This window comes from Rhodococcus sp. IEGM 1381 (assembly GCF_030056795.1).
GTDB lineage: Bacteria > Actinomycetota > Actinomycetes > Mycobacteriales > Mycobacteriaceae > Rhodococcoides.
The window spans coordinates 57,456-114,428 of sequence record NZ_JASHKQ010000010.1 but is presented as its reverse complement, the minus strand read 5'-3'; the positions used below and the strand labels follow the sequence as shown (position 1 = coordinate 114,428).

At 63.8% G+C, this 56,973-nt stretch carries 57 protein-coding genes and 2 pseudogenes (2 of these 59 running past the window's edge); 30 read left to right on the top strand and 29 right to left on the bottom strand.

Features of this window, described 5'->3' with window-relative positions; all coding sequences use genetic code 11:
• On the top strand, window positions 1–225 hold the 3' end of the coding sequence (locus QM797_RS19730) for an RsbRD N-terminal domain-containing protein (protein ID WP_283277358.1). The gene continues 978 nt to the left of window position 1, outside the view; only the last 225 of its 1,203 coding nucleotides appear in the window; its start codon lies beyond the left edge, outside the window; its stop codon occupies window positions 223–225.
• Window positions 226–350: 125 nt separating this feature from the next.
• Here the strand turns inward: QM797_RS19730 and QM797_RS19725 are convergent, their stop codons facing one another.
• Together QM797_RS19725 and QM797_RS19720 are read right to left on the bottom strand one after the other, a co-directional pair.
• Window positions 351–1,169: a dienelactone hydrolase family protein gene (locus QM797_RS19725; protein ID WP_283277357.1), complete on the bottom strand. Its 819-nt coding sequence runs from the start codon at window positions 1,167–1,169 to the stop codon at window positions 351–353.
• Window positions 1,170–1,258: 89 nt separating this feature from the next.
• Window positions 1,259–1,594 carry a DUF2834 domain-containing protein gene (locus QM797_RS19720; RefSeq protein WP_283277356.1) on the bottom strand — a complete coding sequence of 112 codons (336 nt, stop codon included), beginning with the start codon at window positions 1,592–1,594 and terminating at the stop codon, window positions 1,259–1,261.
• Window positions 1,595–1,720: 126 nt separating this feature from the next.
• Between QM797_RS19720 and QM797_RS19715 the strand changes: the two genes are divergently transcribed.
• Window positions 1,721–2,575, top strand: coding sequence for an SGNH/GDSL hydrolase family protein (locus tag QM797_RS19715; protein ID WP_283277355.1), 855 nt, complete (start codon window positions 1,721–1,723; stop codon window positions 2,573–2,575).
• Window positions 2,576–2,615: 40 nt separating this feature from the next.
• On the opposite strand, the pseudogene QM797_RS26405 reads toward QM797_RS19715, so the two are convergent.
• Both QM797_RS26405 and QM797_RS19710 read right to left on the bottom strand, forming a co-directional pair.
• Window positions 2,616–2,966, bottom strand: a pseudogene (locus QM797_RS26405) (VOC family protein); the annotation flags it as partial.
• Entirely contained in the window at window positions 2,963–3,757 is a 795-nt protein-coding gene (locus tag QM797_RS19710; RefSeq protein WP_283277354.1) for a MerR family transcriptional regulator, read from the bottom strand. The gene QM797_RS19710 and the pseudogene QM797_RS26405, both read right to left, overlap by 4 nt.
• A 76-nt stretch (window positions 3,758–3,833) precedes the next feature.
• On the opposite strand from QM797_RS19710, the gene QM797_RS19705 reads away from it, so the two are divergent.
• The 3 genes from QM797_RS19705 to QM797_RS19695 all read left to right on the top strand — a co-directional run bounded on the left by QM797_RS19705 (window position 3,834) and on the right by QM797_RS19695 (window position 6,767).
• Window positions 3,834–4,439: a TetR/AcrR family transcriptional regulator gene (locus tag QM797_RS19705; RefSeq protein WP_283277353.1), complete on the top strand. Its 606-nt coding sequence runs from the start codon at window positions 3,834–3,836 to the stop codon at window positions 4,437–4,439.
• 94 nt (window positions 4,440–4,533) lie between these two features.
• Window positions 4,534–5,745: an acyl-CoA dehydrogenase family protein gene (locus QM797_RS19700; RefSeq protein ID WP_283277352.1), complete on the top strand. Its 1,212-nt coding sequence runs from the start codon at window positions 4,534–4,536 to the stop codon at window positions 5,743–5,745.
• Window positions 5,742–6,767, top strand: coding sequence for a phosphotransferase family protein (locus QM797_RS19695; RefSeq protein WP_283277351.1), 1,026 nt, complete (start codon window positions 5,742–5,744; stop codon window positions 6,765–6,767). Before QM797_RS19700 ends, QM797_RS19695 begins: the two co-directional genes overlap by 4 nt.
• 7 nt (window positions 6,768–6,774) lie before the next feature.
• Here QM797_RS19695 and QM797_RS19690 read toward each other — a convergent pair whose 3' ends face one another.
• Together QM797_RS19690 and QM797_RS19685 are read right to left on the bottom strand one after the other, a co-directional pair.
• Window positions 6,775–7,716 carry a glycoside hydrolase family protein gene (locus tag QM797_RS19690; protein WP_283277382.1) on the bottom strand — a complete coding sequence of 314 codons (942 nt, stop codon included), beginning with the start codon at window positions 7,714–7,716 and terminating at the stop codon, window positions 6,775–6,777.
• Window positions 7,717–7,791: 75 nt separating this feature from the next.
• On the bottom strand, window positions 7,792–9,399 hold the full coding sequence (locus tag QM797_RS19685) for a sensor domain-containing protein (RefSeq protein ID WP_283277350.1): 1,608 nt from the start codon (window positions 9,397–9,399) through the stop codon (window positions 7,792–7,794).
• Between the two features lie 191 nt (window positions 9,400–9,590).
• Between QM797_RS19685 and QM797_RS19680 the strand changes: the two genes are divergently transcribed.
• Window positions 9,591–10,748 carry a beta-ketoacyl synthase N-terminal-like domain-containing protein gene (locus QM797_RS19680; protein ID WP_283277349.1) on the top strand — a complete coding sequence of 386 codons (1,158 nt, stop codon included), beginning with the start codon at window positions 9,591–9,593 and terminating at the stop codon, window positions 10,746–10,748.
• 10 nt (window positions 10,749–10,758) lie between these two features.
• Here QM797_RS19680 and QM797_RS19675 read toward each other — a convergent pair whose 3' ends face one another.
• A complete protein-coding gene (locus QM797_RS19675) occupies window positions 10,759–10,962 on the bottom strand; it encodes a zinc-ribbon domain-containing protein (RefSeq protein ID WP_283277348.1) in 204 nt (67 codons plus the stop codon).
• A gap of 110 nt (window positions 10,963–11,072) precedes the next feature.
• Window positions 11,073–12,290 (bottom strand): formaldehyde dehydrogenase, glutathione-independent, encoded by a 1,218-nt coding sequence (fdhA, locus tag QM797_RS19670; protein ID WP_283277347.1) that lies wholly within the window; start codon window positions 12,288–12,290, stop codon window positions 11,073–11,075.
• A 266-nt stretch (window positions 12,291–12,556) separates the two neighbouring features.
• On the opposite strand from fdhA, the gene araB reads away from it, so the two are divergent.
• From araB to araA, 3 genes are read left to right on the top strand one after another with little or no spacing between them, the layout of a single operon-like run.
• A complete protein-coding gene (gene araB / locus QM797_RS19665; protein WP_283277346.1) occupies window positions 12,557–14,230 on the top strand; it encodes a ribulokinase in 1,674 nt (557 codons plus the stop codon).
• Window positions 14,227–14,904: an L-ribulose-5-phosphate 4-epimerase gene (locus QM797_RS19660; protein ID WP_283277345.1), complete on the top strand. Its 678-nt coding sequence runs from the start codon at window positions 14,227–14,229 to the stop codon at window positions 14,902–14,904. The genes araB and QM797_RS19660 overlap by 4 nt, the downstream gene beginning before the upstream one ends.
• A gap of 39 nt (window positions 14,905–14,943) precedes the next feature.
• Window positions 14,944–16,428, top strand: a complete 1,485-nt coding sequence (araA, locus tag QM797_RS19655; protein WP_283277344.1) for an L-arabinose isomerase — start codon at window positions 14,944–14,946, stop codon at window positions 16,426–16,428.
• Window positions 16,429–16,446: 18 nt separating this feature from the next.
• On the opposite strand, the gene QM797_RS19650 is transcribed toward araA, so the two are convergent.
• The 4 genes from QM797_RS19650 to QM797_RS19635 form a co-directional block, all read right to left on the bottom strand.
• Window positions 16,447–17,397 (bottom strand): TAXI family TRAP transporter solute-binding subunit, encoded by a 951-nt coding sequence (locus tag QM797_RS19650; RefSeq protein ID WP_283277343.1) that lies wholly within the window; start codon window positions 17,395–17,397, stop codon window positions 16,447–16,449.
• Between the two features lie 10 nt (window positions 17,398–17,407).
• Window positions 17,408–18,787 (bottom strand): MFS transporter, encoded by a 1,380-nt coding sequence (locus tag QM797_RS19645; RefSeq protein ID WP_283277342.1) that lies wholly within the window; start codon window positions 18,785–18,787, stop codon window positions 17,408–17,410.
• 123 nt (window positions 18,788–18,910) lie between these two features.
• Window positions 18,911–20,350: a sensor histidine kinase gene (locus QM797_RS19640; protein WP_283277341.1), complete on the bottom strand. Its 1,440-nt coding sequence runs from the start codon at window positions 20,348–20,350 to the stop codon at window positions 18,911–18,913.
• Between the two features lies 1 nt (window position 20,351).
• Window positions 20,352–21,011 (bottom strand): response regulator transcription factor, encoded by a 660-nt coding sequence (locus tag QM797_RS19635; protein ID WP_283277340.1) that lies wholly within the window; start codon window positions 21,009–21,011, stop codon window positions 20,352–20,354.
• Between the two features lie 181 nt (window positions 21,012–21,192).
• Between QM797_RS19635 and QM797_RS19630 the strand changes: the two genes are divergently transcribed.
• Complete coding sequence (locus QM797_RS19630) at window positions 21,193–21,480, top strand: hypothetical protein (protein ID WP_283277339.1); 288 nt, start codon at window positions 21,193–21,195, stop codon at window positions 21,478–21,480.
• Window positions 21,481–21,542: 62 nt separating this feature from the next.
• Window positions 21,543–22,922, top strand: a pseudogene (locus QM797_RS19625) (LLM class flavin-dependent oxidoreductase); the annotation flags it as partial.
• A 320-nt stretch (window positions 22,923–23,242) separates the two neighbouring features.
• Here QM797_RS19625 and QM797_RS19620 read toward each other — a convergent pair.
• Window positions 23,243–24,538, bottom strand: a complete 1,296-nt coding sequence (locus tag QM797_RS19620; protein ID WP_283277338.1) for an MFS transporter — start codon at window positions 24,536–24,538, stop codon at window positions 23,243–23,245.
• Window positions 24,539–24,639: 101 nt separating this feature from the next.
• On the opposite strand from QM797_RS19620, the gene QM797_RS19615 reads away from it, so the two are divergent.
• From QM797_RS19615 to QM797_RS19590, 6 genes are all read left to right on the top strand, one after another.
• On the top strand, window positions 24,640–24,816 hold the full coding sequence (locus QM797_RS19615) for a hypothetical protein (protein ID WP_283277337.1): 177 nt from the start codon (window positions 24,640–24,642) through the stop codon (window positions 24,814–24,816).
• 61 nt (window positions 24,817–24,877) lie between these two features.
• Window positions 24,878–26,164: a competence/damage-inducible protein A gene (locus QM797_RS19610; protein ID WP_283277336.1), complete on the top strand. Its 1,287-nt coding sequence runs from the start codon at window positions 24,878–24,880 to the stop codon at window positions 26,162–26,164.
• A complete protein-coding gene (locus QM797_RS19605; RefSeq protein ID WP_283277335.1) occupies window positions 26,161–26,721 on the top strand; it encodes a TetR/AcrR family transcriptional regulator in 561 nt (186 codons plus the stop codon). The genes QM797_RS19610 and QM797_RS19605 overlap by 4 nt, the downstream gene beginning before the upstream one ends.
• A 160-nt stretch (window positions 26,722–26,881) precedes the next feature.
• Window positions 26,882–27,316 (top strand): hypothetical protein, encoded by a 435-nt coding sequence (locus QM797_RS19600; protein WP_283277334.1) that lies wholly within the window; start codon window positions 26,882–26,884, stop codon window positions 27,314–27,316.
• A gap of 26 nt (window positions 27,317–27,342) precedes the next feature.
• Window positions 27,343–28,014 (top strand): DUF4232 domain-containing protein, encoded by a 672-nt coding sequence (locus QM797_RS19595; RefSeq protein ID WP_283277333.1) that lies wholly within the window; start codon window positions 27,343–27,345, stop codon window positions 28,012–28,014.
• A gap of 101 nt (window positions 28,015–28,115) precedes the next feature.
• Window positions 28,116–28,271, top strand: coding sequence for a hypothetical protein (locus tag QM797_RS19590; RefSeq protein ID WP_283277332.1), 156 nt, complete (start codon window positions 28,116–28,118; stop codon window positions 28,269–28,271).
• 15 nt (window positions 28,272–28,286) lie between these two features.
• Here the strand turns inward: QM797_RS19590 and QM797_RS19585 are convergent, their stop codons facing one another.
• The gene (locus QM797_RS19585) at window positions 28,287–28,718 is read right to left on the bottom strand and encodes a DoxX family protein (protein ID WP_283277331.1); all 432 of its coding nucleotides are present in this window, start codon (window positions 28,716–28,718) and stop codon (window positions 28,287–28,289) included.
• A 175-nt stretch (window positions 28,719–28,893) separates the two neighbouring features.
• Between QM797_RS19585 and QM797_RS19580 the strand changes: the two genes are divergently transcribed.
• Window positions 28,894–30,147 (top strand): glycosyltransferase, encoded by a 1,254-nt coding sequence (locus tag QM797_RS19580; RefSeq protein WP_283277330.1) that lies wholly within the window; start codon window positions 28,894–28,896, stop codon window positions 30,145–30,147.
• Here QM797_RS19580 and QM797_RS19575 read toward each other — a convergent pair.
• The 7 genes from QM797_RS19575 to QM797_RS19540 form a co-directional block, all read right to left on the bottom strand.
• Window positions 30,116–31,510, bottom strand: a complete 1,395-nt coding sequence (locus tag QM797_RS19575; RefSeq protein ID WP_283277329.1) for an alpha/beta hydrolase — start codon at window positions 31,508–31,510, stop codon at window positions 30,116–30,118. The two genes, QM797_RS19580 and QM797_RS19575, sit on opposite strands and share 32 nt — an antisense overlap.
• A 23-nt stretch (window positions 31,511–31,533) precedes the next feature.
• Window positions 31,534–32,022 (bottom strand): nucleoside deaminase, encoded by a 489-nt coding sequence (locus tag QM797_RS19570; RefSeq protein ID WP_283277328.1) that lies wholly within the window; start codon window positions 32,020–32,022, stop codon window positions 31,534–31,536.
• Window positions 32,023–32,393: 371 nt separating this feature from the next.
• Complete coding sequence (locus QM797_RS19560) at window positions 32,394–33,116, bottom strand: TetR/AcrR family transcriptional regulator (RefSeq protein ID WP_283277327.1); 723 nt, start codon at window positions 33,114–33,116, stop codon at window positions 32,394–32,396.
• Window positions 33,117–33,141: 25 nt separating this feature from the next.
• Window positions 33,142–34,671, bottom strand: a complete 1,530-nt coding sequence (locus tag QM797_RS19555) for an FAD-dependent monooxygenase (RefSeq protein ID WP_283277326.1) — start codon at window positions 34,669–34,671, stop codon at window positions 33,142–33,144.
• Entirely contained in the window at window positions 34,668–36,347 is a 1,680-nt protein-coding gene (locus tag QM797_RS19550; protein WP_283277325.1) for a (2,3-dihydroxybenzoyl)adenylate synthase, read from the bottom strand. The genes QM797_RS19555 and QM797_RS19550 overlap by 4 nt, the downstream gene beginning before the upstream one ends.
• The gene (locus tag QM797_RS19545; RefSeq protein WP_283277324.1) at window positions 36,344–38,665 is read right to left on the bottom strand and encodes a hydantoinase B/oxoprolinase family protein; all 2,322 of its coding nucleotides are present in this window, start codon (window positions 38,663–38,665) and stop codon (window positions 36,344–36,346) included. The genes QM797_RS19550 and QM797_RS19545 overlap by 4 nt, the downstream gene beginning before the upstream one ends.
• A 20-nt stretch (window positions 38,666–38,685) precedes the next feature.
• Window positions 38,686–40,788 carry a hydantoinase/oxoprolinase family protein gene (locus QM797_RS19540; RefSeq protein ID WP_283277323.1) on the bottom strand — a complete coding sequence of 701 codons (2,103 nt, stop codon included), beginning with the start codon at window positions 40,786–40,788 and terminating at the stop codon, window positions 38,686–38,688.
• Between the two features lie 251 nt (window positions 40,789–41,039).
• Here QM797_RS19540 and QM797_RS19535 point away from each other — a divergent pair, with 251 nt between their 5' ends.
• Genes QM797_RS19535 through QM797_RS19515 form a run of 5 tightly spaced genes read left to right on the top strand, consistent with a single transcriptional unit; the run spans window position 41,040 to window position 45,229 of the window.
• A complete protein-coding gene (locus tag QM797_RS19535; protein ID WP_283277322.1) occupies window positions 41,040–41,792 on the top strand; it encodes a maleate cis-trans isomerase family protein in 753 nt (250 codons plus the stop codon).
• Window positions 41,793–41,805: 13 nt separating this feature from the next.
• On the top strand, window positions 41,806–42,441 hold the full coding sequence (locus QM797_RS19530; RefSeq protein ID WP_283277321.1) for a VOC family protein: 636 nt from the start codon (window positions 41,806–41,808) through the stop codon (window positions 42,439–42,441).
• Window positions 42,438–42,683, top strand: a complete 246-nt coding sequence (locus QM797_RS19525) for a hypothetical protein (protein WP_283277320.1) — start codon at window positions 42,438–42,440, stop codon at window positions 42,681–42,683. The genes QM797_RS19530 and QM797_RS19525 overlap by 4 nt, the downstream gene beginning before the upstream one ends.
• On the top strand, window positions 42,680–43,909 hold the full coding sequence (locus tag QM797_RS19520) for an alpha/beta hydrolase (RefSeq protein WP_283277319.1): 1,230 nt from the start codon (window positions 42,680–42,682) through the stop codon (window positions 43,907–43,909). The genes QM797_RS19525 and QM797_RS19520 overlap by 4 nt, the downstream gene beginning before the upstream one ends.
• Before the next feature lie 21 nt (window positions 43,910–43,930).
• The gene (locus QM797_RS19515) at window positions 43,931–45,229 is read left to right on the top strand and encodes an MFS transporter (protein WP_283277318.1); all 1,299 of its coding nucleotides are present in this window, start codon (window positions 43,931–43,933) and stop codon (window positions 45,227–45,229) included.
• A gap of 259 nt (window positions 45,230–45,488) precedes the next feature.
• On the opposite strand, the gene QM797_RS19510 is transcribed toward QM797_RS19515, so the two are convergent.
• Entirely contained in the window at window positions 45,489–46,484 is a 996-nt protein-coding gene (locus tag QM797_RS19510; protein WP_283277317.1) for a tripartite tricarboxylate transporter substrate binding protein, read from the bottom strand.
• A 170-nt stretch (window positions 46,485–46,654) separates the two neighbouring features.
• On the opposite strand from QM797_RS19510, the gene QM797_RS19505 reads away from it, so the two are divergent.
• Window positions 46,655–47,458: a bestrophin-like domain gene (locus QM797_RS19505; protein ID WP_283277316.1), complete on the top strand. Its 804-nt coding sequence runs from the start codon at window positions 46,655–46,657 to the stop codon at window positions 47,456–47,458.
• Window positions 47,459–47,534: 76 nt separating this feature from the next.
• Here QM797_RS19505 and QM797_RS19500 read toward each other — a convergent pair whose 3' ends face one another.
• Entirely contained in the window at window positions 47,535–48,230 is a 696-nt protein-coding gene (locus tag QM797_RS19500) for an SDR family NAD(P)-dependent oxidoreductase (protein ID WP_283277315.1), read from the bottom strand.
• A gap of 101 nt (window positions 48,231–48,331) precedes the next feature.
• Here QM797_RS19500 and QM797_RS19495 point away from each other — a divergent pair, with 101 nt between their 5' ends.
• The 4 genes from QM797_RS19495 (at window position 48,332) to QM797_RS19480 (ending at window position 50,886) form a co-directional block, all read left to right on the top strand.
• Entirely contained in the window at window positions 48,332–49,252 is a 921-nt protein-coding gene (locus QM797_RS19495) for a helix-turn-helix transcriptional regulator (protein WP_283277314.1), read from the top strand.
• Window positions 49,243–49,842 (top strand): sulfite oxidase-like oxidoreductase, encoded by a 600-nt coding sequence (locus QM797_RS19490; protein ID WP_283277313.1) that lies wholly within the window; start codon window positions 49,243–49,245, stop codon window positions 49,840–49,842. Before QM797_RS19495 ends, QM797_RS19490 begins: the two co-directional genes overlap by 10 nt.
• A 1-nt stretch (window position 49,843) precedes the next feature.
• The gene (locus QM797_RS19485; protein WP_283277312.1) at window positions 49,844–50,596 is read left to right on the top strand and encodes a ferredoxin reductase; all 753 of its coding nucleotides are present in this window, start codon (window positions 49,844–49,846) and stop codon (window positions 50,594–50,596) included.
• 113 nt (window positions 50,597–50,709) lie between these two features.
• The gene (locus tag QM797_RS19480) at window positions 50,710–50,886 is read left to right on the top strand and encodes a hypothetical protein (RefSeq protein WP_283277311.1); all 177 of its coding nucleotides are present in this window, start codon (window positions 50,710–50,712) and stop codon (window positions 50,884–50,886) included.
• Here the strand turns inward: QM797_RS19480 and QM797_RS19475 are convergent.
• Genes QM797_RS19475 through QM797_RS19460 form a run of 4 tightly spaced genes read right to left on the bottom strand, consistent with a single transcriptional unit; the run spans window position 50,870 to window position 53,816 of the window.
• A complete protein-coding gene (locus QM797_RS19475) occupies window positions 50,870–51,445 on the bottom strand; it encodes a hypothetical protein (RefSeq protein ID WP_283277310.1) in 576 nt (191 codons plus the stop codon). The two genes, QM797_RS19480 and QM797_RS19475, sit on opposite strands and share 17 nt — an antisense overlap.
• Window positions 51,438–51,983, bottom strand: coding sequence for a DUF6924 domain-containing protein (locus QM797_RS19470; RefSeq protein ID WP_283277309.1), 546 nt, complete (start codon window positions 51,981–51,983; stop codon window positions 51,438–51,440). Before QM797_RS19470 ends, QM797_RS19475 begins: the two co-directional genes overlap by 8 nt.
• Window positions 51,984–52,026: 43 nt before the next feature.
• A complete protein-coding gene (locus tag QM797_RS19465) occupies window positions 52,027–52,977 on the bottom strand; it encodes an alpha/beta hydrolase (protein ID WP_283277308.1) in 951 nt (316 codons plus the stop codon).
• Window positions 52,978–53,018: 41 nt separating this feature from the next.
• Window positions 53,019–53,816: an SDR family NAD(P)-dependent oxidoreductase gene (locus tag QM797_RS19460; RefSeq protein ID WP_283277307.1), complete on the bottom strand. Its 798-nt coding sequence runs from the start codon at window positions 53,814–53,816 to the stop codon at window positions 53,019–53,021.
• 77 nt (window positions 53,817–53,893) lie between these two features.
• Here QM797_RS19460 and QM797_RS19455 point away from each other — a divergent pair, with 77 nt between their 5' ends.
• Both QM797_RS19455 and QM797_RS19450 read left to right on the top strand, forming a co-directional pair.
• Window positions 53,894–54,457: a TetR/AcrR family transcriptional regulator gene (locus QM797_RS19455; protein WP_283277306.1), complete on the top strand. Its 564-nt coding sequence runs from the start codon at window positions 53,894–53,896 to the stop codon at window positions 54,455–54,457.
• Window positions 54,454–55,767 (top strand): lipase family protein, encoded by a 1,314-nt coding sequence (locus QM797_RS19450; protein ID WP_283277305.1) that lies wholly within the window; start codon window positions 54,454–54,456, stop codon window positions 55,765–55,767. Before QM797_RS19455 ends, QM797_RS19450 begins: the two co-directional genes overlap by 4 nt.
• A gap of 129 nt (window positions 55,768–55,896) precedes the next feature.
• On the opposite strand, the gene QM797_RS19445 is transcribed toward QM797_RS19450, so the two are convergent.
• Entirely contained in the window at window positions 55,897–56,781 is an 885-nt protein-coding gene (locus QM797_RS19445) for a LysR family transcriptional regulator (RefSeq protein ID WP_283277304.1), read from the bottom strand.
• Window positions 56,782–56,816: 35 nt separating this feature from the next.
• On the bottom strand, window positions 56,817–56,973 hold the 3' portion of the coding sequence (locus QM797_RS19440) for a hypothetical protein (RefSeq protein WP_283277303.1). Its footprint extends 32 nt past the window's final position; only the last 157 of its 189 coding nucleotides appear in the window; its start codon lies beyond the right edge, outside the window — the gene reads right to left on this strand; the stop codon is at window positions 56,817–56,819.

Genomic DNA, 56,973 nt, shown 5'->3' with positions numbered 1-56,973 from the left:
GTGCTCGGTCCGCTCACCGAAGCAGCGAACGAGCATATCTTGCAGGGCCTTTCGGCATTCATCGCCACCGGCACGGCAACCGCTGCGGCCACTCGGCTGCACCTGCACCCGCAGACTCTGCGCTACCGACTGCGCCGGGCCCAGGAACTGACCGGGCGGGATCCGCGATCGGCATGGCATCGGCTGGCCCTCGATACCGCGATCCAACTGCGTCAACTCGGCTGAGTTAGGTGAGGTCAGTGTCCACAATGTGGCCTCGGGCGCGGAAAAAGGCACGCCGACGGCAATTGTGGACACTCACCTCGGTAGTCGGGAACCCCGCGATCCCGAGCGGGTGCAGATGATCGAACTTACGTGAGCAACCGACTGCGGAACAGATCGAGCACCTGATCGAGGGCCTTCCGTGTCGGCTCCCCCGGCTCGTCGATCAGTCCTTCCGTGACGACGGAGTGCGGCGGCCCGAAGGCTTCCGGGTTGGACGAGGAGTCGGGCAATTCCACCGAGACGAACGCGTCACCGAGCTGCTCGCGCAGGAACTCGAACCGTGTGGGAGGACACATCTTGTCGCCCTCGAATCGCATTCCGAGAACTGTGAGATCGCCTGCAGCGCAACGAGCCTTCACCTTGGACAGGTCACCCGCACTGATGTCGATGGACCGACTGCGCGACTTCGATGCCGCGAACGGAAGTGACGGTTGAGAAAGCACCGGTGCGATCAATCGATCGTCGGCGGCCATCGCTAGAGCGAACCCACCCGTGAAGCACATTCCGATGGCACCGACGCCGGGCCCGCCGCAGCGCTCGTGCTCCTTCGCCGCGAGAGCGCGCAACCACACCACGACCCGCGATGATTTCCCGGTGGCCAGGATGGTGAATTCGCGACTGATGCACGCCGGCACGATGGCGCGAGACACGGTGGCGACGGTGCCGAGCACTCCCAGAGGTGCGGCCAACGGATCCTTGCCGTCGACGCCGAACAGGTGCGGGACGATCGCGGTGCAACCGATTCCCGCGACGGTGCGCGCGAAGTCTGCCACTTTCGGTGTGATGCCCGGCATTTCGGACATCACGATGACCGCCGGTCCGGTACCGATGCGGTAGACGGGGGCCGTGCGCCCGTCCGCGGTGAACTCGGTTCGATCGAAGTCGGCCAGCGTGTCATCGGTCATGGGAGTACGTCCTTCTGCGAGGGGCCCGCACGCAGCGGTGCCGGAAACGAGCATAAAGCCAGGGAGCAACGTGCCCGGATGAACCGGGACTACCGCGAGTATTCGCGCAGCAGGAGGTACAGCGGGACAGCGAAACAGATTCCCACCGAACCGGTACCGACGGGCACCAACCACCAGTGTTTGACTCCGTGGTCTTTCGAGTCCCACAGCGACCAAATTCCGAATGCGACGCTGGTGATGCCGAGATCGGCAGTCAAGGCACGAGTCGGGGTGGAGGCAACCCACTCTGCGAAGAATGCAGTTGCGCTCTCTCGACTGACGCCGTGCTCTCTGAAGTAGGTCACTACGAACGTGTTGGGAACGACGAACCCGATGATGGTCAGAAGGAGCAGGAGGCGTCGACGAGTGGCATCTGCAGTTCTCATGGGTTCAACCTAGAGCACCTCGCAGCAGGTCCGGCGTGTCCTGGAAGACCGATGCGCGCGAGGCCTCCCCCGCGGCGCGGGCGGCGGTACCATCCCGATCAGCATTCAAGAGCAAGGGAGGCTGTAGTGCGCACCAGGACGAAACGTGCTGGGCTCGGAATTGTTGCCGCGGTCATTGTCGCGCTCGCGATGCCCCCTACTGCCGCCGCGGCTCCGATCGAGCACGTCAACCTCGGCGACAGCTTCAGCGCAGGCAACGGCGTGCTCCCACTGGCACCGGGGATTCCATCACGATGTTTGCAGTCGGAGCAGAACTTCGCGCATATCGTCGCGCGCGAGCAGGGCTACAGCCTCACCGACGTCAGCTGCGGCGGTGCGGCCACCGACGACTTCTATGCCCCTCAATTCGAGGGCACTCGAGCTCAATTCGATGCATTGTCGCCGTCCGCCGATGTGGTGACCCTGATGATCGGCGGAAACGACAGCAGCGTGTTCTCGGGTGCGATCGCAGCGTGTGTGAGTGCGTTGGTGACCCACGCCGGTGCATTCGATCCGTGCGAGCAGCAGAACGGAAGCAGTTTCGACGACAAGATCGTCGACAGCACGTTGCCGTCCGTTCGACAAGCATTACGAGACATACATACTCGCGCTCCCGGGGCGAGGGTGATCGTCATCGGCTACCCGTGGCTGATCCCGGCCACAAGCACATGCGCGCCGCAGGTGCCCGTTGCACTCGGCGACGTTCCGTATCTGCGCAACCTGCAGACCACACTCAACGAGGCCATCCGCCAGGCTGCGGCCGACACCGATACGGCGTTCGTCGATATGTCCGTGGTGTCGGAGGGTCACGACGCGTGCCAACCCGTCGGAGTGCGGTGGGTGGAACCACTCCTGTTCGCAGATCAGTTCGTACCCCTGCACCCCAATGCCCTCGGCGAATCCGCCATCGCGGCCGAGGTGACCAAGGCCCTGGCGGCCTGAGTCGATCCTCGATCGGCTGATTCAGAAACCAGCGGTGCCCGAACGGGTCCACGAACACGGCGACTCGGCCTGCGGGCGGGCTGTCTTCGGGACCTCGCACCATCGCGACACCCGTCGCAGTCACCATCGCCGCGGTTGCATCGACGTCATCGACGGCTAGGTGGAGTGACACGGCAGAGCCACGAATCGGATCCGGCGCAGCGACACCGGCCGAGTCGAACTCGTCGGACATCATCCATCGGCCGTCACCGACGGCCAACTCGCAGTGACCGATTCGGCCGTCGTCCATGACGATCGGCTCGAAAGTGATCTCGGCTCCCAACGCAGCGACGTACCACTCGATCGCGGCGCGGCAGTCTGCCACACAGAGGTAAGGAGTCAAGGAGTTCATGACGCCACCGGTTCGGCGAGGGGCGTCTGGAACGACCACAGGTGTCCCTCTGGATCGCGGACGCTGTATTCGCGGACGCCGTAGGGCATGTCGGTGGGCTCGTAGTCGACCGCGGCTCCGGTCGCGGCCACCCGGGCGTGGTGAGCGTCGACGTCGTCGACAAGTATGGCAAGAGACGCAGTGACCGTGCCGGTGGTCAACGGTGACACCATCCGATGTTCGGGGGCCTCGCGGTGCAACCAGACAACACCGTCCCCGGCGTGAATCTCCCCATGGACTGCCGTGTCGCCGTCGTATTCGATCGAACCGGGGGCCAATCCGAAAACGTCCACGAGGTAGGAATGAGCCGCAGCGATGTCGCGGTACACCAGCAATGTGGTGCGCCTGGTCACCGTCGGTTCGTCGGTAGTCAGGCCCGACAGCAGATCCAGCAGGGCGTCGTCGTTCGGACGAGCGCCCTGTAGAAGCCGGTCCTCGACGGCCCGAACCCGTTCTCGTACCCGGGCGAGCTTTCCCATTCGATCGTCCAACTCGGCCAGATGCCTCCGCGTCAGGTACTGCAGATCGACCGCCTCCGGGTCGACATCTGCGACGGGAGTGCCCAATTCGCGGAGCAGCCGAATTCGGTAGAGGCGATCGAGGTCGCCCCCGCTGTACCGACGCCTGCCCCCTCCGTCTCGGGCCGGAGCCAACAGACCCAGCTCCTCGTAGTAGCGCAGGGTGCGCTCGGTGACGCCGGTGCGTCGGGCGACGTCACCGATTCCCCAGGTGGTCGGATCGGTGCTGTTCATGGAGGCAACGGTAGAACCTCACGCAACGTCAGGAGCAAACTCTCGGCGTGCGGCTCATGGCCGTTACGGTAAACGGATGACCGCGACGAACACCTGGCGCACGTACGAGGGCTCGAGTCTCGCCCCGGCATTGGCGTCGGCGCTTCGGATGTTCGTCGAGCAGGGCTACCACGGCACGTCGGTGCGGCAGATCGCCGCGGGGGCCGGTCTTTCGGTTCCTGGCCTCTATCACCACTTTCCGTCGAAGCAGGCCCTGCTGGTCGGCATCATGGATGCGTCGATGGACGAATTGCTGGAACGGACTCGATCCGCCGAAGCCGGGGCCGGCCACTCGCCCGGCGACCGTTTCGATGCTGTTGTCGAATCCTTGCTGCTGTTCCACATTCACCGCCGCGACGCCGCGTTCGTGTGCTCGACGGAAATCCGCAGCCTCGAACCGGCCAATCGCGCCGCCTACATCGCCAAACGCGACGACGAACAACGCGTGCTCGACGCGATCATCGCCGACGGTGTGAAATCCGGATTCTTCGACAGTCCACACCCGAGCGACGCCAGCCGCGCCGTCACCACGATGTGCGTCGGGGTAGCAACCTGGTACCGCCCCGACGGATCGCTGTCACCCCGCGAACTGGTCGCGGTCTATCTCGACATCGCTCGTCGGACGGTCGGTTGGCACGAGTAGCGGACCTCGCAGAATCCTTGACCCGATCGTTCGAGTGTGTCAGCCTTCCAGGTACCGAGCGAGTGTTCGGTCGGTAGTGAACAGGGAGCGCATCGTGGCCATCGATCTGACGTACGACCCGGACATCGAGAAGTTGATCGACCGGACCCGCGCCTTCACACGGGAACACGTGCTTCCCATCGAGGACCGATTTCTGGGCAACGTCACCGACGCCGGCGGCGACCGACTTCGCGTCGAGATGCAGGCCGCCGCGAAGGATGCGGGCGTGTTCGCGCCGCATGCGCCGGTCGAATACGGCGGCCACGGGCTGTCGATGAGTGACCGTGCTCCGGTGTTCGAGGAAGCCGGCTATTCACTGTTCGGACCGATCGCGCTGAACCTCGGCGCGCCGGACGAGGGCAACGTACACATGCTCGCGCACATCGCGTCGGCAGCGCAGAAGGAGCAATTTCTCGCTCCCCTCGCCCGCGGTGACGTGCGCTCGGCTTTCGCGATGACCGAACCCGCGCCGGGTGCCGGCTCAGATCCCTCGGCCCTGACCACCGCGGCACAACGGGTCGACGGCGGATGGAAGATCAACGGACACAAGTGGTTCATCACCGGTGCCGACGGTGCGGGGTTCTTCATCATCATGGCCCGAACCTCCGGCAAGCCCGGCGATCGAGGCGGAGCCACGATGTTCCTGGCTCCAGCCGACACCGCGGGCATCACGGTGGGCCGACACATCGGCACCCTGGACAAAGCCATGATCGGTGGACACTGCGAGGTGTTCTTCGAGAACGCATTCGTGCCCGACGAGAACGTACTCGGAGCCGTCGACGAGGGATTCGCGCACGCCCAGGTGCGTTTGGGACCGGCCCGCATGACGCATGTGATGCGGTGGCTCGGAGCATCCAGGCGAGCCCACGACATCGCCGTCGCTCAGGTTGCTCAGCGTGAAGGATTCGGTGCCAAGCTCGGCGATCTCGGCATGGTGCAGAAGATGGTCGCCGACAACGAGATCGACATCGCGGCCACCCGCGCACTGCTGACCAAGGCATGCTTCGAGTTGGACCGGGGTGGACACGCGAGCAACGAGACATCCATCGCCAAGACGTTCGCCGCCGAGGCGATCTTCCGCATCGTCGACCGCAGCATCCAGATGTGCGGCGGGCTCGGCGTATCGGACGACCTTCCGCTGGCAAGGCTTTCGCGCGAGGTCCGTCCGTTCCGCGTCTACGACGGCCCGTCCGAAGTACACCGTTGGGCCATCGCCAAACGAACGATAGGCGCAGCCAAGCGCGCACTGCGGGAGGCACAGTCGTGAGCGACCTGCCGGGAATGAATCGCGATGCGCTGGAACGGTTCTTGCAAGACAACAACATCGAGCTCGATGGCACGTTGTCGGTCGAGATGATCAGCGGTGGTCGCTCCAACCTCACCTACAAGGCATACGACGACACCTCGACATGGGTTGTTCGTCGCCCGCCCACCAGTGGGCTCACCCCCTCGGCGCACGACATGGCCCGCGAGTGGGCCGTCACCGAGGCTCTTGCATCCACCGAAGTCCCCGTCGCCCGGACAGTCGCCTTCGATCGAGAAGGTTCGGTTCTCGGTGCTCCGATGACCGTCGTCGAGTTCGTGCCCGGCCGAGTGGTCCGTACGCGTGAGGATCTTTCCGATCTCACAGATGCGCAGGTTACCGACAACGCTGCCGAGCTCGTCCGGGTACTCGCCAGGCTGCATGCCGTCGACCCGGCTGCCGTGGGACTCGGGGCGTTCGGCCGACCCGACGGCTTCGTCACCAGGCAGGTAGCCACGTGGGCTCGGCAGTGGCACAGCGTCAAGACCCGCGATCTACCCGATGTCGACCGACTTCACCGCGCACTCGAGGCAGCGATACCGACGCACTCTGCGTCGTCCATCGTCCACGGAGACTATCGCGTCGACAACACCATTCTCGATGCCGACAACGTCGGTTCTGTTGCCGCAGTCGTCGACTGGGAGATGTCCACCCTCGGCGATCCCCTCACCGACGTCGCGCTGATGTGCATCTACCGGCAACCGGTGTTCGATGCGGTCCTGGGCGCGGACGCCGCGTGGACGAGCGACCGATACCCCTCGGCCGACGACCTCGCACAACAGTACGCAGTCGAATCAGGTCGTGAACTGCAGAATTGGGGCTTCTACCTTGCCCTGGCCAATTTCAAGCTCGGGGTGATCGGCGAGGGCATCACCCACCGCGCGCTGTCGGGTTCCGATACCGGTGCCGGTGCCCGTAACGCCGCAGACGCCACCGGTGAGTTCGTCGCGGCCGGGCTCAGAGCACTCTCCGGGTCGGGCGAGTGAGCCTGTCTCAGGCCGGCTCTCGCATCACACCGATGTGGCGCACGGTTCCGGACAGGCCCGGGAGCTCGTTCGGTTCGGACCAGCCGACCAAGTCCTTGCTGTCCGAGTAGAAGTACTTCTGGTTGGTGTAGTCGTCGTAGTACAGCCGCCAGGTGCCGTCGGGCAACTGGACGACGGCGGGCCCTTCCTTCAATGGACCGAAGTCTCGGAAGGTGGGGTCCAGAACGTACGGACCACCGAGCGAGGGTGCGATCCAGTGCTCGATGACCTTCTTGTTCTCGCCTTTGGTGAATGCGTGATACGACTCCCCTGCCTTCACCACCGTGGTATCGATGTGGTCGTTGATGATTCCCGTCAACGGAACCGGCGCGCTCCACGTCGTCAGGCCGGGGTCGGTCGCCGTCATGAGATACGGAACGAACCCTCCGCCCGCAGACAACGACACGATGATGCTGACGCGGTCACCCTCGACGAACCACTCGGGTGCCCAGGCCTTGGTGGTGAACGGCGACAATGACGGTAGTTCCGAGGAGCCTGCCGAGCCGGTGCCTGCTCCGGTACCGGGTAGGAGCAGACAGCAGAACGGGATCGGCAGGTTCTGCGCGAACGTCCAATTGACGCGATCGCTGCTGCGAGCGAATCCGATCTCCGCCCCGCCGCCCGTCGTATAGGTCACGTAGTACATACCGTCGGTGTGCCGAAAGATGCTCGAATCCCGGACCACACCGGCAGGCGGTCGGTAAGCGCCGGCCTGCAGGGCGGTGAAGTCCGTGCCGTCGCTGGATTGGTACACATCCATGTCGCGGTCGCTGTCGTTGCTGAACGCCACCATCGTGTATCGCCATGCGGACGGCGCGGCGGCACCAGTGCCCGCTGAGGAGAACAACAGCCCGGCCACGACGAGAAGCACCATCGGCACGGCCAATACACACTTGCGAGCGGTCGACATCACCGAAGCAGTATGTACGACCCATGCGCACCATGCACAACTTTCGTAGCAGGCGGCAACATTGTCACCGTTCGGTCACGGTTGCGAAAGATACTGCGACACGGGCTTGGATTGGTACATCTCGTGATCGGCGTCGTCGAGAATGTCCAGCGCACTGCGGGTGTCGTCGCGATCGACGGTGACACCACCGATGCTCGCTGTCACCGTCAACACTCGTCCCGCCGTCGTGATGGGGGAGGCGAGTTCGGCGCGCACATCGTCGGCCTCGGTGCCCGCTCGATGTGGAACCACTGCCACGAACTCGTCACCACCGATTCGTCCGACGAAGGCGTCGGCCGGGAGCGCCCTGGTCAGACGTGCGGCAACCACTCCGAGCACGGCGTCGCCGACAATATGTCCGTGCAGGTCGTTGATCGTCTTGAAGTTGTCGAGGTCGATGAACAGCACCGCCATGGCGTTGTCGCGGGCCGGCCGCGCCAGTTCCTCGTCGAGGCGCGCCAGGATCAGCGGCCTGTTCGGCAGCCCGGTCAGATCGTCGTGCGTCGCGGCATGTTCGAGCTTTATGTTCATGCGGTAGGCGTCGGTGATGTCTGCGAACGTGGCGACGACGGAGGGAACCGGGTTGCCCGCGGTCAGCATCGTCGCCGTCAACGACAGCCAGAAGTTCTGGCCGTCTCGACGACGCTCGATGCCGATCACCGCCTGGCTGGGCTGGCCGGTCTTCCTCGTGACGGCGACCGGGTGCTCGAACGGGTGAATCGGCCTCTCGTCCGTTCCGTACACCCGGAACGGGAGGGCCGTCGCCTGCCCTGCCGTCTGGAGCCCCACCTGAATATCGAGGATCGTCTTCGCCGCGAGGTTCGCCGACTCGATGCGGCCGGTGTGATCGAGCACGACTACCCCTGCCTCCAGCGATTCCACCACCGCGGTGAAGTGGTCCTCGGCCCGTCGCACCGCGCTTCGGTCGGCGCACACCAACACCCAGCCATCGGGCATCTGAGCCGCGGACACCACCACCGCCAGCGTGGTCCCGTCCGCACGACGATGCGACTCGCACAGTTGTCCACCGGCCCGCAGAATCGAGGCCGGATCGCACGGAACGCCAACCGCGTACGAGACGCTGCGACCGAGAACGTCGGCCGAACACCTTCCGTACACCGACTCGGCTGCCGGGTTCCAACTCGACACCAGGCCGTCGGACGAAACACCGACGATGGCATCGCTGACGTGCTCTACCAAGGCGGCTTGATACCGCAATGCCTTCTGTGCCGCCTTGTGCTCGGTGAGATCTCGCAGAATGACCTGATACGCCGGCTCGCCGTTCCACACAGTGCGCACGGACACTGCTTCCATCGTCAGTGTGGTTCCGTCGAGTGCCAGCACAGTTGCTTCGGACGCTGCGCTGGCCGTGCCGTGAATGTCGAGAGCGGCGATACGCTCGAACATCGGCCCGATCGACTCGGCAGCAATGAACTCTTCGATCGGTCGCCCGATGACGTCGCCGGCGCTTTCGGCACGCAGATATCGCATTCCGGCAGGGTTCAGATACACGAGTGTGCCGCGTCGGTGTACTCCGATCGCGTCGGGTGAATGCTCGATGAGAACCCGGTAGCGGTCTGCCAATCCAGGCGACGCGGAACTCGAGTCTGCGTCGCCGACGCTTTCGCGCTCCCCTGGGGCCATGCTCGGTCCTCGCGTTCGTAGACAGACGGTCAACACCCGATTGAACCACCAGAGCATAGGTGGATGGAGTTCGATGCCCGATTTACGACGAACATCCTTTTCTCGACTGGACCCGATGCCGGTTTCACGGGCTAAATCGAGGCGTGAGCCGAATCCGGTTCGCATACTTCGGAAAGAAAAGGATATCGACGATGAGCACTCTGGGTATCGACATAACCGGGATCGGTGCAGTGTCCGGCTACGGCTGGGGCACAGACGTCCTGTGGAACGGCCTGTCCACGGGCAAGGCGGCAGCCACCCTGCATCACGATCGCACCCGAAACGGCAGAAATCCGGTGTGGCTGGCAAAAGTCCCCGACGGCGGAGACCACGGCGACGGCACCAGTCGATTCGGTCGGGCGCTTCGTGGGTCCGCACGAGAGGCCATCGACGACGCGATGACGCGTGGTTGGCGACCGGGGCGACGTGTCGGTCTGATCCATGCCGTCGTCCTCGGCGAAGTGGACGAGTGGCGAAACTTCTACCTGGAGGACGGTGGTGAGCGCCGAGTTCGTGACTATCTGACCCTGATGCCGTCGACGCCGGTGTCGCTGCTGATGCAGGAGTACGGATTTCACGGCCCGGCCATGAACGTCTCGGCCATGTGCGCATCGGGCAATGCCGGCCTGCTGACCGCCAAGATGTGGCTCGATACCGGCTTCGTCGACGACGTCGTGTTCGTCGCCACCGATCTGTCGCTGACACCGGAGAACATCGATCATTTCGTCAAACTCGGCGTCGGTGTCGTCGACGTGGAGCCCCAGGAGGGCTGCCGGCCGTTCCAGGAAGGCAGTCGCGGATTCGGAATGGGCGAGGCGGCAACGGCTTTCGTACTGTCCAATCGAAGCTCCGCCTCGTACGGCCGGGTGCTGGGCGGCTCCATGACGCACGACGCGTTCCACGCCACCTCGATCGACCCGGCCCTCACCCAGGTACGAGGCTGCTTCGAGCAGGCCTTGGCCGATGCCTGCGTCACACCACGCCAGGTCCGCTACCTCAATGCCCACGGACCCGGCACCGCGCAATGCGATGCGGCGGAGACGGAGATGTTGGAGACGGTGCTCGAGTCACGCGCACAGGTGTATTCGGTGAAACCATTGACCGGGCATTGCCAGGGTGCGGCGTCGGCAATCGAAACCATCTCTGCGGTCATGGGATTCGAGCGGGCAATCGTGCCCGCAGCACCTCAGGTCACCGATGCCCATCCCCTACTGCTCGACGGATTCACCCCCGCGGAGCCGGGATTGACGGTGAAGTCCTCGCTGGGAATGGGCGGACACAACTCGGTGGTGGTGTTGGCTCCGGCGTGACGTGCGTTCCTCACACCTCGGTGGCAGCTCCGCAGATTCCGCACTCCTCGAATTCGACGCGCTTCCAGCGTGCGACCGGAACGAAGAACAACGTGAATTGCTGGTACTGCTTCATCCGCACCCACTGCGTGGTGTTGTGGCACCGCGGGCAGTTTCGCGTTGCGCCCGGGCCGACGTGTTTGCGCTTGCTGCCGAAACCGAAGAGTAGGAACATCACCCCAGCATAGGTGGCCCGAACGACTGCCGAACTCGGTGCAGCAGTCGTTCGGGCCACCGTCGCGTTCTCGGCGATGGTGGCCCGAACGACTGCTGGGTCCGACGCTGTCAGCCGGCGATCATGCCGTGCGGGTCGATGACGAATTTCTGCGCAACACCACTGTCGAATTCGCGGTAGCCGCGCGGTGCGTCGTCGAGCGTGATGACCGTCGCATTCACGGCCTTGGCAATCGAAACCCGTTCACTGAGAATTGCATTCATCAATTCTCGGTGGTAGCTCATCACCGGGCACTGCCCGGTGGCGAACGACAGCGACTTGGCCCAACCGGTACCGAGACTGAGCGAGAGAGCGCCGCGCTGCGCAGCCTCGTCCACACCGCCCGGATCGCCGGTGACGTACAGCCCGGGGATACCGATGCCACCACCCGCAGTGGTGATCTCCATCAGCGAGTTGAGCACCGTCGCCGGAGCCTCGTGGGACGAATCTCCGCCGTGACCGCGAGCCTCGAAGCCCACTGCATCCACCGCGGCGTCGACCTCTGCGACTCCGAGAATCTGTTCGATCTGATCCTGCGGTGCGCCCTTGCCGACGTCGACGGTCTCGCAGCCGAAGGTTCGCGCTTGGGCCAACCTGTCGGCGTTCATGTCGCCGACTATCACCACCGACGCTCCCAGCAGTTGCGCACCGACCGCAGCCGCGAGGCCGACCGGACCCGCGCCGGCGATGTAGACCGTCGCGCCGGGTTTCACTCCTGCGGTGACCGCTCCGTGGAATCCGGTGGGAAAGATATCGGACAGCATCGTCAGGTCCAGGATTTTCTCCAGCGCCTGGTCCCGATCGGGGAACTTCAACAGATTGAAGTCCGCATACGGTGCCATGACGTACTCGGCCTGGCCACCGACCCAACCGCCCATGTCCACGTACCCGAACGCCGACCCGGGTCGATCGGGGTTCACGTTGAGGCAGATGCCGGTCTTGCGCTCCTTGCAGTTTCGACACCGACCGCACGCGATGTTGAACGGTACCGAGCAGATATCTCCGACCTTCAGGAATTCGACGTCGCGTCCGACCTCGACGATTTCACCGGTGATCTCGTGGCCCAGCACGAGACCCTCGGGTGCAGTCGTGCGCCCGCGCACCATGTGCTGGTCGCTGCCGCAGATATTGGTCGAGACGACCTTCAGGATCACTCCGTGCTCACATTTACGCCCGACGTTGGCCGGATTCACACCCGGTCCGTCGGTCAGCTCCAGCCCGGGAAAAGCGATGTCCTGAACCTCGACCTTGCCTGGTCCGGCGTATGTCACTGCTCTGTTGTCTGCCATGAGTTCTCCTCTTCGATGAGTGAGCTGGGTGACCGGCAGGCCGAGATCATCGACCCGATCTACTCTTGTGGCCCGCGTCACACCAGTATGCACAGTCTTGAATATGTGCGCGCACAACGAACTAGGAGCGCAGTAGACGACCCGAGATCGACGCCCTGCCTCGCAATCCATCGACCATCACATCCCGAACACTTGACTCAACTTGATGTTAGCGCTCACACTGTGTTGCACACGTCACAGTCGGTGGCACAGTGAAGGAGATTTGCATGCCGGTGGACCAGTACACGGTGGGCGTGGATTACGGCACCCTCTCCGGCCGTGCCGTAGTCGTGCGCGTGTCCGACGGTGCCGAAATAGCATCTGCCGTACACGAATACCGACACGCAGTGCTCGAGGAATCTCTGCCCGGCGGTACAGTCCGGCTGCCCGACGCCTGGGCTCTGCAGGTACCCGACGACTATCGCGACGTGCTACGCCGTGCGGTACCCGCAGCGATAGCGGCCGCCGGAATCGCGCCGGAACAGGTGGTGGGCATCGGTACCGACTTCACCGCGTGCACCATGGTGCCCACCTACGCGGACGGCACCCCGCTGAGCGAGGACCCTCGATTCGCCGATCGACCACACGCGTACGTCAAATTGTGGAAACACCATGCAGCGCAGGGTCAAGCCGATCGCATCAACGCACTGGCCGCCCGACGCGGCGAGAGCTGGCTCCCCCGCTACGGCGGCTTGATCTCCTCGGAATGGGAATTCGCCAAGGCACTGCAGATCCACGAGGAGGACGCCGAGATCTACGAGGCCATGGACCGGTGGGTCGAGGCGGCCGACTGGATCGTCTGGCAGTTGTGCGGAAACTACGTACGCAACGCCTGCACCGCTGGCTACAAGGGCATCTACCAGGATGGGAAATACCCTTCGGTCGATTTCCTGACCGAACTCGCGCCCGGCTTCGCCGGATTCGTCGCCGACAAACTCGATCAGCCTCTGGGCGAACTGGGCTCGCGGGCAGGAACGTTGACCGCCGAAGCCGCGGCATGGACGGGACTGCCCGAGGGAATCGCCGTCGCGGTCGGCAACGTGGATGCTCATGTCACGGCACCGGCCGCGGGCGCAGTCGAGTCGGGTCGCATGGTCGCCATCATGGGAACCTCCACCTGTCACGTGATGAGTTCGACCGTATTGAACGACGTCCCCGGCATGTGCGGCGTCGTCGACGGCGGCATCGTGGCCGGCTCCTACGGGTACGAGGCGGGCCAGAGTGGCGTCGGCGACATCTTCGGATGGTTCACGCGCACTTCGGTTCCCGCGTCGTACTCCGACGCAGCGACGGCGGCCGGGGAGTCGGTTCACGAGTACCTCACTCGGCTCGCCGACATGCAGGACGTGGGCGAGCACGGCCTCGTCGCCCTCGATTGGCACAGCGGCAACCGGTCGGTGCTGGTCGATCACGAGCTGTCCGGTCTGGTCATCGGGTCGACACTCGCGACACGTCCGGAGGACACCTACCGCGCACTGCTCGAGGCTACGGCGTTCGGTACCCGCGTCATCGTGGAAACGTTTCGCGACAGCGGAGTACCGGTCGAGGAGTTCGTCGTCGCGGGCGGGCTGGCACGCAACCCCCTGCTGATGCAGATCTATGCAGACGTACTCCGAATGCCGTTGTCTGTCATCGCGTCCGCGCAAGGGCCCGCACTCGGCTCCGCCATCCATGCGGCAGTGGCCGCGGGCTGCTATCCCGACGTGCCAGTGGCGTCGAAATCGATGGGCAAGGTTCACCGCGGTGCCTACGTGCCGGACGAGACGCGATCGAAGGCGTACGACTCACTGTACGAAATCTATCTGGAACTGCACGATCGCTTCGGTCGGGACGTACCGACGATGCGCCGGCTGCGAACACTTCGACGTGCTGCCCTGACCAGGAAGTTGGACGCGAAATGACGGTTGTCGACGATGTCCGCGAAGTCGTCGAGGAGATTCGCAAGGACGTGTGCGCATTGCACGCCGAACTGGTGCGCTACGGACTGGTCGTGTGGACGGCCGGCAACGTGTCCGCGCGCGTACCAGGGCGAGACCTCATGGTCATCAAACCCAGCGGCGTCTCCTACGACGATCTGACGCCGGACAACATGGTGGTGTGCGATCTGCACGGTCGAGTGGTCGAGGGTGACCATGCGCCGTCCTCGGACACCGAGGCACAGGCGTACGTCTATCGGCACCTCGACCACATCAACGGTGTGGTGCACACTCATTCGCCGTATGCGGTCGCGTGGGCTGCTCGAGGAGAACCCATTCCGGTCGTCACCACGATGTGCGCGGACGAATTCGGCGGAGACATTCCAGTGGGTCCTTTCGCCGTCATCGGCGACGACTCGATCGGACGCGGCATCGTCGACACCCTCGCCGACAGTCGGTCCCCTGCGATCCTCATGCAGAACCACGGTGTGTTCGCGGTGGGCCAATCCGCCCGATCCGCTGTGAAGGCTGCCGTCATGTGCGAGGACGTCGCGCGATCGGTACACCTGGCATATCAACTGGGACAACCACTTCCCATCCCCCGCTCGTCGGTCGACGCACTCTACGACCGCTACCAGAACGTCTACGGCCAGCGCTGACCGGCGCCACGCACTCTTTCCACGGAAGGCACAATCTCCATGTCCGAAGTATGGTTTCTCACCGGCAGCCAAGGCCTCTACGGTCCCGAGACGCTCGAGCAGGTAGCAGTCCAATCACGGGAGATCGCAGACAAACTCGACGACGCCCTCCCGGTGTCGGTCGTCTGGAAGCCGGTGCTGCTCGACGCCTCGTCCATCCTGCGGTGCATGCGCGAGGCCAACGCTGCCGAGGACTGCATCGGCGTCGTGACGTGGATGCACACCTTCTCCCCGGCCAAGATGTGGATTGCCGGCCTCGATGCACTGGACGTTCCGCTGCTGCACCTGCACACCCAAGCCGGAATGTCGTTGCCGTGGTCCACGATCGACATGGAGTTCATGAATCTGAACCAGGCTGCGCACGGCGATCGCGAATTCGGGCACATCGAATCCAGAGTGGGCGTTCTGCGGACCACGGTCGCAGGCCACGTCGATAGTCCAGCGGTACGAACGCGGGTGGAGCAGTGGGCGCGCGCAGCTCTCGGGCGCGCTGAATTGCGATCGCTACGGCTTGCCCGCTTCGGCGACAACATGCGCGACGTCGCGGTCACCGAGGGCGACAAGGTCGAGGCGCAACTACGATTCGGCGTCTCCGTGAACACGTACGGCGTCAACGATCTCGTGGACGTGGTAGACAGCGTCACTGATTCGGCCGTCTCCGAACTCGTCGACGAATATCGGTCGCTCTACGACATCGCCCCCAGTCTGGACAAGGACGGTGCCCGTCATGAGTCACTCCGCTACGGTGCCCGCGTCGAAGCCGGATTGCGGCAGTTCCTGACCGACGGTGGCTTCAAGGCGTTCACCACCAACTTCGAGGACCTCGGCGGGCTTCGTCAGTTGCCGGGTTTGGCGGTCCAGCGACTGATGGCCGACGGCTACGGCTTCGGCGGCGAGGGCGACTGGAAGACCTCGATGTTGTTGCGCGGCATGAAGGTGATGGCCGAGGGACTCGACGGCGGCACGTCCTTCATGGAGGACTACACCTACCACCTGGTACCCGGAGAGGAGAAGATCCTCGGCGCACACATGCTGGAGGTGTGCCCTTCGATCACCACGTCGCGCCCCACACTGGAGATCCATCCACTGTCCATCGGCGGCCGCGAGGATCCGGTGCGGCTGCGATTCACCGCCGATCCAGGACACGGCGTTGTCGTCGGACTGTCCGACGTCGGTGAGCGATTCCGATTGACGGCCAACGTGATCGACGTGGTCGAACCCGACGAGGCATTGCCGAAGCTACCTGTGGCGTGTGCAGTGTGGGAACCGCAACCGTCATTGTCGGTGTCGGCAGAATCGTGGTTGACGGCCGGCGCGCCCCACCACACCGTTCTGAGCACAGCCATCGGCCTTCCTGTGCTGGAGGCATTCTCGGACATGATCGGGGTCGAGCTGCTCGCCATCGACTCGGCCACCACCACACGTGGGTTCCAACAGACACTGCGATGGAATGCGGCGTACCACCGGCTGGCTGCGAGGTTGTGAACTGGTAGCGCCCGCCGTTCAACCGTGTCGACCGCGGTATTCCTCTTCGGCCCCGGGATGAAGGGGAACACCGCCTGTCATGATCAGTGAGCGGGCGTCGAGAAATTGGCTGCCGATCGCCTGCCCGGGTACCAGAGCCGACGATCGGTCGAGCAGCACGGTCACCAAAGCGGCGACCACCCGGTTCGGCACATCGGGATGTGCCAACAGCAGATTCGGGATTCCGACGGTCGTCACCTCCGGGTGCCGGCCGTACACGTTCGCCGGTACCGGCACCGCTTCGTATGCGGTGCCGAACGCACGCCGCAGGTTCGGGACGAGCATCCCCAGATCGAGCAACCGGATCTCGGTGCGCGGGTCGGCGAATGCCGGGGTCGGCAATCCACCAGCCCACATCACGGCGTCGATCTCGTTGTCGTACAACGCGGTCGCCGCCGAACTCATCGACAGCTGAACTTCGCGAAATGCATCCGGACCGGAGATGCCGGCCGCATCGAGGATGCGATGCGAGACCACCGTCGCACCTGATCCGGGCGCACCGGTACTCACTCGTCGGCCCCGCAGATCACTCGCAGCGACGATGGTCGAATCCGCCCGGACAGCGACCTGGAAGTAGTTCTCGTAGACGCATCCGACCGCGGCCAGCTCCGAACTCGGGTGGCTGTACGCGGCGTCGATGAGCGTCATCGCCAGTTCGGCCCGGCCGGCGACCAATGCCTCGAGGTTGTCGATGGAACCGGACGTCGTGAGCGGAACTAACTGCGCCTCCGACAGTCCGGCTGCCGCGTCGGACAACAGGCCGGCAAACTCCCAGAAGAAGCCGCCCACCTCGCCCGCCGCCAGGCGCAGTTGCATCGGCGGTTCCGACGCGCAGGCCCCGGCCGCCGCACCGACGGCAACCGCTCCGAGCACCGACAAGCCCGCCCGCAACGCCGCTCTACGAGAGAACGACGCTGCGGGCGAGGACATGTCAGTCACCCTATGGCGTGGTGGACTGCTCGAACGCTCGGCCCTGCTCGCGGTCCAGGACGGTCTCCGTCTTGTTCCGCAGAACGAAGATGTACACCAGGAGCGAGATCGCGATCACGATCGTCACGTAGAGGATGAACCAACCGACGTGTCCACCGTTCTTCGCTGCCTGATAGATCAACGGTGCGGTGCCACCGAATGCGGAGTTCGCAAGTGCGTATCCCAGACCGACACCGAGCGCGCGCACGTGTGAGGGGAACAGCTCGGCTTTCACGATGGCATTGATCGAGGTGTAGCCGGTGAGGATCACGTAGCCCACGCACACCAGTGCGAGCGACTGCACCACCGACGTCGCCGTCGGCAGATATGTGATGAGCACGTAGGTGTACAGCACGCCGCCGATTCCGAAGAAGATCAGCAGTGGCTTGCGGCCGACCTTGTCGCTGATGAGTCCACCGATGGGCTGCAGCAGCATCAGGAAGATCAGGCTGAAGAGGTTGATCCACGTTCCGGTCATTCCCCGGTCCTCGTATGCGGTCTTGATCATCGAGGGGGCGTTGACGCTGTAGGTGTAGAACGCGATGGTGCCGCCTGCCGTCACCAAGAAGCAGATCAGCAGCGCGCGCCCGTGGTTGCGGACGAGTTCTTTCAGGGATCCGGAGGACTTGTCGGCACCACTGCGGACTGCGTCGAGTTGATCCTTCGTCAGCGATTCATCCATGCTGCGACGCAGCCAGAAGACCACCACCGCGGCGACGCCGCCGATGAAGAAAGCGATGCGCCAACCGAAGTCCTCGATCTGCTCGCGCTCGAGGAAGGTCTGCATCAACAACAGCGTCACCTGCGCGAGAACGTGCCCACCGATGAGCGTGACGTACTGGAACGAGGAGAAGAAGCCGCGACGCTCACGAGTAGCAGCCTCGGACATGTAGGTGGCCGATGCGCCGTACTCACCACCGGTGGCAAAGCCCTGGACCAGACGGCTCAGGACGAGGATCACTGCCGCCCACACGCCGATACTCTCCCGTCCCGGGGTGAACGCGATGACCAGCGAGCACGCGGCCATCAGCGAGACGCTGAACGTCAGCGCTGCGCGGCGCCCGTTGCGATCGGCGTAGCGTCCGAAGAACCACGATCCGACCGGCCGCATCAGGAAGGTGACCGCGAAGATCGCGTACACGTAAAGCGTCGAGTTCTTCTCCGCGGAATCGAAGAACTGGTTCTCGAAATAGGTTGCGAAGACGGTGTAGACGTACACGTCGTACCACTCGACGAGATTGCCCGAGGACCCCCGCAGGGTGTTGAGCACGGCCCGACGAGTAGCAGCGGGCGACGAGACGGGCGGTGACGGTCGAGCCGAACCAGCGGTCGAGGTGGCCTCGTTGGCCATGGGCAGGTCCTTCCACGGATAGCTTTCGGGTGGGTCGCCGAACGCAGAACGGCAACCGAAGTCCCTCTACTGTGACCCCCGGCACAGCCAGAACCAAGTTGTTTCGCATTTCCTAACACTCCCTTAGGACAGGGGCGCGTTCCGATCGTTGGGAGTGTCGTTCCGGGTGTCGTTCCGCGGGAGCCCCAGTCGGACGATCAAACCGGACGGCCGATGGGCATCGACCTCGAGACGACCACCTACCCGTTCGATCAGTGCGTGGACGATTGCCAGGCCGAGCCCCGTTCCGACCCCGTGTGCGCTCGAGGCCCGGAAGAACCGGTCGGTGATCATCGGCCGCTCGTCGGCGGGCACACCCGGCCCGGTATCGGCGATCGACACCATGATGCGGTCGCCCACCGCTCGACATTCGATGTCGACGTCCGCGCCGGCACCGGCGTACTTGGCTGCGTTGCTCAGCACCGCGTCGAGCATGCGCACCAGGTCGTCCTCCGATACCCCACCGCGGTAGTCGACTCCGGGGTCGGACTGGGCGATGTGGACGGTCAGGCCGGCCGCTGTCATTGCGCTCGACCAGAATTGGACTCTGTCGGTGAGCACGAACAGCACATCGCACCCGGGGTCGCGCCGCGGTGTCGGTGTCTCGGCGGCAGCGAGGACGAGTAGATCCTCGACGACAGAATCGAGCCGATCCACCTCGAGTGTCGTGCGCAGATGCGCTTCTGCGACCGACTCGGGTATTCGCATACCCAGTACGTCCAGTCGAATCCGCAACGCCGCCAACGGGTTACGTAGCGCGTGAGCAGTGTCGGCCACCAGACGACGCTGCGCCGCGGTCGCGTTCTCCACATCGCCCGCCATCGCGTCGAACGCACGCGAGAGTGCTCGGACCTCGGGTGGACCGACGTGCGTGTCCGACTCGACACGTGGAGCATCGTCGAGCGGAGGACGATCGTGAAAGGCGTTGCCGAACGACTGGACTCTCATCGACAACGACGTCAGTGGACGAACCACCCAGCGCGACAACGTAGCCGCGATCAGCGCCACGGTGGCCAGGATCAGTAGCGCACCGGCGGCGATGACCGCCCAACCGACCGTGACGTCCCGCCGTGCCGTATCGGTGGACGCCGCAATCACCACAGCACCGTCGACCTGCGTTCCCCCACCCACCGGGGCAGCAACCAATACCGACGACGGCGACCACGGCGTCACACTCGACGGAAGTCGGCCGCGTTGATTTCGCAAGGCACCGGCGATCGCCTGTTGGATGTCGGCGCGCGCCGTGTCCAGACCCGCCGCGGCACGTACCTCTCCGGTGCGGTCGACGACCACGATCCCCTCGCCGTACAGACTGTTGTAACGCTGCACCGACTCTCGAATCCGAGAGTCACCGGATTCGTCCTCCCGCGAGCTCAATTCAGCGAAATACGTTGCAGCGGAAGCTCGATTCTCGCCGAATCGCTGGGCGCGTTCGCGACCCAGCAACAATCCCAGGGGCACCGAGAGCGCAAGTACGACGACGGTGGAGTAGATCATCAGCACCACGAGAACCCGGCGCCGCACGTCACGCGTCCCAGCGGTAGCCGAAACCGCGGATGGTGACGATGGTGCCCGGCCGATCGAGCTTGGAACGCAATGCCGTCATGTGCACATCGAGCGATCGGGAGATCGCCACATACGCGTCACCCCAGATGGCGTCCATCAACTGCTCCCGGCTGACGGCTTCGCCACGTCGAGTCACCAGATGAGCCAGAAGGTCGAACTCCTTGGTGGTCAGTGCGATGTCTCGTCCGTCGACTTCGACCCCTCGGCCCACGACGTCGACGACGATGTCGCCGAGAACCACACTGTCTGCGCCGGCATCGCTCGTTGCGCTCCGACGACGTGCCGCCACCTCGAGCCTCGCATGCAACTCCCCCAACCGGGCCGGCTTGAACACGTAATCGTCCGCGCCGGCGCGCAGAGCCCGCACCACCGACCGCTCGTCGTCGCGCGCGGTGAGCACCACCACCGGAACCGAACTCAGGGTCCGCAGCTTACGAAGGACTTCGAGGCCGTCCATGTCCGGTAGCCCGAGATCCAGCAGCACGACGTCCATCCGGTGATGACCGAGTAGCACGTCGGCACCGCGACGCATCCGAACAGGCGCATGCCCCACCTCGGTCAACGCGTCCACCAACGCATCACCGACTCCGTCGTCGTCCTCCACCACAGCTATACGCATCGACCTCAAGATAGGCCACCATCCGCTTTCGCACGCTCGGTGCACGGTGGCCAGGCTTCGAATCAGAGTGATTCGAAGGGTGGTTGCGTCCGTGCGCGCGGGTTAGTTTCGGGTTTGATGCTCTGCTCGAATCGATGCGGTGGACTCCGGGTCTGCCCAACAGTGAGGACGATCCCGTCTCATGGCGCTCAACAACGGAACACTTATTCACCTCGTCGCAAAAGACGGAAAGCAGGACGAGGTCGCTGCCATTCTCGGGGAAGCTCTTGGGGCCGTGGCACGAGATCCGAAGACCGCCACGTGGTACGCGTACCGAATCACCAACACCGAGTTCGGAATCTTCGATTCCTCCGAGTATTCGGACAGATCGGCTACCGAGACACATCCGGTACTGACGCGATTGTCCGACGAGCTGCTCGACCGAGCGCCGTCCGTGCAGCCGTTCGACGTCATCGCAGCCAAAGTCTGAAGCCGCCTGCACATGCGGCAGGTCCGAACTCGCACACGACACATCGATCGAAAGAGCCAGACATGAACGCAGGGCCAGACACCGCACGCAAGCAGCTCGTCCTGAGCGCTTTCGACATGGCGTGCGTGGTGCACCAGAACCCCGGCATGTGGACCGATGCCGATGATCAGACCCACCGCTACACCGACATCGAGTACTGGGTGGAATTGGCGCAGACGTTGGAGGCCGCTGGGTTCGACATCCTCTTCCTTGCCGATGTACTGGGCTTCTACGACGTGTACGGCGGAAATCGAGACGCTGCACTCCGCACCGCCGCACAGGCTCCGGTCGCCGATCCACTGTTGACGATCTCGGCAATGGCCGCAGCCACGAAGACGCTGAGCTACGGGGCGACGGTCTCGTCCACCTACGAATTGCCGTACAAGTTCGCCAAGACCATGACGACCCTGGATCACCTCACCAAGGGGCGAGTGGCGTGGAATGTCGTGACGTCCTACCAACAGAGTGCAGCGGTCAATCTGGGCTTGACGCAGCAGATCTCGCACGACGAACGCTACGAGATAGCCGACGAATTCATGGAGGTCTGCTACAAGCTGTGGGAAGGTTCGTGGGAAGAGGACGCCGTGGTACGAGACCGCGCGCGTGGCGTCTACACCGAGCCGTCGAAAGTGCACGACATCGACCACGCCGGCAAGTACTTCACGGTCCCGGGTGCCCACCTCGGTGAGCCGTCGCCGCAGCGCACACCGTTTCTGTTCCAAGCCGGTGCGTCGGCTCGGGGCCGTAAATTTGCCGCGAAGCACGCAGAAGCGGTGTTCCTGGTAGGAGTCAACCCGCACGATGTGCGGCCCATCGTCGATCAGTATCGGATGCTCGCAGCCGAGCAGGGGCGTGATCCGCGAAGCCTGAAGATCATCATGATGCTCACCCCCATCGTTGCCGAGACCGACGAGCTCGCCCACGAGAAGCTGCTGCAGGTCCAGAAGCATGCTCAGGTCGACGCCGCGCTGGCGCTGTGGGGCGGCTGGACCGGAGTGGATCTCTCGGGAGCCGACCCCGACAAGCCGTTGGACCAGTTCCGGGGCGACGGCATCCGCGCATTCAGTGACATGCTCACTCGAGTCGACAGCGAATTGGTCTGGACACCAAGGAAACTGGCGGAGTGGCTGTGCGTCGGCGGAATGAGCGCGAGCATCGTCGGATCACCGAAGACGATCGTCGACCACTTCGAGGAGTGGATAGAGGTGGCCGACGTGGACGGTTTCAACATCGCTCGCGTCACGAACTTCGAGACGTTCCGCGACTTCGGTGAATTGATCACCCCCGAGCTCCGTCGTCGTGGGTTGATTCCCGACACCAACCGAACCGAGGCCACCTCTCTACGTGAATTGGTGCTCGGACAGCCGCGGCTACGGGACGACCACCCCGGCGCGTCCTTCCGACCCACGGCGAAGACTGCCCCGAAGCAGGCCCCGCCGACGACGATCCGTGTCGCACCTCGCAACGTCGGCCTTCTGGTCACACTCACGGCGAAGCCCGACACCGTCGATGCTCTCGAAACTTGGCTGACCGAAATGCACGCTCACGCGGTCGACGAGCCCGGGACGACGACGTGGTACGCGATCAAGCTGGGCGACAATCGATTTGCGATCTACGACACCTTCCCCGACGAGGACGGACGCCAGGATCACATCCACGGCACGATCGTGAAATCTCTCCGCGAGCAACAGCAAGAACTTCTCGCGGAGCCGCCGGTCATTCGTCAGGTCGACTTGCTGGCCGTCAAATCCTTGTTGACGGTCTGATCGACCGACGTCACCGGCGTATCTCGACCGGCCATCCATCCGCACAGTGTCAGCGGAATCATGACCGCAAGCAGGGCGAGAAGGGGCGCGGTCCACGAGCCGGTCGAGCTGTGGATCGCCCCCGCCGCGACGGGTCCTGCTGCGGCAACGAGGTAGCCGATGGATTGCGCCATGGTCGACAGGCTCGTTGCCGTCGCAGTATTCGGAGCTCGTAGATTGATCAGCGTCAGAGCGAGCGAAAGTTGGCCGCCCTGACCGAGTCCGAGCAGAATCGCCCACACCGGAGCCAGCTCGATACTGCCTGCTAGAACACCGATCAATCCGGCGACGGACAATGCGACGACGGCGATTGCGAGCACACTCTGCCGACGGATGCGGGCGGCGAGTACGGGGACGGTCAGCGCCGTGGCGATGCTCGACACCGACAGCGCAGTCAGCAGCAGTCCCGCGTTTTCGGAACTGAGTCCGCGATCTCGGTAGATCGTGGGGAGCCACGCAATCATCGAATACGCGAGCAGTGATTGCAGTCCCATGAATCCGGTCACAACCCAGGCGACAGGTGATCGCAGAACAGCGGTCTGCCACCTCGGTGCGGCAGACCGAGCCGCGGAGGTCGTCGTGCCATCTACGTGCCGATACCGCCGTGCGAGAAGTGCCATGGCCGCCAGCGCGAATACGGACGGTATCGCCCAGGCCATGAGAGTCGTTCGCCAGCTGTGGAATACCGACGAGTCGATCGGGATCGTCGCTCCCGAGGCGATCCCTGCGCTGGCACTGACCAGTGCGGTGAACGAGCCCGTCATCGATCCGATCCGGTGCGGGAAGAGCAGTCGGATCAACACCGGACCGAGCACGTTCGCAACTGCGATGCCCATTCCGGCGAGCAGAGTTCCGATTATCAGCGTCGGCCACCATGGCGCGCCCCGCAGCGCTGTCCCGACGAGAATCAGCATCAGGCATCCGGTCAGCACGACGGGTACGGTCCATCGCCGAACCGCCCGAGTCGCGGCGACGGCAAAAACACCCAGGCACAGGACCGGCCCTGTGGTCAGTAGTGCGGCCGAACCGGAACCGAGGGCGTAGGACTGTCGAATTTCGGCGAGCACCGCCGACGCACTCCCGAATACCAAGCGCAGATCGAGGCCGAGCAGAACGATTGCTGCCACTGCGGCACCCATTCCCACCACGGAGAGAGCAGTTCGACCGGAAGCCTCCAGGCCGCCTGACGGATGTTCCGAACCGGTATCGGTCATTACTGCTTCCCTCCTCGAATTGTCATAACCCGTGATCGACCATCGCAGGCGGGCACCGACAAATCAACGGATCGGCCTGTCGACCACGCAGCGTGTTCCAAGTGACGCTGAGTGAACTCGTAGCCGAGGAGCAGACCCTCGCGTTTCATCTTGTGAGAGCCGGAGAACAACGTCCCCACGAATCTGCCGACCCGTCGCTGAACGCTCATTCCGCCCGGGCACTCGGTGACGAGCCCGCGCGCGCACTGCTGGTGTCCACCACCTCGCGCACCCACTGACGTCACGCTCTGATGAGGCCACGGCGACTCATGGCGAGTTCAAGGACAGTAAGGTCGAAGAATGACTGTGCGAGCGGGTGTGGTGGTCACGGGGACCGAGGTGCTGGCCGGTCGGGTCGCCGACCGAAACGGCCCGTGGGTATCCCAGCAACTCCTCGAGCTGGGCGTCGACGTCGCACACATCACGATCTGCGGCGACCGACCCGATGACCTGACGGCACAAGTGCGATTTCTCGCCGATCAGCGCGTCGATCTGATTGTCACCACCGGAGGCCTCGGTCCGACCGCCGACGATCTCACGGTGGCGACTGTCGCCGCGCTGTACGGCCGAGAGATGCACCTCGATGTTCAACTCGAGAAGCGAATCTCCGAGATTGTCGAGCGTTGGCGCGGCCGGCTCAGCTCTGCGGTCGACTCCGAGCCACTGAAGGCGGGAATTCGTAAGCAAGCCATGGTTCCCGAAGGCGCGCAATCTATTTCGCCCACCGGAACTGCGCCTGGCGTGGCGATATCAGCGAACGACTCGGGGACGCTTCCCACGGTGCTGATCTTGCCCGGCCCTCCCCGCGAACTGCAAGCGATGTGGCCGGAGGCTCTCGCGTGCGCGCCCGTCGCCCAGGTCTTGACTCGACGAACGCAGATCCGACAGGACACCATTCGCGCATACAGGCTGTCCGAAGCCGATCTTGCCGCGACATTGCGGACGGCGGAACTCGAGATCGAAGGATTCGATGCTCTCGAGATCACCACTTGCCTGAGTCTCGGAGAGCTCGAGATGGTGACCCGCTACCCGGAAGCGGCGGCACCCGCATATTCCGGTCTCGTCGGTCTCATCGAAGAACATCATGGCGCACAGATCTTTTCGACTGATGGATCCACTATCGACGACATCGTGGCCGCCCGACTGACCGGCCGAAGAATCGCCACTGCGGAATCATGCACCGGCGGCATGATCGCCGCCCGACTCACCGACCGCGCAGGCTCGTCGGCGTATGTGATCGGCGCTGTTGTGTCCTACTCGAACGAGGCGAAAACGGGCCTACTCGACGTTCCCGCCGAGTCCATCGAACAGCACGGGGCCGTCAGCGAACCGGTGGCTGCAGCGATGGCCGAGGGCGCACGGAACCGATTGGGCGTCGACATCGCAGTATCCACCAGCGGAATCGCTGGACCGGGAGGCGGCACCGAGCTCAAACCGGTCGGCACCGTTTGCTTCGCCATTGCCACTATCGGCCAACCGACCTTGACCCGCACGCTTCATCTCCCCGGCGACCGAGCAAGCGTGCGTGCGCTGTCCACCACGGCAGCGATGCACATGCTCGCCGACGCGTTGAAGCCCGACCGATGACCGAAGGCTCCGACCGGGTCACTTCTCGCCGACGATCGCCCAAGGGAGCCGCGCGCAGATCTGCGATCCTCGAAGCAGCGCTGAAGGCATATGCAACCAGCGACAGGCTCGGCCCACGCCTACGCGACATCGCCGAAGCGGCCGGAGTAACCGAAGCAGGCGTGCTCCACCATTTCGGCTCGAAGGACGAATTGTTCGTCGCGATCCTCAGCCGCCGCGACGAGGACGCCGCGGCGCTGCACGATCTCAGCACAGCCGAGGGGCAGAACGCCTATCTGGCCGAGACGACCACGACTCCAGGACTGACGAAACTTTTCGTCGACATGTCCGCTGCAGCAGCAGATCCCGCCCATCCCGCACACACCTTCATGGCCGAGCATCGCGCCGCGGTGGTGAGTGTGATCGCCCGACTCGCGCCTGATGCCGACATCGAAGCCGTCGAAGCCGTCGCCGCACTCGCCGAAGGGTTGCAACTGCAGTGGATCTCCGATCCCAGCATCGACGTCGCGGGTCGCATGCGACGGTTCACCACCATCCTGCTCGAACTGGACCGATAGCGCCTCCCCCTGCCGTGCGATCGGCAGAATCGCCTTTCACGTTCACTAAACCTTGCATGATTCAGTTTTGATGTTATCGTTAGACGAAGTAAGGGTTTGTGTTCAGCATGCCTATCACGCCTTCGGTTACCGGGGTACAACTCAGCAAGGAGTCCACATAATGCACAACACTGTTCGACGAGTCTCGACCATTCTGGCACTGACAGCAGCAGCGGCAACCTCGGTCGCCGTCGGTACCGCATCGGCCGATCCAGTTCCCTCACCGTTGACCCTCGAGACATACAGCCTGCCCCAGGCGGGGATCTGTGCCGCCAAGATCGATGTGTCCATTCGGCCCGGCGCGGAATCGAACTCCTACGTCGTCGTCGGACCGGACGTTCAATATCTGGGCATCGGCCCGTGCGACCTCACCGCCACGCTCAGCTGGAAGAAACTAGCCACCGGCAGAACAGGTTCGGACGACATCCCGGTCACCAGCGGACTGGTGAACTACGGCCTGAAGACCTTCTCGGGACACGGCCTCGTCGAATACACGCTGACCACCAACGGGCCCCACACCACCGACAGAGCATCGGGCACGGTCCAGATTCCTTGAGAGCGAAGGACGTACGGGAGGTAGCAGTGAGAAGGATCGGAATGGCAGCGGCGGTGGGTGCAGTCGGTCTGATGACTCTGAGCGGATGCACCACCGTGGAGACGGCACCGCCAGACACCCGATCGACATCGACTGTGCAACAGCCTGTTCAGAACGAACCCTCCGACACGACCTCGGGAGAGAGCAGCGACTCCAACGGGTCGTCATCTGGTGGGACCGCGGCCGGCGGTGCCGCCAACGACGGCAGTTCGGGAGGAGCCACCGTTGCGGCGTGCAGCGCTGCAAACATCACCCCCACCCTCGGAGACATCTCGCCGAGCGATGTCCAGATAACGGTTCCGTTGCGCTACACCAACTCCGGATCCGTGCCGTGCAACGTCACAGGCTTTCCCGGAGCTACGCTGCGCGGGCCCGACGTCGATGGTCTCGGACCGGAGTACGACCTGGCGCGCGGCGAAACCGTACCGTCGACCACGATCACCCTCGAGCCCGGGGTAGCCGCAGTTGCCGACCTGACTCTCGGCACGGTCAACAAGAACGACGAGCGAGCATGGATCCCGACTGCATTCCTGACCACCGCACCCGGGGACACGACGGTCATGACGCTTTCCTTCCCCGCAACGGTCGGCGTGCAGCGTCAAGACGGTGCGACGCATCCCGCGAGCTACATCGGTGCATTCAGCGGGCCCGTCGACTGACACGACTCGGAGCGCCGACCGGGTGTAGTTCTGTGCTCGGCGGGGCACTCCCACAAGGTCCTGATTCCGGCGACCAGTCGCCTCGACCCATAGGAGATTCCATGACGATGCCGAGCGATGCAAGCGAAGCAGTCCCGTCCCACGGCAGCAATGACGGTCCGCGGGAACACACGCCCGAGACCGATGCAGTCGAAGGCGCGCACGTGGACGAAGAGAACGTGCCCCACCCTCCGACGGACACGGATCCACAGAAGTGAGCTTTCGACCGATCGCTACCGATCGGTCGAGTCGGATGGCAACGTTCGGCGCAGCGGAATAATGCTGCGCACGCGCTCATCCCGCAGGTACAACGCCGCCCACGCCGCGATACCCACGTAAATGGCGAAGAACACGGTACTCAGCAGCGGCTTCTCGACTCGCCAGTTGGTGAGTACTGCACCGCCCAGGTAGCCGGTGAGAACGATGGCACCGAGGATCGACGTCGTTGGGATTGCATACAGAATCAAGATGATCAGCATGACGATGCCGGTGATCGGTGCCATCTCCTCACGGAGGCCGAGATCGATCGACGAGTCCTTGACTTGTTGCAGGTTGAGAATGTGAAATACCGCGTCGAACAGCAAGAAGGCGATCACGAGGACGTAGAGAACAAGGCCGATCCTTCGTGCGGTCTTCCCTGGTGTGGCGGTGTGAGTGGCGGTCATGGCTATGTCTCCTCGGTAAGTGTCGATGTCAGCTTTTATGACCCGGGCGGATCGCAGAACTCACCGGACAGCACCGCCCGCGGCCCGGGATGATGATCGTCGCTCCGTCCATCGGGCAGGTCCGTCGACTGGCACAGTCGTCGCCCTGGCGTCCGGGACACGGAATGATGAGCAGGTGATTCCGATCAGATCTCTGCGCGACGCACTGCGAAACCGTGCCGCGTCGACCCTGCCCAGCGGCGAAGGCGGGACATCGTCTCGACGCATTCTCTTTCTGGACGACATGGTCCCCGATCCCCTTTTCGGCGCAGGCTACCCGCGAGCGCACCAGATCGTCCGCACGCTGCTCGACGCCGGTCATAGGGTGGAGTTCTATCCAATGTTCGCCACGCAGAGCCACATTCGGCGAGTCGATGCCCTGTTCGAGGGTGCCGTCCGGTTCCACCCTGCGAGAGGGGCACGAGGACTGCGCAGACTACTACGGCGAAAAGGCAGCACCTTCGACCTGTTGATCATCAGCAGGCCAACGCCCATGCGCACATTTCTCGACGTCGGGTGGCAGCCTGCCCACGGCGTGCCGCGGCCACCTGTTGTGTACGACGCGGAAGCGGTGCTCGTACCGCGGGAAAAACGGCGCAGAGCGGTCTATCCACCCGCTATGACCGACCGTGAGTACTCGACCGAACTCGCTGCGGAACTGGCTCTGATCCGAACCGCGGATGCCGTGACGACGGTGGGACGGGCGGACGCCGACATCGTCGGTTCGGAGCTCGACATCCCGACCTATGTGCTGCCGCACTCGACGGTTGCGCGCGCCGACTCACCCGGGTACGACGCGCGCCGCGACATACTCTTCGTCGGTCGACTCACCGGTACCGCGGAGCATTCTCCGAATGTCGATTCGGTTCGGTACTTCGTCACGGAGGTGATGCCCGCGCTCGACCGGTTGATCGGTGACAACTACCGGCTTCGGCTCGCCGGCTTGGTCGAGTCGGAGTACGTGGAGCAACTCGCGTCCGACCGCATCGAGCTGCATGGAGTGGTAGAAGACCTGAGCCGGCTCTACGACCGCTGCCGGGTATTCGTGGCCCCGACGCGATACGCGGCCGGCATCCCGATCAAGGTCATCGAGGCGATGAGTCAAGGTATCCCGTGCGCGGTCACTCCCCTATTGGCCGAACAGCTGGACGTGGACGAGTCGACGGTCGCGATCGGCCACGACGCAGCCGGTTTCGCGGACGCATGTGCACGGCTCTACACCGACCCCGACACCTGGCGCGGCGTCCGCGACGGCGGGCTGGCGCATGTTCGGAGTGCGTATTCTCCGACGATGTTCCACAACCGCGTCGCCGAAGTTCTCGATGCGGCGAGTGCATCGAGGACCGATCCCGGCGAAATCAGACGACGTCGCGGAGGAACTCGATCTTGAGACGGTTGTAGTCGTCGGTCCACTGCGAACTCACTGCCATGAATCCGTGGTCGAGTCTCGCCTCGTTCTTGCTGTACAGGTTAAGACGATTGGCGACGCCCACTCTGTCCAGCTTGGCGCTCAGTTCCGCTGCCTGGTCGGGGAAGGTACCGGTGTTGCCGTCGGAGATGAAACTCGGCGGGAAGTCGGTTGTGGCGTTGTCCACGACGTTCGCCTGCGCCAGCAGTGCTGTGTCGGTGGTGTCGAGGTAGCTTCGGGCCGCGATGTCGAAGAAGAATCCGTTCGACGGGCTCGGCGATTTCGGTGCGCCCGCTCTGCCGACATCGAGGACAGCGCTTTCGAACACGACCGCCTTCAAAGCATGTCGGTCCATGGTCGGTTCGACGCCCAGTGCGCGCGCGTAATCGGGGTTGGTCTGCACAATGGCGTAGTTGCCCACGATGTGGCCACCCGCGCTGGTTCCGGCGAGCACGACGCGACTCATGTCGAGTCCGTACCCGTCGGCGTTCGCTTCGAGGAACTGCATGGCCTGGCCCAATTGGATTGTCTGCGTAGGGAAGCGGTACTGCGGCGCAAACGCGTAGTTCAGCGACACTACGTTGTAGCCGGCGTCGAGCATGGGGCCGGCCCAGGACGCACCGTACGAATCTGTGCTGGGAGCACCGTCCGCTTTGTCTCCGACTATCCAGCCGCCACCGTGCACCGTGACGTACGTGGGTCGACTGATCGATGCATCGTTGTCCGCGATGTAGATGTCGAGAAACGAATTCGGTAGCGCCGAGCCATATTCGACATCGCTGGTGCGGCCTGCACCGTCGACCACCGCCGTCGCTGTAGGCGCACCGGGTTCGAAAGAGTTGCTCTGCCCCAACGCATGCAGCGACCGGATCAGCGGTGCCGGACTGGCCGCCGTGGTGAGCACCAGGGCGGAGACCACCACCGCACTCGCCGCAGCGAAACCGGCCGTTACAGCGGCAGCCGCCCTACGGGTACCGGCCCGACCCGACGAGCCCACCGAACGGCCCGCCCAAGCCGACGCGAGCAAGAAGAATCCGAGTGCAACGGCCGCGGCCAAGCACAAGACCCACAGTGCGTGAAAGCCCGTCACCAGCCAGGCCAGCTGAGTGACGACGGCGACAGCGCCGAGCGAAAGGCCCACGGCTGCAGGCTTCCCGGCGTCGGACGAGACGAGCCATACCGCCATCACTGCCACGGCGATGACCCACAGTCCCACTGCACACTGCTGACGAATGAGAAGGAACTCGAGCCACGCGAGTAGGACGCTGACGCCGCCGGTCACTGCGAGCGCTGCCGTCATCGCTCTCGTACGGTCCCCTGCTGCTGTTTCGATGCCGTCCGGCACGCGCTTCCCCTCTTTGTTGCTCGCTACCGCGCAGACGCGTGGCGTTGCCGGTGTAGTTCACGAACAGCTTCGCCGAACTCGGCGACCGGCCCGTCCACCACGATCCCTGGCACGATCTGTTCGATGGGCGACGGCGTGACAGCGAGTGGTGCAGCGCCGAATTCTTCGAGCCACGTGAGCAATTGAGCGGTGGACGTGGCGTACACGATGCGTCCGAGACCCACTATTCCGTGGCTCGCAGCGCACATCACGCAGTGCTCACCGGAGGTGTAGACCGTCGACGCTCGACGCTGAACAGGGCTCAGATTGGTAGCGGCCCAACGCGACAGAGCGATCTCGGGATGCTGAGTTGCATCGTTCAGGTCGCCCACCCGATTTCTGTCCTCGGCCAACACTTCCCCGCCGTCCGAGACGAGTACCGATCCGAACGGATCGTTGCCCGTCCGCACTGCGTCCGCCGCCAAGTCCACAGCTCGGGCCAGGAATGCGCGGTCGCTCGAGGAGATACTCACATTGCACCACCGGGTGCGTCGACGATCGAAGTGTCCACGGCTCGACCGTACCGGGTCGAGACACGTAAACCTCCGGGCCGGTCCGTCCGGAAACCGGTTGCCTGTTCCGGGGCAGCATCCATCGAAGCTCGGTATGGTCGGCGGGTGAGCTTCTCGATACGGCCTGCCACGTCGTTCGCCGAGGGGTATCCGGTGGACAACGAGGGCCGCAAAGTCGATCTCACGATGGCACACGCGGGCTGTTCGAGTCGGCGGGCTTCGAGTTCGCGGCCGAGAGGACGTCCGTGTCGGGCGGATTCCCGTGGGTGATCATGCGAAAAGATCTGCGCCGATGACATGATGCGGAACGGACCCAGTGACGGTCCCGTCGATCACGCCTGTGATCGATCCCGAGCCAGGATGCGTTCGAGATAGTCGAGGTCCTGCCGAAGCATCGAGATGGCACGTTCGGGCCCCTCTGGTACTACGGGCGCGCCACTCTCCTGGACGACGGTGCGCAGTGCCATGTCGGCGAGTTGCGTGGCCACGCTGCGATCGGCGTCGGCATCACCGCTCTGATGCCACCAGGCAACCCAGTTCAGCATGCCGATAATGCCGAGTGCCGCCGTCCGAGGATCGACGGGTCTGAATTCCCCTGCCTTGACACCGCTTTCGACCACCAGCACGAACTCTTTGAGAACGTGCCTGCGGCTCTGCTGATAGGTTCTCGAAATCTCCTCGGGCAGATCGGCTTCCGACCTGATGATCAGCTTGAAGCGGTCGGCGGTCTCGGCCTGATTCAACGCGATCGCGGTGGCCATCTTGCGGAGCTTCTCGGTAGGACGGAGGTCCGAACGCCCGTTGATATCGTGCAGCACCGCCGCCGGAGTCTCGGTGCTTTCACTGATCAGGCGCGAGAGCAGCTCGTCCTTGTTCGCGACGTAGTGATAGAGCGCCGGCCGAGTGAGGCCAGTTGCGTCGGCGATGTCCTGGAGAGTCGTGCTGGCAAAGCCCTTCTGCGCGAACAACCGCGTGGCCTGGTCGAGAATCTGCTTCTCGACCAGCTCTCGACGCGGATTGCGCGTCGCCCCCCGGGGTGCATCCTCGCGTGTCATGAACGAAGAATAACCGTCGCGCTCGTCAAGAACCGACGAACACGAGGTGCGTGCGAGCACTGACGAGTCCGGCCACGGCGTCGGGTACACATTCCGTCGGTACCTCGACGACGACGAGTGCGCTGGTACTGCACATCATGCGCTCCGCGACATCTAGCCGTGTGAGGACGTGATCGCGCTCATCGGAGCCGGTCAGCCAGATCGTGGAACTGGCCCTGGCCTCGTCGACGACGGCAGTCGCCTTCTCGTTCCAGGCGGATTCTACGTCCACGGATACCACCGTCGTACTCGGATCTTCCCGAAGTGCGGGCGGTGCGAACCGGTCGCAGAACGACCGATCTCCGTGTTCGAGGGGACGGGCAAGAATCCACCTGGACGCATCGATCGGGGCTTCCGAGTCCGCCGCGACCTGGCCATAGCTGGCGATTCCCTTCCACGCCACGTCCGGTGCCGATTCCAGAAACCGTTCCAGGCCGACCTTTCCGGCTCGTGTCATGTACGCCACCATCAGTTGCTCCACGGGCAGATCCATCCGCTGAGGAAAAGACTCCCACCACTGTTCGCTTCGCACTGCGATCTGCTGAAGGTGTTCGACGGCCGGTCGTCGCACCCGTTCGTACTCGGCGAGCGCATCCCCGACGGTCTCCGCTGCCACCAGTGCGGCATCGAGCGCAATGGCATCCTCCATGGCCAGCTTCGTTCCCGACCCGATGGAGTAATGAGCGGTGTGGGCGGCGTCCCCGAGAAGAACGACGTTGCCTACCGACCAGTTTCGGCATTGGACGGTTCGGAACTTCATCCACCGGGTTCGGTTTCCGATGAGACCGTGGTTATGGAGAGTGTCTGCGAAGGCTTTCTCGAGATAGCGTAACGACGCCTCGTCGGTCTCGGTCGGGTCCGTGGCTGCTGTCGTGGCGTCGAATCCTGCGCGGGTCCACGTGTCGACATCCGTCTCGATCAGGAACGTACTGCGATCTGGCGCATAGGGATACGCATGCGCAACAAACGTTCCGTGCTCGGTGGTGACGGGTACGAAAATTGCACTGGGCAGCGCGAAATCCGTTCCGCACCAGAGGTAGAGGCCGGATCCGGTGGCGATGTCTGCACCGAACCGGCTGTCGGCGGTGCGCGTCGCACTGTTGATTCCGTCCGATGCGATGACGAGGTCGACGTCGAGATCGGCCGGTTCACGGCGTCCGCCGAATTCGAGCCGAACCCCTGCGTCACGCGCTTGCTCCTGCAGGACGGACAGCAGCGAGGTCCGAGCTATCGCGAGCAGATCGCCACGGGCCAAGCGCGCGATGGACTCCCCCACCTGCATCGACATCTCGTGTGAATAAGCCCGAGCGACAATTGCATCGAGTGATGGTGCGTCGGCCTGACGGAGATTCCGCTGCGTCCGTGAGGCGAGGCCCACTCCGAACCCGAACGTGGTATCCGGTGAACTTTGTTCGTAAACAGCGATGTCGGCGTGGGGGTTGGACAGTTTCAGCAGTCGTGCGGCGTAGAGGCCACCGGGGCCACCGCCGATGACTGCGACGTGGTCGAGTTTCATTGTTGCCTCTCGAGTTTCGCGGCGACGTCGAGCCGCAAACGCTTCTTGTCGATTTTGTTGACGTTGGTTCGGGGAAGCGCGTCGATCCATTCGAGGCGCTCGGGCCATTTGAACTTGGCCACCCCGAGCCGGGTGAGGTGGTCCTGTACGTCGGCCATCGTCACCGGAGCACCGTCGGTGACCAGATACGCGCATGTCTTCTCGCCGAGCCGGGGGTCGGGCATCGCGACCACGGCCGCACCCACGATGGCCGGGTGGTCGAGGAGCAGAAGTTCGAGCTCCTCGGCGTTGATCTTCTCGCCTCCGCGGTTGATCAGATCCTTGATGCGCCCCTCGATCGAGACGTATCGCTCGCCGTCGATGACGGAGATCGACGCCAGATCCCCGGTCCGATAGAAGCCGTCGGAGGTGAAGGCGGTCCGGTTGTGCTCGGGGGCGTCGAAATACCCGGTGATCGTGTACGGGCCGCGGCAACACAGTTCACCGACGTCTCCGTCGGGTAACACGATCTCCGTTCCGGGATCGAGAATGCGGACCTCGTCCTCCGCGCAGACCGGTGTACCGACGGTGGTGATGCGAGCATCTCGTGGGGCGGCAACCGGGGTGACGGTGAGCAGGCCCTCGGACATCCCGAACAGTTGCCCCGCCCAATGGTCTTTGCCATCGTCTACTCGGTCCATCAGTGCCGGTGAGACTTTGGCACCGGACAGAATCACGTGCTTCAGACGCCCACGCACGCGATCGAACTCGGAACTCAGAACGGCCTGGTAGTGACCGTGGCCGATCAATACCTCGGTCGCTTCAGCGCGTTCCATCAGCTCGAACGCAGACCTGACGTCCGCTGTCGCGAGTACGAGACACGCTCCGACAGAGTGCGAGGCGTGTAAACCGCACGCGATGCCGGCGTTGTGGACGATGGGGATCAGATGGGCGACGCGGCTGTCCGCAGTCCACTGGAGCCGCTGAGCGTACATCAACGCGTTGTTCCAATATTCGGCGTGGATCCGTGGAATGACCTTGGGAACTCCTGTTGTACCGCCGGACAATTGGAACGCGACAACATCCTCGGGAGCGGTCGCGGCCTCGACTGCTTCGACCGCTGCCCTCGCCTCGACAGGATCGATGTCGAGTCCGATCGTCTCCAAGCACAGTCCATCACCCCCGACATCCCCGACTGTCACCACGGCGCGAACGGTCTCGCTCACGGCAGCATGTTCACGGGCGAACTCGACCAGATCGAAGGACGGCAGACCCGCCTCCACGAAGTGCGCGACTGCGCCCACCGCGGCACCGACGTGTGCGATTTCGTGCATTCGATGGGCGGCCAGAGTCGCGACCGGAACCAACCCGGCTTTGACACACCCGTACCATGCGAGGACGGTCTCGACTCTGTTTGTCAGCTGGAACAACACGGGTTCGAGACGTACGAATCCCAGCTCGACCAGACCGGCTGCGATTGCGTCGGTGCGACGGTCGAGCTCGCCGAACGTCATCGAGCCCTCGGCACCGATGATCGCGGGCCGGTCGGGGAATCGGAGCGCGATGTCGTGGAACCGCCGACTTGTCGGAAGTGAACTCCACGCCCCGCTCTGTCGGTAGCGCCGCGCGCGATCCTCCGGGTACCGAGCCAGTCGTCCGTCCCAGTCCGAGGAAGTGGCGTCGGTGGCGGCGGTCATCGTTCGGCCACCGCCGGGAGCAACCGTGAGATCTCCAGCGAATGATCGGGGTGATCGGCAGGCACGATTCCCGAGTACACGGCCGTCCAGCATCCCGGGCAACACAGCTGACGGAACACGATGGGCGTGTCGACGTACTCGGACGGATCCGACGTCACCTGCGGTCCAGCGGCGGAGGACGGGCCCTCGTACCGCGCCAGATCCAATACGCCGCCGCTCTTCTCGTCACCGAGAAGTCGGCCGCACTGGGCACAAGCGATGACCCGAACGTCCCCGACGGTGACCTCGGACAGGTTGTCGTCGAGCCTGCGGGCGAGCGAGAGATCCATGATCGGAGCGTCGGAGTGCTGGGTGGACCGCGTGCGGCGCTCGTCGATCATGTCCCGACGTCGCGCGGTAGTTGCTGCCTCGTCGACCCTGCCGTCGTCGATCACCACGCCGTACACCACACTGGCACCGTCGATAGTGACCTTGCCTTCACGCAGATCGACGCCGACCGCCGCCGGATCACGATGCAGCGGATCACCGTAGCCGCCGCCGCCCTGCCAGTGCATGTACAGCACTTCGCCGGGCGCGACATAGCTTTCGGCGTAGCAGGCACCGAATTCCTTTCCGCCGCCGAGCTCGTCTAGCGCTCCCGGAATCTTGCCTGCGGCAAACTGCTCGATGACGTCGGTACTGCGCGCCAGAATTTCGAGTCCGGTGTTGCCGGGGTAGCCGCCCGCCAGGCCGTTGTTCTGCGCCACGGCCTTACCCGCCGAGGCGAGGACGAGGCCCATCGGGAGCGAGGTGCCGTACGGCGTGACAGCGAGCGATGCACTGACGCCACCGCGTTGACGACCGGGTCCACCGGAGTCGGGCTCTTCACGACGCCACAGTGTGAGCAGCGGGTAAAGGAACTCGGTCATTTCCGTATCGGGGATGCGCCCCATCGGAATACAGAAGAGTCCGCCGGTGTCCATGCCGTCTGCGGTCGGGCGTGCGCCGTAACCGCCTGCCATAGGTTCCATCATGATGTTGAGGAACGGAACGGGTTGTTCCCCGCGTTCGTCGAGCCCTGCGATCACGGCGGTGTCCCAGGTACCGCAGCACGCAGCCTGCACGCTCTTGCCGAGGTCGACCGATCTGTCGAGCATCTGCGACAGGCATTCGGCGATGAGTGTCCCCGTCAGCCAAGCGGGTCCGATCGGACCACGGCTGACCGCTGCCGGGAAGCTCGCGTTGTTGATGGTGCCCTCCTCGGACACCAGGTCGAAGCATCGCATCAATCCGCCTGCGGACCAGGGAATGTCGCCCGCGAGAATCGGCAGCAACGCGAGCATGACGCCGCCGCGCATCCCGGCGTAGGTGCAGTTGATGACGCCCGTCTGCTTGTCGGTGCCGGTGAAGTCGAACGTGAGGTGGTCGGCGGTCTTGCTCATCGCGACGGTGATCTTGTGGACGCCGCGGTCACCTACGTGCGACTGATCCTGGTAACCGGTGGCCTTCCAGGTCCCATCGGGCAGTGACGAAAGTTTGCTGCGCAGACGCCCTTCGGCGTCGGTCATCATGCGCTTCATGACGGCTTTGACCGTGTCGGCACCGTACTGCTCGATCACGGCGAGCATGCGGTTGCGCCCAACGGTGTTGGCGCCGATCTTGGCGCGCAGGTCGAGCCCGACCAGCATGGGAACGCGGGAGCGCCGCACCCATAGATCCGCGATGTCGCGCTGGAGCTCGTAGTCGCGGACCACCTTGACCGGTGGAGTCGGAAGCGATTCGGAGAACACGTCTTTCGCCGATGGGTCGAACGATCCGAGTCCGGAACCGCCGAGGTCGGGTTCGTGGCAGATCGCACTGGTCCACGCGAAGAGCTTGCCCTCGTGGAAGATAGGCTGGTAGACGATGACGTCGCTCTGATGCAGTCCCCCACCGACCCACGGGTCGTTGCAGAGGAACATGTCACCCTCCACGATTCCGGGGTTGGTGGCGCGGTGTTGCAAGGTCCAGTAGATGGCCAGGTCGACGGCTCCGACGAGCATGGTGTTGTAGAGGCCGACCTGAACCTCCTGTCCCAGTTCGTCACTGATCGCGAAGTCGAAATCGTTCGCGTCGGTGACGATGGGTGAGCCCGACATTCGTTTGAGTGCCTCGCCCATCTCGTCGGTGACCGACCAGAGTCGGTGACGGATGACCTCGTAGGTCAGCGGGTCGAGTTCGTCGATCTGCTGCTGGGTGACGGTGTGCACCGGCAGCGTCGGAGGGAGGGTACGGGCGAGGGCGTCGGGGTCGACGGGGCGGGACGAGAAGATCTCGGACCCGGGAATTGCGGATGTCATGGTTCGGTTCTCCTGTGGTCTCAGCCGGCGACGATGTTGAGGTTGCCGAGGCGGTCGACAGTTCCGGTGGTGCCGTGCGGGACGACGACTGTGGTCGTCGGGACTTCGACGATGGCGGGGCCGGCGAGTACATGCCCGGCGGCGAGCTTGCTGTAGTCGTAGATGTCGGTGTCGACATATCCGATTCGCCCGTCCAGGTTGACTTTTCGGGTGCCGATGCGAGCGACCGAGGCGTCGGCGGAGTCGGCGGACTTCAGTTCGGGGAGGGTCGGCGAGAACGGCAGGACACCGGTTGCACGCACGCGATAGGTGATCGCCTGAATACCGGCTTCGCGGAATCCGCTGTCCTTGCCGTACAGATCTGCGTAGCGCTGCTCGAAGAGATCGGAGGCGTGTGCGACGCTCGCCGAGTCCAGCGAACCTTCGGGAACGGTCGTCGCCACCTCTGCCAACTGCATCGTGTAGCGCATGTCGATCTCACGTTCGACCTCGATGCTGGTGAACGACAGCCCCTGTCGACCGAGGGCTTCGCGGACGCGCTTCTCGAGGCCCTCGAAATTCGCTTCTGCGCGAGCAGGATCGAGCGGCATCGCCGCCGGGTCGGACAGCTCGGCCGCGAGCACGATGTTCGACGACGCAAGACCGTAGGCCGAGAACGCCGATGCCACCTGCCCGAGCGGAACGATGACTTCCTTGACGCCGACTTCGGCTGCATAGGCAGCGCAATGCGATGGGCCGGCACCGCCGAAAGCGTAGAGAACGAAGTTTCGCGGATCGTGCCCGGCTTCGACGACCGTCTTGCGCAGAAGGTCGCCGGTTTGCGCGTTCTGCACGGCATAGATCGCGGCGGCTGCGTCCTCGATCGACAGACCGAGCGGTTCCGCGATGCGACGACGAATGGCCTCGCGCGCAAGCTCTTTGTCGAGTGGTTTGCGACCACCGAGCAATCCGCGTTCGGGGAGAATGCCGAGGACGAGGTTAGCGTCGGCATTGGTGGGTTCGGTGCCACCTTGTCCGTAACACGCAGGTCCGGGCACCGCCTGGGCGCTGTGCGGGCCGATCTGAAGGTTGCCGCCGGCATCCACCCACGCAATGGCACCGCCGCCGGAGCCGATGGCGTGCACCTGCAGGGTGGGCACGTTGATCGGGTGGTGATTGATGATGGTGCTCGACGCACGCACCGGCTCACCGTGCACGACGAGTCCGACGAGGAACGTGGTTCCGCCGACGTCGGTGGCGATGATGTTCTTGTGACCGAGCTGCTTTCCGAGTGATACCGCTCCGACCACGCCGCCGGTCAACACGGACCCGACTGTGCTGATAGCGTTTTTCGGGGCCTCGGCTGCGGCAACGGCACCGCCGTTGCTCTGCATCACCAGGAGTGGGCCGGCGAGGTCGAGGGCGCGTAGCTTCTTCTCCAACGAGCCGAGGTAATCACGCAATCCCGGGCCGATCTGGGTACTCATGATCGTCGTCGCGTTACGTGCGAACTCACGGATGCGCGGGCTCACCTCGGAAGACAGCGAGACGAACATGTCGGGGTCGATCTCGTGGACCAGTTCACGGATACGTTGCTCGTGCACAGGGTTACGGAACGACCAGAGCAGTGAGACCGCAATTCCGGAGACGCCGTCGTCGACGAGGCTTCGGATGGCGACGCGCGCGGACTCCTCGTCCAGCGCGACGACGACCGTGCCGTCACGGTCGAGGCGTTCGGTGACCTCGAGTGCGTGTCGCTTGGGGACGAGACCGTGGGACTTGCTCTGCCCCAACACGTTCTGCAGTTGCTCGGGAGACCCACCGAGGTACCGGCCCTCGACGTTCATGATGTAGATCGAATCCCGATGCCCCTTGGTGGTCAGGAACCCGACCGGCGGGACGTTGCCCATCACCAGAGCATTGAGCGAGGACGTGGTGCCGTGGGCGATGTGATGGGTGTTGGCGAGCATCTCCTGAACTGGGCATCCGAGTTGCTCGGCCAGCGCCTCGAGGACGTCGATGACGCCCTGGGAGTAGTCGGGTGGTGTCGAGGGGGCCTTTGCGGCAACCACGGTGCCGGAACTGTCGTCGAGTACTGCGTCCGTGAACGTTCCGCCGACGTCCACTCCGATCACATAGGTCATGCCGGTGTGCTCCTTAGGTCCGAGTCGAAGACGTTCTGGCGTGTGAGAGCGAGACACTCTCGAACACTGCTTACGTCTGTGTCGAGTATTCGACGTGACCGACAACATGTCAACCCCGAATGTGAGTGCTGTCACCTGCGTCGATACTGCCCCACGCCACGGTTTCATTCGATTCCCCTGGTGAAGCAGGCTTGACGAATCATCATTGACGTCGAATACTCGTCATCAACGTCAATCAAGAAAGGTCGTTCATGAGCACTCACCGTGTGGGCTTGGTCGTTCCGAGTTCCAACGTCACTGTGGAGACGGAGATGCCCGCCCTGTTGGCGCGACATCCAGATGCCCAGTTCTCTTTCCATTCCTCCCGCATGCGAATGCAGGCAGTGTCGCCGGAGCAACTGCGGGCGATGAATGCGCAGCGTGAACGGTGCATCCTCGAGTTGGGCGATGCCGGAATCGACGCCGTTCTCTATGCGTGCCTCGTTGCCCTCATGGTCGCCGGGCCCGGGGAACACCAACGTGTGGAGGGGCTCGTGGCGGAGCAACTCGCCACCGGCGGGTCCGATGCCGCCGTCCGGTCGAGTGCGGGTGCCCTCGTGGAGGGCCTACGCGCGCTCGACGCGAAGAACATCGTTCTGGTGACGCCGTACATGCGACCGCTCGCACAGAAGGTGGTCGAGTACATCGAGGCCGAGGGCATTCGGGTCCTCGACTGGCGTGCGTTGGAGGTCTCCGACAACGCCGAAGTCGGCTGCATCCCAGGCGACCGAGTCATGGATGCTGCACGGTCGCTGGACAGGACAGGTGCCGATGCCCTGGTCATCTCGGCGTGCGTTCAGATGCCGTCGTTGCCGCTCGTACAAGCAGCCGAGGACGAATTCGGCATCCCTGTTCTATCGGCCGCGACGGCAGGTGCCTACAGCCTGCTCCGTGCGCTGAACCTACCCGTCGATCTACCGGACGCCGGCTCACTGCTCCGGGCCGACGCAGTCGTCACTTCGTAGAGAGGAAATCTTCATGTCCGACTTGCCACACAAGGTTCGAGGCGTCGACCACGTCGCCTACCCCACGTTCGATCCGGCCGGGACTGTCGAGTTCTACCGCGACGTACTGGGCTTCCCCGTCGTGCATTCCATCTGCGCGGCCGGCTGGGGCCCGGAGAAGCATCCCGACTTCATTCACTTCTTCTTCGACATCGGCAACGACGACCGGCTCGCCTTCTTCTATTACTTCGGCCTCGAACCGTTCGAGGGTGGCCCACAGGGCGATTCCTACTCGCGCTTCGACGAGGACGTACCGATCTTCTTCATCCGCTCGCGTCACCTGGCAATCCACGTCGACAGCGAAGAAGACCTGTTGGAGTATCGGCGACGGCTCGACGGCAGTGATTGGCCCGTGGAGATGCAAATCCAACACGAGACGATCGAGTCCATCTACACGCACGATCCCAACGGCTACATGATCGAACTCACCCGCGCGATGCGGCCCGTCACGCCGCAGGAAGATCTCGACGCGAATCTGACGATCGACGCCCTCATCGACGTCGTTCGCGGACCCGACCCGAGTATGGCGAATCTGTTGACCCGCAAAGCCGAACTGATAGTCGAACGTGCCGCCGACTGGTCTGCCGAGAACGAGGTGGGAGTTTCGTGACCACGTTGTATGTACTCGACATTCCCGAGAACACGACGATCGCTTCGGTCGCGGACATCGATCCAGCCGTACGCGTGGACCACGTCGGCCCGTACTTCCGCATAGTCTCGGACGGCGACATCGTCATCGACCGTCGGGCCACCGGATGCAGGCACGCCGTCTGGTACAGCAGCATCTCGGGCCTGTCCGAGTCTCGAATCACGCAGTGGGACAAAGACGCACTACATGTCGAGAAATTATGACTCAGGCCCGCCTCGGCGCAGGCCGGTACATCGATGCCGCCGAGGCTCCCTCGAACACGGTGACCTCGGCGCACGAGCTGACCACCGCAGACGGTGCGAAGGTCAGCGGAGTGCTGCGAACGGTCCCTGGTGCCGAGACGGTCGTTGCGTTGATGCACCCGCGCCAGGACCTGACGCATCACGTTCTTGTACCCGAGCTCCTCGCCCGGGGATACGCGGTCTGGACCCAAGGCACGCGCTCGGTGAACAACGACATTTCGCTTGTGCACGAGCAAGCCCTGCTCGACGCCGCCGCCGGGCAGGTGTTCCTACGCTCTCGATCCTTCGATCACGTTGTGACGCTGGGGCACTCCGGTGGTGGAACGTTGTTCGCGTTCTACCACGAGCAAGCAGGACTCGCCCCCGAAGAGCGACTGACCTCGACGCCCGCAGGACGACCGATCGATCTGGCGTCCGCGGACATGCCGGTACCCGACGGTGCCATCTTCATGGCACCGCACCCCGGGCAGGGCGCGTTGCTGCTGCGGTTGATCGATCCATCCGTCGTCGACGAATCGGACCCGATGTCCATCGACCCGACGCTCGATCCGTTCGATGCCGCCAATGGATTCGTCGAGGCACCTCAAAGCTCCACGTATTCATCTGATTTCATCCAGAGGTTCCACGCCGGCCAGCGAGATCGCGTCGCACGGTTGGACGTACTCGCGCGGTCACGCGTGGCGGAGGCGTCGGATGCTCGACGGCGATTCAAGACCAGTGGCGATCCAGTCGATCGTCGAGATGGGTTGGCACCGCGAATACTGACCGTCTATCGCACCGACGCAGACCTCAGGTTCACCGACCTGTCGATCAGTCCCAATGCCCGACCGTACGGTTCGCTGTTCGGTCGGCGTCCGGATCTGACGAACTACGGTCTCGTCGGTTTCGCGCGCCTGTCCACGCCGGATGCATGGCTGTCGACGTGGTCCGGCCTGAGCTCCAACGCCGACTTCATCCGATGCGCCCCGTCGGTCACGGTCCCGTCGCTGTTCGTCGAATTGACCGGGGACCAGGCGTGTTTCCCGGAGGACGCATCGAGAATGTTCGACGCCCTGGGCTCGATGGACAAGACCCTCGTAGCAGTCGAAGGTACACACTTCGGTGGCCCCATTCGCCACGGTGCGCCGACGGGCGCCTCCCTCGCCGCCGCCGACATCGGTGCCTGGTTGTCCGAGCACTTCACCTGACCCTCTCTCGAGCGGAATATCATGTCACGTAACACTTTTTCGCCTGTCGTCGCACTCTGCCTGTTGGCGTTGACGTTGGAGGGGTACGACCTCCTGATGTACGGAACAGTCGTGCCGTCGCTCCTGACGTACGAGCCGTGGGACCTCGATCCGGCGACCGTCGGCGTCCTCGGCTCCGTGGTGGGAGTCGGTATGCTCGTCGGGGCGCTGGCTGCGGGCAGTATCGCGGATCGCTGGGGCAGACGACGCGCCTTGATCGCCGCGGTCGCACTGTTCTCGGCCGCAATGGGATGCTGTGCGATTGCATCCTCTCCCGAGATGTTCGGAACAGCACGATTCGTCGTCGGCGTCGGGGCAGGAGTTCTGATGCCGACCGCGGCGTCGATGCTGATCGAGTTTTCCCGCCTCGAAACCAGAGCACGAACGGTGGCACTGGGATTCGTGGGGACCAGCGTGGGAGGTATCGCGGCGGGAATCCTGTCTCTATGGCTCGTCCCGGCCTTCGGTTTCCGAGCCATGTTCGCCGCAGGAATGATTCCTGCACTGTTGATTCTGCCGATGATGGTCCGATATCTACCCGAATCGCCTGCCTTCCTCACCTCGCATCAAAGGCCTGCTGCGGCACAGAGGATCTCGACTCGTTACGGACTCGAGGAAGCAGTCGAGAATTCCGATGGCGGTTCGAAATCGAGTGATCGCGGAATCGGGGCGCTGTTCACCGCGAATCGAGCACGGGTGACGTTGTCCTTCTGGGTGATGACACTGTTGTGCCTCCTCGTGTTGTTCGGCGTCGCGACCTGGTTGCCCGCGGTGATGCGTTCGGCCGGATACCCGCTCGGCGCAGCACTGTCCTTTCTGCTCGTCCTCAACGTGGGCGGTGCAGTAGGTGCACTCGGCGGTGCTTACCTGGCCGATCGATTCGGCATCAAGCCGGTGACGGCGCTCGGATTCCTCTGTGCAGCAGTGTCGTTGGCCTTGATCGCGACCACTCCCCCGATCGCGTTCGTGTACGTTCTGGTGCTGATCGCAGGAATGGGAACGACGGGGACGCAGATCCTGCTCAACACTTTCATCGGCGGCTATTACCCCGTGTCGTGCCGGACCACAGGATTGGGCGTCGCACTCGCAGTGGGGCGACTCGGCGCGATCGTCGGTCCCACATACGGCGGACTGTTCGTCGCCGCCGGTGCGGGGACCAGCACTCAACTGTTGGCTTTCGCCCTGCCGGCAATCATCGGAGCCGGTGTGACGATTCTGATTCCAGCTGGAAGATCGGCGGCGGTCGCGGCTGCTGTGCCCACCTCCAGCGGTCCAAGGTAGTGGATGCGCTGCCCGTCGATCTCCACTATGTATCGAGGAAACGACGCGAGCTGCTTCTCCACCTCTCGGAAGCTGAAGTCGTCGAGCTCCGACTATGGTGCGTCGACGACGAATGGGGCGGGAGGATCAGTGATGGTCATGAACTGATCGTGCTACCTATCGAGGACAGCGGCGGTCCTGAATCATCCTGCGCCCAATTCCTCGCCTCACTGCCGAAGCCCTGCTTGCCTGTACTGACCGTCGCGGGCCTACCACGCGCTCACCGCGGCACCGCTTGCAATCCGGTCTCCACATCCTTCTGCGTCTCGGCCAGGAAAGTTTCGAACTCATCGCCGATCATGAAAGTCGTCGTGAATTTGCTGCGCTCCGCAATCTGCTTCCAGGTGGGTGTCTCCACCATCTTCCCCAGCGCCGTCCGCCAGTAGTCGACTGCGTCGACGGGCATGTCCGGTGGCCCGTAGAGTCCGCGCCAATTGGACAGCGTCACATCGAATCCCAGCTCTCGTGCGGTGGGGACGTCGAGACCGGGGATCCGATTGTCGGCCAGAACGCCGATACCGTCGAGGTCCCCGGATGCCAGCTGATCGACGAATTCACTGACGCCACCGATGGCCACATCGATCTCACCGCCCAGAAGTGCGGCGATCTGTTCGCGGCCACCCTCCTGGGTGACGTATCGGACGGCGGACGGGTCGCCGCCGCCCGCCGAGACCAATAGGGCGAAAGGCAACTCGTCATCGTGGGCTGCACCGACCACGACGCCCGATGGGGTGGACGCTACTGCAGTCATGACTCCGCGGAGGTCGGTGAGAAGACTGCCGGGACGCGTGACGACGACGTAGTACTCGGTCATCAGTCGGGCAATCATCGTGACGTCGTCGTAGCCGTACTTCGACACCCCGCTCACCTGATTCACCATCATGGACAACGACGTCACCGCAAGCTGATCGTCGGCGCTTCGATGGTCCTCGACCATCGTGGCAAGGTAGTCGGCACCACTTCCGCCGGGTCGATTCTGCACCGGCAGAGCTGTTTCGACGATCTTCTCCTTCTGCAGGGCATCGACGACCGAACGGATGGTGAGGTCGAAGCCACTGCCGGGATCGGCTCCCGCCGTCATCGTGACGGGGCCGTCGGGATAGGGCACCGAATCGGAAGTAGATGCAGGATCGGTGTCGGGTCCGGAATCGGTACATCCAGTCAACACGAGGGTGGCCGCGATCATGACGCTCAATATCGATCTCTTCGCGATCACAGCATCGCCCCTCGGCCCGGTCCGGTACAGCGGTCGCTGCTTCCGCCCAACTCTAGGATGCAGTGACAAAGGGGCGGAGCAAAATGACGTCCGGACAACCGCGTCCACCCACGCGCGACGAGTACGCGATTTCACCGACGCACGGGCGCGCGCTCACCTACAGTTGCGCAGTGCCGAGCTGGATACTGGGTCTGATCGTCGTACTCGTCGTGGTGTTGGCCGTGACGGCCAAACTCGCTGCCCGCACCCGAGCGCCCGATCCGGGATGGTTCATCGACAGCACTCGTGCAGCCGGTGCATTGACGGTCATCGGAACGATGTTCTCCGTCCTGCTGGCATTCACCATTTTCTTCGCACTACAGAGTTACCAGCGCGCGAGCAATGGGGCCAGCGTCGAAGCCGTCGCCGTGACGGAGCTGCACAACGTGGCCGATGTCCTCGAAGGACACGACGGTGAAAAGTTGCACGGCGGCCTGATCTGCTACAGCCGTGCTGTCGTCTCGGACGAATGGTCAGCGATGGCGCGCAGTGAAACATCCCCCGCAGTCAATCACTGGGTGGACACCATGGTCGAGGATTTTGCGGCCACCACACCGGAAGGTGCCTCACAGGAGGCGGCCTACGCACAGTGGTTCGATCAGCAAGCAGAGCGCCGCGACGGTCGACGCGATCGGCTGGCCGAGGCAACACCATCGGTTCCGTTTCCGCTGTGGATCGTGCTGGGCATCGGAGCGTCGGCAATTCTCTCGTACATGTGCGTACAGGCGGATCGCCGCGAATCCGCTGTAGTACAGGCCGTTCCGATCGCGTTCGTCTCGGCGCTCGTGGCCTCGGCTCTGGTCGTCGTCGCGTTTCTCGATCACCCGTACTCCGATTGGTCGGGCAGCATCCAACCCACCGAGATGAACGTGACGCTGCAGTTCATCGACGACGGCCACCCGGCACCGTGCGACGAGTCCGGCAACCCCACCTGAGCCCGACGGTGCATCGCCACCGGGACGATCGGAGTCTCCGCTCAGGTCGACCGTGCTGAGGTGCTGAACAATCCGGTCACCAGCTGACCGTTCCGTGCCGGTCGATGAACCGCCCGGATCCGTGGCCCGGCCCCTCGGTCGCGAGCCGAACGATGGCGTCGGTCCCCTCGGCGACGGTCTGCGGTCCACTGTTTCCGTTGAATTCGGTTGCGGTGTAGCCCGGATCGGCGGCATTGATTCGAATGTCGCTCAAGCCCTTCGCATACTGGGTCGTCAGCATGGTCACCGCCGACTTCGAAGCAGTGTAGGCCGGAGCCACCACGCTGGATTCGACGCGAGACGGATCGTGAGTCGCCGCAAAAGAGCCCATCCCACTGCTGACGTTGACGATGACGGGATCAGCCGAGCGCCGTAGCAGCGGAAGGAATGCCGCTGTCGTGCGGACGATTCCGAGAACGTTGACATCGAGTACCGATGACACGTCCTCGGCGGTCAGCTCGTCGACGGCACTGTGAGGTCCGGCGATGCCGGCATTGTTGATCAGTACGTCGACAACCCCCTCCTCACGTTGGACGTCCGCAGCGGCGGCCGCGACGGATTTCGGATCGGTGACATCGATCTGCACGAACCTGGCCCCGACTGCTGCGGCAGCGGTCGTGCCACGTTCGACATCGCGTGCGCCGAGAATGACGATGTGGCCCCGATCGATCAGTCGTCGAGCCGTTTCGTAGCCGAGGCCCTTGTTTGCTCCGGTGATGAATGTGATGGTCATGTCCCCAGTGTCCAGGTCGACCAAGGCTCGTTCCAGGCACGCCTCGACGGTAGGAAAATCGGTACCACCCTGACAGTCGCCCGAAGAGCGACAATGGAACCGTGACCTCGACAACGGATGGACTCGGCGCGACGATCAGATCATGGCGCGATCGACTCTCACCCGATGCTGTCGGTCTACCGACCGGGCGTTCACGCCGGGCCACGGGGCTCAGGCGGGAGGACCTCGCCGATCTCGCGGGCATTTCCGTGGACTACATCGTGCGGCTCGAACAGGGGCGAGCGACGACCCCGTCGGTCCAGGTGGTGTCGTCCTTGGCGCGCGCCCTCCAGCTGACCCTGCCCGAGCGAGACCATCTCTACCGCTTGGCAGGTCACATCCCGCCGGCCGACGGCACCATCTCCGACCTCATCCCGCCCGGGGTACGGCGGGTCGTCGGTCGACTGGACGACGGTGCGGTCGCAGTGTTCGCAGCCGATTGGCAACTGCTGTGGTGGAACCGAACGTGGGCTGCGCTGGTGGGTGATCCGTCATCCGTGTCAGCGGCCAAGAGAAATTTTGCTCGCGACTGCTTCCCCCTCGCCGCAGACTCACCAAGAATGTCCGCCTGGCCGGTGACGCCGTCCGGCGGCAAGGACGCAGTTCGCGCTGCAGTCGTGTCCGACCTCCGGCGTGCCACCGGACGGTTTCCCCAGGACTCGAGGCTGAGGGGTTTGATCGAGGAATTGAGCTCCGGTAGTTCAGAATTCGCTGCGTTGTGGTCGGTTGGCACCGTCGGTGCACACCGCGAGGATCACAAGGTGGTCCATCATCCGACGGTCGGACCGATCACCGTCGACTGCGACGTACTCACCGACGGTGACGCAGAGCTGAAGATCGTCATCATGACTGCTACCCCGGGTTCGGAGGACGAGACGAAACTGCGGCTGGCCGCTGTAGCCGGCGGTGCCGCGCAGATGAGTGGTGCGCCCGACTTGTCAGACTCCCGACCACGAGCGCACAATTCGTCACCATGGCACTGATCTCGAAGGGCTTCGTCGGCCGCCGACGCGGCGATGACGGGCGCACTCCCCCCGGCCAGTATCTGACCAAGGATTTTCCCGTGCTCGCGATCGGGCCTGCGCCCGTGGTCGCGACCGACACGTGGTCGTTCTCGATCACCTCCGAACGCGGAGACACTCGCAGCTGGACCTGGGACGAATTCGCGGCACTTCCGCACGAGACTCCAACCGTCGACATTCACTGTGTCACCAAATGGTCGAAGCTCGACACCACATGGAAGGGGGTGAGCCTGGACGTTCTGTTGGACCGCCTCGATACCGATGCCGGGTACGTCGTGGTTCACGGCTTCGACGGCTACACCACCAACCTCCCCCTCGAGGACCTCAGGGATGGCAAGGCCTGGCTGGTCACCGAGTTCGACGGCGCTCCCCTGGCTCGCGAACACGGTGGTCCTGCAAGGCTTCTCGTTCCGCATCTCTATTTCTGGAAATCGGCCAAGTGGATCTCACGCATCGAACTCACCCTGCAGAACGAACAAGGCTTCTGGGAGCGCGGTGGCTACCACGACTACGGAGATCCGTGGCGCGAGCAGCGGTACCAGGGCGACTGACGTGACATCGGCGGCTGGGGCGAAACCCTGGCTCGTTGCCACGGTGCAGACCGTGCGGCGCGAGACACCCACCGCGTCCACCCTGGTTCTCGACGTCGACGGATGGCCCGGTCATCTTGCCGGGCAGCACCTGGACGTCAAGCTCACCGCCGAGGACGGCTACAGCGCGCAGCGAAGCTACTCCTTGGCATCGGCTCCCGACGGCACGTCGCGCATCGAGATCGCGGTCCAGAACGTCACGGACGGCGAGGTATCGCCATACCTGGTCGAGGCTGTCGAGGTCGGCGATCGCATCGAGATCCGCGGGCCGGTGGGTCGATGGTTCGTCTGGCGGCCGTCCCAGCCCTCGGAGAAACCATCCCCGCCGATCCTGTTGGTGGGTGGCGGTTCCGGCATCGTCCCGCTCCGGGCGATGGTTCGTGCGCAGGCTTCCGCGACGGGCGGACGGGTACCTTTCCGGGTGCTGTACTCGGTGCGCGAACCCGCAGAGGTCTACTTCGCCGACGAGTGGGCTCACCCTCCGGCCGGCGTGGACGTCACCATGATCCACACGCGGCGTGCTCCTGCCGGTAACGCACGGCCCCTCGGCCGCATCACGGTCGAGGACCTCGACGCCCACGGATGGCCGGCAGAATTCGAGCCGCGATGCTACATCTGCGGCCCCACGAGCTTCGTCGACACGGTGGCAGACATGCTGGTGGCACGGGGTCACTCGGCGGCGAACATCCGAACAGAACGTTTCGGACCGAGCTGAGGCCCTCGAGTCGGTACCGCGCACGCGGTAGAGATGAACTGTCCACATTTCGACATTCACAGTGGGGTTCGGATCCATCCCTTCCGGAGCCGGCTTCCCATACTGTCGGCATCATGACCATTGATCGAGTACCGGTATCCGGCGGAGACGTCGTCGTGGAAACACACACCGGGACCAGTGAGCCCGTCCTCGTGGTGCACGGGGTCTCCAGCCAGCGCATGCTCTGGAGCTGGCTGCGTGGGGTCGCCGCACTTGACCCTCGTCGCACCGGATCTACGCGGCAGGGGTGACAGCGCCCTTGATCACGATGACGGCCACCAACACTCGCAGGACGATCGATACTGTGTCGGTCGGGGCCCTTGCCAGCGCCAGGGCTCCGAGTACGAGCACGTAGACGGTGCTCCACACGACGTGAAGCCAGATCACTTCAGGTCGGGCGAAGTGGGCAGCGTACGCGCCGACCAGCGCGAGCAGCATTGCGCCCTGAAGCGCTGCCAGCGGGTCGGAGTACGTTGCGGTCACGGCGGTGACACCGAGTTCGCAGTACACGACGAACCAGTTGTTGACCGGTGCGCGGCGGGACCACAGGTCCATCCGGTAGTCGGCTTTGCTCATGATCCATGCCACGGGAACCGTGCTGATGCACACGGCGTAGGTAAGCACGGTGCCGAGACCGTCGCTGGGGCCGTCCTGTGTGAAGGTGGTGCCGATGCCGACGAGCCCGAACAGCAATGTCTGAACGACGACGCCTGTTCGCAGTAGCGGGTCGGGAGATTCGTCGTGCGTCCGGGCTCCCGCCTGAATGTGGATGGGCGTAGTTCTTGCGGGCGATTCCCGGTGTCTACCCACAGGAACCGTCTCGCGTCATCTTCGTTCGCCACCGCCGACTGGCTCGGATCGCGTCGCCGACGCCTGCCGTGAAATCGGCAACGGTTCGCTCGGAATCGAACTGTGCAGGTGTAACTTCCGACATCGGTCGGTGAGCCGGGTCGATCGAACGCCCGGTATCCGGTGATCGGCCATCGATACCCAACCGAAAGGCACTGGGCGGGGCCATCCGGATTGCGGGAATGCGTTCGGCGTTTCGTGGAACTGCCGAACAGTCGATGGTGAGCAGCATTCGATCGTGGCGCAGGAACGTCTGCTTGTCTGCAATGGCAACGTACAAGCCATCGTTCGCCTCGGCACGCGTGGCCAGTCGCGTGAGCACCCGACGAATGCGCTGCTGACACTGCGCCCGGTCCGAGGAAATGACCAGCGCGGCACCTGATACCGACGATCGCGTGCGGCGGGCCTGCTCCGTCAGAGTGGTCCACGCGGTATCGTCGTCATCACCGAAATATGTTCGCAGCAGCCAAAGTTCAGAGTTGTTTGTTCCGTCGGGCATGGCGATCCAATCCGAGAACTGTGGGGTGCACCGAACCGTTCGGTCAGGCGGAGGGGACGGCCCGGAGTTGCAGGGGCACGTTGTCGGCCAGAAACGTCAGTTGATCTCGTATCACGGAGGAGAACAGTGGCTCGACGTACGGGTCGAAATGACCGCCTGAGTAGGTACGTACCGTGGCCTTGCGAACTTGTGCCGCGGCGCGTTGTGCGACGGACGCCGGGGTGACGGAATCGTCGGACGCGATCTGCACCAGCGTGGGGCAATCGATAGCGGACATCGTACGGCCCGGGGAGTACCGCCATATCTTCAGCAGTATCCGCGCCGCAACGGTTTCGGGGTAGTCGCCGTCGGACAGTCCCGACTCGTGGAGCAAGCGGTCACGCCCTTTCATCGCGTCGGGTGAGACCATCACCGCGCGAGCCCCAGGCAGCCCGACACTGTCGACGTAGTGCGGCGATCGCCCGAGCGCAGCGCGGACGATGTCGGTGATGGCGGCCGGTGCCAGGCGCAACCCCTGCTTGAACCCGGTCGCACGGACGGCGGCAATACCGTCGATGTGGGGCACCTGGGCGATGACCGCTGCGAACCGAACGCCGTTGCCCGCCAACGTGAGTACGTGTCCACCGGCGAAAGACGTGCCCCACCCGACGATTCGGTTCTCGTCGACTCCGTCGAGCGAGCGAGCGAAGTCGACTGCGTTACGCCAATCGGCAAGCTGCAGAACAACGTCCAACAATTGGCGCGGTTCGCCATCGCTGTCCCCGAAGAACCGATAGTCGAATACGCACACCACGTAGCCGGCATCGACGAAACGCTCGGCGTACGCATAGAGGCGCAACGCGCGAGGACTACCGAATCCGTGCGCCATCACGATTGCCGGCAGTGCCTTGGCAGAGGACATGCGGGGACGAAAGACCGTAGCCGCGCAACGAACTCCGTCCGACATGAACGATGTTTCGGTACGGGTGAAGCCGGTGTGGTTGTCGGTGGTCATGCGTTGGTCTCTCTGTTCTACAGCAGGTCGGCGATCGGATCTCACAGCTTGAAGGGGTTGAGGGTCCTGCCGAGGTAGTACCCGATGCGGGTCGGAATCGGCTTGGCTGCAGCAGCAGTCACTTTGTTGACCATCCCGGGCACACACACCGGCGTGCCGTTGTTCACTGCCCGCCATCCCTCTCGGACAACGTCCTCGGGCGACTGCCACAGAAAAGAGGGCAGCTTCGATGTTGCAGCATCTCGGGTTCCCATGACGTCGTGGAACTCACTGTGGGTGAAGCCGGGGCAGAGCGCAGTCACGTGGATGCCGTTCGGGCGCAACTCCATATCGAGCGCTTGCGACATGTCCAGGACATAGGACTTGATTCCGGTGTACAGCAGACTTGCACCGGGTGGAAGCAACGCCGCCAACGACGACAGATTCACGATTCGGCCGTATCGGCGTTCCTTCATGCCGGGCACCGTCAGATGTGCGAGTTCGGTGACGGCAGTGACCATCACCTGTATCTCCGCGGCGAGTGCGTCGAACGGCGCATCTGCGAACGTGGAGTTCCCCGACATGCCTGCGTTGTTGACGAGGATATCGACATCGACGCCGAGGGATTTCGTTTCTTCGAGGATGGCCCGAGGCGCAGAGCGGTCGGCGAGGTCCGCGGGCACGACGTCGCATCGCACGTCGTATTGGGACGACAGCTCGCCCGCCAGTGCAGTGAGTCGGTCTTCGCGACGCGCAACGAGAACGAGGTTGTGCCCCTCGGCTGCGAGGTGTCGAGCAAATGCCGCGCCTATACCTGCTGATGCTCCGGTGATCAGCGCAGTTCTTCCGGTCTTCGACATCGACGGGCCTCCACTCTTGAATGGTATCCAAGGACGGTAGCAGGCTCTTGAAGACCATTCAAGATATAGTCGGTCCTATGCCCAGGAACCGCGGACTTCACGACCGGGAGAGCAAGCGCGAAGACATCGTGATTGCCGCCCGCGAAATGTTCGTGTCCGACGGCTTCGATCGCACCTCGATCAGCCGTCTGGCGAAAGCAGCAGGCGTCACCGCGAATACGTTGTACTGGTACTTCGGCGACAAGGACGACATCCTGGTCGCTGTTCTGACGGCCATAGCCGCCGAGGACGCCACGGACTATCTCGACATCGTCGACCTACCGCTGGCCGACCGGTTGTTCTGGCTGGTGGAGCGGCTACGGAAAGTGGGTCCATTGGTCTCCACCGTGCACGATCGGGTGACGGAGTCCGAGGCCATCGATCAATGGCACAACGGGTTTCATGCCTTCGCGGAATCGTTGTTCGCCGCCGATATCGAAGCTGCAGGCCTGTCCGGTGCGGCGGCCGACGCCATGCTCCGCATCGGTACGTTCGTCGTCGAGGGTTTACTGACTCACGCGGCGTCACCTGCAGACTCCCGAGCAGTCATCGACCAACTCGTCGAAACCCTCGCACCCGCACCAGGAAGTGATCCACCATGAGTACCGAACCCAATGCCGCGTCGACCGGGCGTCCGCGAGCCGCGGCCGACCACGTCGACTCGGAATCGATCATCACGACTCCGAGCATGGACCCGTTCTATCTGGCCCCGGCCGGTTTCGAGAGTGCAAAGCCGGGGACCGTGTTGCGATCCCGCGAGGTGACCCTCGCGTTGTTCGGCGTAATTCGGCAGAAGGTGTCGGCGTGGCAGCTTCTGTACAAGACCACCAGCCTCGACGGGGCAGCGCGTGTCGCGGTTACGACGGTGATTCTTCCGGTCGGGGGTCGAGCGCGACGGCAGCGCGCTCTGCTGTCCTACCAGTGCGCGATCGACGCCGTGTCGGATCGGTGTTTCCCGTCTTACGTCCTGCGGGCCGGTGCTCGAGCTGTGGGCTCCGTACCGCAGTTCGAGTTCATGATCATCCTGTACGCACTGCGCCGCGGATGGGTTCTGTCCCTTCCCGATCACGAGGGCATGGACGGGCGGTGGGGAGCACCCGTCGAGCCCGGCTATTGCACACTCGACGGCGTCCGCGCGGCATTGTCTTTCGAGCCGCTCGACCTCGCCGCTACTAACCCTGTCGCGCTGTGGGGGTACTCGGGCGGCGGATTGGCGACGTCATGGGCCGCGGAGGCTGCGGCCGACTACGCCCCTGAACTCGACATCGTCGGCGCAGCACTCGGATCGCCCGTCGGCGATCCCGGGTCCGCATTTTCCCGCCTCAACGGCACGATCTTCGCGGCGCTGCCCGCGCTGGTGGTGGAGGGCTTACGTCGCACCTACCCCGAACTCGACCGCGTCGTTCGCGAACACGTGGCTGCTGCGGGGCTCGAGGCCCTCTCGTCCCTGCACCGCAAGACCACAGTGCACGCCGTCGCATCCATGGTGATGCACGATCTGGAGCGGCACCTCGATATCCCGTTGGCAGATCTCCTGGCGACCCCCGAGATGGTGCAGATCTTTCAGGACATTCAGCCCGGCAAGTCGGCACCCAAGTTTCCTCTTCTCGTGGTGCAGGCGGTGCATGATCCGATGATCGACGTGGATGACGTGGACGGGCAAGTGCGCCGGTATCGCGCTGCGGGAGCGAACGTCACGTACATCCGTGATCGCCTCAGCGAACACCTGTCGCTGCACCCGATCGCAGCCCCCGTCACACTGGATTGGCTCTCGGATCGCTTCGCGGGCAAGCCGACCGACGAATCGTCGACGAACACCGTGTGGTCACTGGCGGGATCATTGCCGGGGTTGCGCGGATTGCTCGGACTCGCGGTGTCCACCGGGCGCGCATTCGCCGGCCGAATCGGTTGATACACGATCGCATCGGGACCGAATGCGGTCAGGTCAGTGACAGCCGTCATGCGATCTCGGTGAATCGATGCGTTGGGGCCCGGTTTTCGACGGTCGTATGATCGGACGCCAGGACCGAGGTCCGCGTAGTCACGTTCGGCGTGAGCTCATGCCGCGGGCCACGATGTCGTCGACGAATCGGCGGGTCAGTGTGTCCATCCGCGTCCCGACCATCACGACCACGGATCGCTGGAGCGGCGGCCTCATCGGTTTGACGACGCCGGCAAATCTTGCCGGTAATGCGGTGGTCGGGACGAGGGCGATTCCGAGACCTGCGTGAGCGAGTTGTGCTGCAGTCGCGGCATTTCGGGTATAGGTCACAGCATCGAGATGGATGTCGTGGGCTGCCGCGACGGCGTCGAACCATCCGCGCAGGCCATTTGTCGGGTGGTACTGCACGATTGGTCTACCAGCCAGATCGGTCCACGAAACGGCCGGCTCATCGGCCAGATCGAGGCCCTCCGGGACGACCGCAACGATGTCTTCCTTTCCGATTTCGTGAATGACGCCGGTGAACCGATCGGAGGATGGACCGACTGCAAGGTCGATGTCGCCGTTCGAGAGTGCGTCCGCCATAGCGTCCGCACTGCTGAATTCGGTCAGATCCAGTCCGATGTCCGGATACTTCCTCGTCCACTTCCGCAGCGTCGGCGCGAGGAGTGGAACGGTCATGCTCTCGGCGCACGCCAGTCGAAGTCGGCCCTCACTTCCCTCCGCCAACGCTCGTCCGGTCCGCACGATTCGGTCGGCGGCGGCCAACGCCGCCCGCGCATCGTCGAGCAACGCGCGACCGGTCGGGGTAGTCCGAACCCCGCGCGGGAGCCGGTCCAGCAGCGGGGTTCCGATTTCCGATTCCAACGACGCCAGCTGATGAGACAACGCAGGTTGCGACAGATGCAACTGCGCCGCGCCGGCAGTGACAGAACCGGCGTCTACCACGGCGACGAAGCATTCGAGGGCACGCAAGGTGGGCATCGGTCGAGAGTAAAGGACGACGGGAGTCCGGATGGCTAACTGGGATCCTTTGTCATGTAGCGGCTTACCGTTTGCACGAGAACCGTGCTGAAGAAAATGCCGATGAGGGTGAGAATCACGCCGGAACGAATATCGCCGTCGATGAAATTGGTGACGGCGACGAAGTAGGCGATCGCAGCCATGACGATCCCT

Bases quoted from the DNA above. Each gene is read 5' to 3' on its own strand.
- QM797_RS19725 (WP_283277357.1), bottom strand. From the start codon at position 1,169: ATGACCGATGACACGCTGGCCGACTTCGATCGAACCGAGTTCACCGCG.
- QM797_RS19720 (WP_283277356.1), bottom strand. From the start codon at position 1,594: ATGAGAACTGCAGATGCCACTCGTCGACGCCTCCTGCTCCTTCTGACC.
- QM797_RS19710 (WP_283277354.1), bottom strand. From the start codon at position 3,757: ATGAACAGCACCGATCCGACCACCTGGGGAATCGGTGACGTCGCCCGA.
- QM797_RS19705 (WP_283277353.1), top strand. From the start codon at position 3,834: ATGACCGCGACGAACACCTGGCGCACGTACGAGGGCTCGAGTCTCGCC.
- QM797_RS19690 (WP_283277382.1), bottom strand. From the start codon at position 7,716: ATGTCGACCGCTCGCAAGTGTGTATTGGCCGTGCCGATGGTGCTTCTC.
- QM797_RS19685 (WP_283277350.1), bottom strand. From the start codon at position 9,399: ATGGCCCCAGGGGAGCGCGAAAGCGTCGGCGACGCAGACTCGAGTTCC.
- QM797_RS19680 (WP_283277349.1), top strand. From the start codon at position 9,591: ATGAGCACTCTGGGTATCGACATAACCGGGATCGGTGCAGTGTCCGGC.
- QM797_RS19675 (WP_283277348.1), bottom strand. From the start codon at position 10,962: ATGTTCCTACTCTTCGGTTTCGGCAGCAAGCGCAAACACGTCGGCCCG.
- fdhA (WP_283277347.1), bottom strand. From the start codon at position 12,290: ATGGCAGACAACAGAGCAGTGACATACGCCGGACCAGGCAAGGTCGAG.
- araB (WP_283277346.1), top strand. From the start codon at position 12,557: ATGCCGGTGGACCAGTACACGGTGGGCGTGGATTACGGCACCCTCTCC.
- QM797_RS19660 (WP_283277345.1), top strand. From the start codon at position 14,227: ATGACGGTTGTCGACGATGTCCGCGAAGTCGTCGAGGAGATTCGCAAG.
- araA (WP_283277344.1), top strand. From the start codon at position 14,944: ATGTCCGAAGTATGGTTTCTCACCGGCAGCCAAGGCCTCTACGGTCCC.
- QM797_RS19650 (WP_283277343.1), bottom strand. From the start codon at position 17,397: ATGTCCTCGCCCGCAGCGTCGTTCTCTCGTAGAGCGGCGTTGCGGGCG.
- QM797_RS19645 (WP_283277342.1), bottom strand. From the start codon at position 18,787: ATGGCCAACGAGGCCACCTCGACCGCTGGTTCGGCTCGACCGTCACCG.
- QM797_RS19635 (WP_283277340.1), bottom strand. From the start codon at position 21,011: ATGCGTATAGCTGTGGTGGAGGACGACGACGGAGTCGGTGATGCGTTG.
- QM797_RS19630 (WP_283277339.1), top strand. From the start codon at position 21,193: ATGGCGCTCAACAACGGAACACTTATTCACCTCGTCGCAAAAGACGGA.
- QM797_RS19620 (WP_283277338.1), bottom strand. From the start codon at position 24,538: ATGACCGATACCGGTTCGGAACATCCGTCAGGCGGCCTGGAGGCTTCC.
- QM797_RS19610 (WP_283277336.1), top strand. From the start codon at position 24,878: ATGACTGTGCGAGCGGGTGTGGTGGTCACGGGGACCGAGGTGCTGGCC.
- QM797_RS19605 (WP_283277335.1), top strand. From the start codon at position 26,161: ATGACCGAAGGCTCCGACCGGGTCACTTCTCGCCGACGATCGCCCAAG.
- QM797_RS19600 (WP_283277334.1), top strand. From the start codon at position 26,882: ATGCACAACACTGTTCGACGAGTCTCGACCATTCTGGCACTGACAGCA.
- QM797_RS19590 (WP_283277332.1), top strand. From the start codon at position 28,116: ATGACGATGCCGAGCGATGCAAGCGAAGCAGTCCCGTCCCACGGCAGC.
- QM797_RS19585 (WP_283277331.1), bottom strand. From the start codon at position 28,718: ATGACCGCCACTCACACCGCCACACCAGGGAAGACCGCACGAAGGATC.
- QM797_RS19560 (WP_283277327.1), bottom strand. From the start codon at position 33,116: ATGACACGCGAGGATGCACCCCGGGGGGCGACGCGCAATCCGCGTCGA.
- QM797_RS19555 (WP_283277326.1), bottom strand. From the start codon at position 34,671: ATGAAACTCGACCACGTCGCAGTCATCGGCGGTGGCCCCGGTGGCCTC.
- QM797_RS19550 (WP_283277325.1), bottom strand. From the start codon at position 36,347: ATGACCGCCGCCACCGACGCCACTTCCTCGGACTGGGACGGACGACTG.
- QM797_RS19545 (WP_283277324.1), bottom strand. From the start codon at position 38,665: ATGACATCCGCAATTCCCGGGTCCGAGATCTTCTCGTCCCGCCCCGTC.
- QM797_RS19540 (WP_283277323.1), bottom strand. From the start codon at position 40,788: ATGACCTATGTGATCGGAGTGGACGTCGGCGGAACGTTCACGGACGCA.
- QM797_RS19535 (WP_283277322.1), top strand. From the start codon at position 41,040: ATGAGCACTCACCGTGTGGGCTTGGTCGTTCCGAGTTCCAACGTCACT.
- QM797_RS19530 (WP_283277321.1), top strand. From the start codon at position 41,806: ATGTCCGACTTGCCACACAAGGTTCGAGGCGTCGACCACGTCGCCTAC.
- QM797_RS19520 (WP_283277319.1), top strand. From the start codon at position 42,680: ATGACTCAGGCCCGCCTCGGCGCAGGCCGGTACATCGATGCCGCCGAG.
- QM797_RS19515 (WP_283277318.1), top strand. From the start codon at position 43,931: ATGTCACGTAACACTTTTTCGCCTGTCGTCGCACTCTGCCTGTTGGCG.
- QM797_RS19500 (WP_283277315.1), bottom strand. From the start codon at position 48,230: ATGACCATCACATTCATCACCGGAGCAAACAAGGGCCTCGGCTACGAA.
- QM797_RS19490 (WP_283277313.1), top strand. From the start codon at position 49,243: ATGGCACTGATCTCGAAGGGCTTCGTCGGCCGCCGACGCGGCGATGAC.
- QM797_RS19480 (WP_283277311.1), top strand. From the start codon at position 50,710: ATGACCATTGATCGAGTACCGGTATCCGGCGGAGACGTCGTCGTGGAA.
- QM797_RS19470 (WP_283277309.1), bottom strand. From the start codon at position 51,983: ATGCCCGACGGAACAAACAACTCTGAACTTTGGCTGCTGCGAACATAT.
- QM797_RS19465 (WP_283277308.1), bottom strand. From the start codon at position 52,977: ATGACCACCGACAACCACACCGGCTTCACCCGTACCGAAACATCGTTC.
- QM797_RS19460 (WP_283277307.1), bottom strand. From the start codon at position 53,816: ATGTCGAAGACCGGAAGAACTGCGCTGATCACCGGAGCATCAGCAGGT.
- QM797_RS19455 (WP_283277306.1), top strand. From the start codon at position 53,894: ATGCCCAGGAACCGCGGACTTCACGACCGGGAGAGCAAGCGCGAAGAC.
- QM797_RS19450 (WP_283277305.1), top strand. From the start codon at position 54,454: ATGAGTACCGAACCCAATGCCGCGTCGACCGGGCGTCCGCGAGCCGCG.
- QM797_RS19445 (WP_283277304.1), bottom strand. From the start codon at position 56,781: ATGCCCACCTTGCGTGCCCTCGAATGCTTCGTCGCCGTGGTAGACGCC.